Here is a 43,501-nt window from a genome sequence, read left to right as displayed (position 1 = left end):
CGCAGGCGGCGCGGAGTGGGTCGAGCGGCATGGATGCCGCGAGAGCGCCGCAAGGACATGGATGTCCGTTCGGCGCGCGCCCACGGAGCGTCGCCGGAGAGAGGGAACCCTGACGAAGTCAGGGCCAAGCCAGGAGCAAATGGTTTTGGTTACTTTTCCCGAAAGAAAAGTGACCCGCTGTAAGAGCGGAACCGATATCAGCAACACCACCGCGAATGGCTATTCACTTAAACCTCAGCCACCAAAAACACAAAAGCCACCCGAAGGTGGCTTTTGTCGATCAGTCAGCGATCAAAGGCAATCAGGCCTTCTTCACTTCCCAACCGGTCAGCTCAGCCAAAGCCTTGCCGATGTCTGCCAGCGAACGCACGGTTTTCACGCCTGCGTCTTGCAGCGCAGCGAATTTCTCGTCTGCAGTGCCTTTACCGCCGGAGATGATTGCACCTGCGTGGCCCATGCGCTTGCCCGGAGGAGCAGTCACACCCGCGATGTAGGAAACAACCGGCTTGGTCACGTTTGCCTTGATGTAGGCAGCCGCTTCTTCTTCAGCCGAACCGCCGATCTCACCGATCATCACGATCGCTTCGGTCTTCGGGTCTTCCTGGAACAGCTTCAGGATGTCGATGAAGTTCGAGCCTGGGATCGGGTCACCACCGATACCCACGCAAGTCGACTGACCGAAACCGGCGTCAGTGGTCTGCTTCACAGCTTCGTAAGTCAGGGTGCCGGAACGCGACACGATACCGACTTTACCTGGCAAGTGAATGTGACCTGGCATGATGCCGATCTTGCACTCGCCCGGAGTGATCACGCCTGGGCAGTTAGGGCCGATCAGGGTAACACCCAGCTCGTCGCACTTGACCTTGGCATCCAGCATGTCGAGGGTAGGGATACCTTCGGTGATGCAGATGATCAGCTTGATGCCGCCGAACGCTGCTTCCAGGATCGAGTCCTTGCAGAATGCAGCCGGTACGTAGATAACGCTGGCGGTGGCGCCAGTGGTTTCTACGGCTTCACGAACGGTGTTGAACACTGGCAGGTTCAGGTGAGTGGTGCCACCTTTGCCCGGGGTCACGCCGCCAACCATCTTGGTGCCGTAGGCGATGGCTTGTTCGGAGTGGAAAGTACCTTGGGAGCCGGTGAAGCCCTGGCAGATAACTTTGGTGTCTTTATTGATCAGGACGCTCATTATTTGCCCTCCGCAGCTTTGACAACTTGTTGAGCAGCGTCGGTCAAGCTGGTTGCAGCGATGATGTTCAAGCCGCTTTCCGCCAGTACTTTAGCGCCCAGGTCAGCGTTGTTGCCTTCCAGACGAACAACAACCGGGATTTTCACGCCAACTTCTTTCACTGCACCGATGATGCCTTCGGCAATCATGTCGCAACGAACGATGCCGCCGAAGATGTTGACCAGTACTGCAGCGACGTTGGTGTCGGACAGAATGATCTTGAACGCTTCGGTCACGCGCTCTTTGGTAGCGCCACCACCTACGTCGAGGAAGTTGGCTGGCTTGCCGCCGTGCAGGTTGACGATGTCCATGGTACCCATGGCCAGGCCAGCACCGTTGACCATGCAGCCGATGTTGCCTTCCAGTGCGACGTAGTTCAGTTCGAACTTGGCAGCATGGGCTTCACGCGGGTCATCTTGCGATGGGTCGTGGAAAGTCTTCAGCTTTGGCTGGCGATACATGGCGTTGGCGTCGATGTTGATCTTGGCGTCGAGGCAGTGCAGATCGCCGTCAGCCTTGATCACCAGCGGGTTCACTTCGAGCAGGGCCAGGTCGTGGTCCTGGAACAGCTTGCCCAGGCCGACGAAGATCTTGGCAAACTGCGCAACCTGCTTGCCTTCCAGACCCAGCTGGAATGCCAGCTCGCGACCCTGGAATGGCTGAGCGCCAACCAGTGGGTCGATGGTTGCTTTGAGAATCTTCTCAGGCGTGTCGTGAGCGATTTTCTCGATGTCCACGCCACCTTCGGTGGAAGCCATGAACACGATACGACGGCTCGAACGATCGACTACAGCGCCCAGGTACAGCTCTTTGGCGATGTCAGTGCAGGATTCAACCAGGATCTTGGTGACTGGCTGACCGTTGGCATCAGTCTGGTAAGTGACCAGACGCTTGCCCAACCACTGTTGAGCGAACGCAGCTGCGTCTTCTTTGCTCTTGACGAGCTTTACGCCGCCCGCTTTACCGCGACCACCTGCGTGAACCTGGGCTTTGACAACCCACTCGGTTCCGCCGATCTTGTCGCACGCTTCTGCTGCTGCTTCCGGGGTGTCTACTGCAAAGCCCTTGGATACTGGCAGGCCATATTCAGCAAACAGCTGCTTACCCTGATACTCGTGAAGATTCATGCTTATTACCGTCTTCGTTAGGTACTGCGCTTCGGTGCTGCTCGTCTATGCGTGCCGCACCACCTGTGACCGCTTCTCCCGGAAGGTCGCACGCCTGCATGTAAACGCAGGAGTGAAATCCGCCGGGAGTTCGAGTCCGACCGACCTTCCGCGGCAGACCCTGCGAACAAGGCCTGCGACGGGCGGTCCGTCGTGGTTTTTCTTAGCGTCTTTTGTTAGCGCTTTTTCTTGTTCTGGATGTGGATGGCGTGGCCATTCACTGCCAGAGCAGCTTCGTGCAAGGCTTCGGACAGCGTTGGGTGCGAGAACACCATCATGCCGATGTCTTCGGCACTGGTGCCGAATTCCATGCCGATTGCACCCTGCTGAACCAGTTCTGCTGCGCCTGGACCAATGACGTGTACACCCAGTACACGGTCAGTCTTGGCATCAGCGATGACTTTGACAAAACCGCCAGTGTCGTTCGCTGCCATGGCACGGCCGCTGGCCGCGAATGGGAACTGACCGACGTTAACCTCGACACCTTCGGCCTTCAAGGTCTGTTCGGTTTTACCGACCCACGCGATTTCCGGGTGAGTGTAGATAACCGAAGGGATCAGGTCGTAGTTCATCTGGGTCTTGTGACCCTTGATGCGCTCGACGACCATGATGCCTTCTTCCGACGCCTTGTGCGCCAGCATCAGACCGCGAACCACGTCACCGATCGCGTAGACGCCAGGAACGCTGGTCTCGCACTGATCGTTGACGAAGATGAAACCGCGCTCGTCGATGTCGACGCCGCTGTCGGAGGCCAACAGGTCGGTGGTCACCGGACGACGGCCCACGGCCACGATCAGGCGATCGAAGGTGATGTTCTGCTCACCGTCTTTGTCGGTGTAGTTGACGACCACTTCATTGCCGTTGACTTTCGAACCGGTCACGCGAGCGCCCAGTTTGATGTCCAGACCCTGCTTGGTGAACGTCTTCTGCGCTTCCTTGGAAACGGCTTCGTCAGCGGCCGGCAGGAACTTCTCCAGCGCTTCCAGAACGGTGACCTTGGAACCCAGACGCGACCACACCGAACCCAGTTCCAGGCCGATGACGCCAGCACCGATCACGCCCAGACGCTCAGGCACGGTCTGGAATTCCAGGGCGCCGGTGGAGTCGACGATAACGTTCTGGTCGACCGGAGCCGGTGGAATGTCGATCGGACGCGAGCCGGACGCCAGGATGATGTTGTCGGCTTCGATGACTTCAGTGGTGCCGTCAGGCTTGGTCAGCTCGACTTTCTTGCCGGCCAGCAGCTTGCCGTGACCTTGCAGGGAAGTGACGCCGTTTGCCTTGAACAGGCTGGCGACGCCGCCGGTCAGGCCTTTGACGATCTGGGACTTGCGACCAACCATCGCGGCCACGTCCATTTGCACGTCGCCGGAAATCGAGATGCCATGAACGTTGAACTGGTTCTTGGCTTCGTAGAATTTCCAGGAGCTGTCCAGCAGCGCCTTGGACGGGATGCAACCTACGTTCAGGCAGGTACCGCCGAGGGCCAGTTTGCCCTCTTTATCCTGATACTTCTCGATGCAGGCAGTCTTGAGACCAAGTTGCGCAGCCTTGATGGCGGCCACATAACCGCCAGGGCCTGCGCCAATCACTACCACGTCGAATTTCTGGGACATAACAAAGTTCCTTTAGCTACAAGCTTTAAGCTGCAAGCTGCAAGCTGATCTGCGTAGATCTGCAGATTCAACTCGCGACCTGTACATAAGGGCAATCCAAGCTCCCCGAGCCACACGCCGCTCTGCTTCTGACTTGAAGCGTGCAGCTTGCAACTCGGGGCTGCTTTTTAGATGTCCAGCAACAGACGAGCCGGATCTTCCAGCAGGTTCTTGATGGTCACCAGGAAGGTCACAGCTTCTTTACCGTCGATCAAGCGGTGATCGTAGGACAGCGCCAGGTACATCATCGGACGGATGACAACCTGACCATTGATCGCCATAGGGCGCTGCAGGATGTTGTGCATGCCCAGGATGGCCGCTTGTGGCGGGTTGACGATCGGGGTCGACATCATCGAACCGAAAGTACCACCGTTGGTGATGGTGAAGGTACCACCGGTCATCTCGTCGATGGACAGTTTGCCGTCACGGGCTTTCTTGCCGAAGGTGGCGATGCCGCCTTCGATTTCAGCCAGGCTCATGTGCTCGGCGTTACGCAGAACCGGTACCACCAGGCCACGGTCGCTGGAGACCGCAACGCCGACGTCGGCATAACCGTGGTAGACGATGTCGGTGCCGTCGATCGACGCATTGACAGCCGGGAAGCGTTTCAGCGCTTCGGTAGCAGCCTTGACGAAGAACGACATGAAGCCCAGGCGCACGCCGTTGTGGGACTTCTCGAACAGGTCTTTGTACTTCGAACGCAGGGCCATGACTTCAGTCATGTCGACTTCGTTGAAGGTGGTCAGCATGGCCATGTTCGACTGGGCTTCGACCAGACGCTTGGCGACGGTGGCACGAACACGAGTCATCGGAACGCGCTTCTCGGTGCGGTCGCCAGCGGCGAACACAGGAGCAGCAGGCGCTGCGGCAGGCTTGGCAGCAGGTGCAGCAGCCGGAGCGGATTTCTTCGCTTCGATGGCAGCGACCACGTCTTCCTTGGTCACGCGGCCATCTTTGCCAGTGCCTTTGACGCTGGACAGGTTGATGCCGTTTTCTTCGGCCAGTTTGCGGGCAGCCGGAGCACCGATGGCGTCTTCGTCGCCAGCAGCCGGAGCCGGAGCAGCGGCTGGAGCGGCGGCAGGTGCAGCAGCGGGTGCAGCAGCGGCAGCCGGAGCAGCCGATGCAGTGGCGCCTGCGTCCAGAGTAGCGATCAGTTCGTTGGACAGGACGGTGTCGCCCTCGCCTTTCACGATGGAAGCCAGAACGCCGTCGGCTTCGGCCAGCACTTCGAGCACGACTTTGTCGGTTTCGATGTCAACCAGCAGCTCGTCACGTTTTACCGCTTCGCCCGGCTGTTTGTGCCATTTGGAAATGGTGCCGTCGGCAACGGATTCCGGGAAAGAGGGGGCTTTGATCTCAATAGCCATTGTCTGTAATTCCTTAATTCGGTTTCTAGTGCGCGAAGGCGTTAAACAGTGAACGCGTCTTGCAGCAGTTTTTCCTGCTGTTCGGCGTGCATCGAAGCGTAGCCACATGCAGGCGCGGCAGAAGCATCACGACCGGCATACTCAAGAACGAGGTTGCGGTTGTGGTTGCCAATGCTGCGGCGCAAGTGATGCTGGCTGCTGTACCAGGCGCCCTGGTTCATCGGCTCTTCCTGACACCAGACCACGTTGGTCAGGTTGGTGTAAGGCGCGATGGCCTCCATCAGGTCGTCTTCCGGGAACGGGTAGAGCTGCTCGATACGCACGATGGCGATATCTTCGCGGCCTTCGGCACGGCGTTTTTCCAGCAGGTCGTAGTAGACCTTGCCACTGCACAGAACCAGGCGAGTCACCTTGGCCGGATCGAGGGTGTCGATTTCCGGGATGACGGTCTGGAACGAACCTTCGGCGAGATCCTCAAGGGTCGAAATGGCCAGCTTGTGGCGCAGCAGCGACTTCGGCGTCAGCACGATCAGCGGTTTGCGCAGCGGACGAATCACCTGACGGCGCAACAGGTGGTAGATCTGGGCCGGGGTGGTCGGCATGCACACCTGAATGTTGTGCTCGGCGCACAGCTGCAGGTAACGCTCCAGACGCGCCGAAGAGTGCTCCGGACCCTGACCTTCGTAGCCGTGAGGCAACAGCATGGTCAGACCGCACAGACGGCCCCACTTGTGCTCACCGCTGGTGATGAACTGGTCGATCACGACCTGTGCACCGTTGGCGAAGTCACCGAACTGGGCTTCCCAGATCACCAGCGCATTTGGCTGGGTGGTCGAGTAGCCGTATTCGAATGCCAGTACCGCTTCTTCCGACAGGAACGAGTCGTACAGGTCAAAGCGAGGCTGACCGGCATACAGGTTCTGCAGAGGCACGTAGGTAGCGGCGTCTTTCTGGTTGTGCAGCACGGCGTGACGGTGCGAGAACGTACCGCGACCAACGTCCTGACCGGTGATACGCACCGGGTGACCTTCGAACGCCAGCGTGGCGTAGGCCATGGTTTCGGCATAACCCCAGTTGATCGGCAGGCCACCGGCTTGCATCTTCTGGCGGTCTTCGTAGATCTTCTGGACCTGACGCTGAACCACGAAGCCTTCCGGCAGTTCCATCAGCTTGGCCGACAGTTCCTGCAGGGTCTTCAGGTCGAAACGGGTGTCGTGACGTGCGGTCCAGGCGTGGCCCAGGTATGGACGCCAATCGACGAACAGTTCCTTGTTAGGCTCTTTGACCAGGCTCTTCACAACGTGCATGCCGTTGTCCAGCGCGTTGCGGTACTCGTCGACCTTGGTCTGAGCCGCTTCGGCCGCGAGGATGCCACCGGCAGCCAGTGCATCGGCATACAGCTCACGGGTGGTGCGCTGTTTGGCGATCTGCTGGTACATCAGTGGCTGGGTGCCGCTTGGCTCATCCGCTTCGTTGTGGCCGCGACGACGGTAGCAGACCAAGTCGATCACCACGTCACGCTTGAACTGCATGCGGTAGTCGATGGCCAGCTGGGTCACGAACAGAACCGCTTCAGGGTCATCGCCATTCACATGGAGAATCGGTGCCTGAATCATCTTGGCAACGTCGGTCGCGTACTCAGTGGAGCGCGAGTCTTCCTGGTTGCTGATGGTGAAGCCGACCTGGTTGTTGATCACGATGTGAATCGTGCCACCGGTCTTGAAGCCACGGGTCTGCGACATCTGGAAGGTTTCCAGAACCACGCCCTGGCCTGCGAACGCAGCGTCACCATGGATGGAAATCGGCAGAACCTTCTCACCCGTGGTGTCGTTGCGGCGGTCTTGACGCGCGCGCACGGAACCTTCGACCACCGGAGAAACGATCTCCAGGTGGGACGGGTTGAACGCCATGGCCAGGTGAACTTCGCCACCGGTGGTCATCACGTTGGACGAGAAGCCCTGGTGGTATTTCACGTCACCGGAACCCAGCTCGACCTTCTTCTTGCCTTCGAACTCATCGAACAGCTCGCGCGGGTTCTTGCCGAAGGTGTTGACCAGCACGTTCAGACGGCCACGGTGGGCCATGCCGATAACGATTTCCTTGGTGCCGTAGGAACCGGAACGCTGGATCAGTTCGTCCAGCATCGGGATGAGGCTTTCGCCCCCTTCCAGACCGAAACGCTTGGTGCCCGGGTATTTGGTGCCCAGGTATTTTTCCAGACCCTCAGCCGCGGTGACGCGCTCGAGCAGATGGCTCTGAATGTCGGCGGAGTATGCTGGACGGCCACGCACGCTTTCGAGGCGCTGCATGAACCAGTTGCGCTGGTTCGAATCCACGATGTGCGTGAACTCGGCACCGATGGTGCGGCAATATGTCTTCTGCAAGGCTTCGACGATTTCGCGTAGGCTCGCCTCCTCCTTGCCGATGAACAGGTCGCCGGCACGGAAGGTGGTATCGAGGTCAGCGTTGGTCAAGCCGTAATGGTTGATCGACAGGTCAGCTGGCGCAGTACGCTTCCACAAACCCAGAGGATCGAGTTGCGCACCCTGATGGCCGCGCATACGGAATGCCTGGATCAGTCGCAGGACTTCGACTTGCTTCTTCTCGTGCTCGCTGCTCACGCTACCGGCGGAGACCGGTTGGGCGCGGCGCTGGTTTTTGCCCAGCAACACGAAATGATCGCGAACCGTAGAGTGCGATACATCGTTGGCAGTGCCACCTTCTGCAGGCAGCGTCTGAAAGTAGGTGCGCCACTCTTCTGGCACAGCGTTAGGGTCGTGCAGGTAAAGCTCATAGAGCTCTTCCACATAGGCAGCGTTACCACCGGAAAGGTGGGCGCTGTTCCACATGCGCTGCATCACGCTTTCTTGCATGCTTGGTCACCCTCGGTTAGGGGACACCATCGACGTCGACACCAAGGCAAACTCACACGGCGGTTCAGCGAATGTATCAATTCGCCGACTGCACCGAGTCGCCAGGGATCACGCAGATAGTCCGGGTACCAGCCCGGATGCCCCTGCTGGTCTCATTTCTTCAAAATAAGAGCCGCGGCCATATGACCGCTGCTCAGGTTAAAACTACAGCGCCGGTTGAAGCCTGCGCCGTAGCGTTTACGGGTACAACATTTCAAATACTGCCATGCATCTGTTGCGTGCATCGATGCCACAAGGTGCAACGAACCGGCCCGTAACGCTTCACGCTTACGGGCCGGAACATCAGATACCGCTGGTGAGAAGCATGCTGCGTACGTGACCGATAGCCTTGGTTGGGTTCAGGCCTTTCGGGCAAACGTTCACGCAGTTCATGATTCCGCGGCAACGGAATACGCTGAACGGATCGTCCAGCGATGCGAGGCGCTCCTGGGTCTTGGTGTCACGGCTGTCAGCCAGGAAACGATAGGCTTGCAGCAGTGCTGCTGGACCGAGGAACTTGTCGGGGTTCCACCAGAACGAAGGGCAGGAAGTCGAGCAGCAAGCGCACAGGATGCACTCGTACAGACCGTCCAGCTTCTCACGCTCTTCAGGCGACTGCAGACGCTCGATGGCCGGAGCCGGCGTGTCGTTCTGCAGGAATGGCTTCACCTTCTCGTACTGCTTGTAGAAGATGCTCATGTCGACGACCAGGTCACGAATGACCGGCAAACCAGGGAGCGGACGCACCACCAGCTTGTTGTTTTTCACCACGGCAGACAGCGGCGTGATGCACGCCAGGCCGTTCTTGCCGTTGATGTTCATGCCGTCGGAACCGCAAACACCTTCACGGCAGGAACGACGGTACGAGAAACCTTCGTCCTGCTCTTTGATGAGTGCCAGTACGTCCAGCACCATCAGGTCTTTGCCACCGGTATCGACTTCGAACACCTGGGTTTTAGGCGCCGAGTCGCTGTCGGGGTTGTAACGATAAACTTCGACTTTCAACATAGCGGCCACCCTTAGTAAGTCCGTACTTTTGGTTCGAACGCCGGAACGGTCTTCGGCGCAAAGTTGACTGCACGTTTGGCAACCCGCTTTTCACCCGGGTAGTACAGGGTGTGGCACAGCCAGTTGACGTCATCACGGTCTTCGAAGTCTTCACGGGCGTGAGCGCCGCGGGATTCGGTACGCGTGTCGGCAGCAATTGCCGTGGCTTCAGCGACTTCCAGCAGGTTCTGCAACTCCAGCGCTTCGATACGCGCGGTGTTGAAGCCCTGGGATTTGTCGTTGATCTTGACGTTGGCGATGCGCGCACGCAGATCAGCCAATTGCTCGATGCCCTTCTTCATGTATTCGCCGGTACGGAATACGCCGAAGTAGTTCTGCATGCAGCTTTGCAGCTCGCGACGCAGGGTAGCGACGTCTTCGCCATCGGTACGCTCGTTCAGTGCATTCAGACGGCTCAGCGCGAGGTCGATATCGGCCTGGGTCGCTTCATCGTACTCAATGCCGTCGGTCAGCGCTTTTTCAAGGTGCAGGCCAGCAGCGCGGCCGAACACGACCAGGTCGAGCAGCGAGTTGCCGCCCAGACGGTTGGCACCGTGAACCGATACGCACGCCACTTCACCGACAGCGAACAGACCAGGGATGATCGCGTCCTTGCCTTCGGCGTCCATTGTCATGGCCTGACCATGGATGTTGGTGGCAACGCCGCCCATCATGTAATGGCAGGTTGGAACGACGGGGACTGGCGCGACAACCGGGTCAACGTGCGCGAAGGTCTTGGACAGCTCACAGATACCTGGCAGGCGGCTGTGCAGCACTTCCTCACCCAGGTGATCCAGCTTCAACATCACGTGGTCGCCGTTAGGACCGCAACCGTTGCCAGCGATGATTTCTTTAACCATCGAACGGGCCACAACGTCACGACCTGCAAGGTCCTTGGCGTTAGGCGCGTAGCGCTCCATGAAACGCTCGCCGTGCTTGTTGATCAGGTAACCGCCTTCACCACGGCAACCTTCGGTGACCAGTACACCTGCGCCGGCGATGCCAGTCGGGTGGAACTGCCACATTTCGATGTCCTGAACCGGAACGCCTGCACGCAGCGCCATGCCGATACCGTCACCGGTGTTGATCAGGGCGTTGGTGGTGGATGCGTAGATACGACCCGCGCCGCCGGTGGCCAGTACAGTGGCCTTGGCCTTGATGTACATGGTTTCGCCGGTTTCGATGCAGATGGCGATCACGCCGACGAATGCGCCTTCAGCGTTCTTCACGAGGTCTACAGCGTAGTACTCGTTCAGGAACGTGGTGCCGGCTTTCAGGTTGCCCTGGTACAGGGTGTGCAGCAGTGCGTGACCGGTACGGTCCGACGCTGCGCAGGTACGAGCAGCCTGGCCGCCCTTGCCGAAGTCCTTCGACTGACCACCGAACGGGCGCTGGTAGATACGACCTTGTTCGGTACGCGAGAACGGCATACCCATGTGGTCCAGCTCGTAAACGGCTGCCGGACCTTCCTGACACATGTATTCGATCGCGTCCTGGTCGCCGATGTAGTCGGAACCCTTGACGGTGTCGTACATGTGCCAGCGCCAGTCATCGTTCGGGTCGGCCGAGGCGATGGCGCAGGTGATGCCACCCTGTGCGGATACGGTGTGGGAGCGGGTCGGGAAGACCTTGGTGACGACAGCGGTCTTGTGACCACCCTGCGCCAACTGCAACGCAGCGCGCATGCCCGCACCGCCGCCACCAATGATGATGGCGTCGAATGAAAGTGTATTGATGTTAGCCATGAATCAGATACCCCAAAGAATCTGCACACCCCAGACGAAGTACGCGAACATCACGACGCCGCATACCGCCTGGAACAGGAAACGCACGGTCAACGCGGACTTGCCGAAACTCATGGGAGTCAGGTAGTCGGTCGCGATGGTCCACATGCCAACCCAGGCGTGAGCGCCCAGGGCAACCAGGGCCAGCAGACTGAAAATGCGCATTCCGTTATGGGAGAACAGACCGTGCCACGTGGCATAGTCGATGCCAGGGTGCGCGACCAGGTATCCGATCAGGAAAATGAAATAAGCCGCGAGCACTACAGCGGAGACGCGTTGCGCCATCCAGTCGTAGAGGCCCGAACGAGACAGGTTCGTAACGCTGGTTACCATATCCAAACTCCCGCCAGAACGATCAGCACCACGGAGATGGCGATGACGATTTTCGAGCCCAGCTTGCCGCCTTCCAGCGTCTCACCGACACCCGTGTCCATGATCAGGTGACGAACACCTGCCACAAGGTGATACAGCAGGGCGGACAGAAGCCCCCATGCGATGAACTTGGCCAGAGGGCTGGTCAAGGTCGCCTTCATGTCGGCAAAGCCTTCTTCAGAACCCAGCGACTTGCTCAATGCGTAGAGCATGAAGACAAGGCCGATGAAGAGGATGATGCCGGAGATGCGGTGAAGGATCGACGTGATCGCAGTGATGGGGAGTTTGATGGTCCTTAGGTCTAGGTTTACAGGTCGTTGGCTTTTCACGGCTTTTTTTCACACTGAAGAGCCCCTAACAATCAGGGCAAGTTGTTGGGAAGTGCACTGGTCAGGTACCCACTACCCAGGAAGTGACGACACCCAGAAAAACGGGCCTGCAAGCCCCTGGCGGTCGGGTGCCGAGTATAGACAGTTAGCCCGCTAATGACAACGCACAGACCCGCCCCTAATGGCGGATTGCTTTAGCGCGATAAAAGGCGTAAATGGCAGGGAAATTCGAGGAAAACCTTGGGTTAAAGCCTTCTGCCACAACGCTTTTGGCAAATTGACTTTAGAATTTATCTCACTATAGTGATGCGGGCCCTGCGTGGGGGGCCTGTCTGATGATTTGAAGCATTAATAGGAGGCCACATGGCTGACAAAAAAGCGCAGTTGATCATCGAGGGCGCAGCCCCCGTCGAGCTGCCCATTCTGACCGGCACCGTTGGTCCCGATGTAATCGACGTACGCGGCCTGACCGCCACCGGACGCTTCACATTCGACCCAGGCTTCATGTCGACCGCCTCATGCGAATCCAAGATCACCTATATCGACGGTGATAACGGCATTCTGCTGCATCGTGGCTACCCGATCGAGCAGTTGGCCGAACAGTCGGACTACCTGGAAACCTGCTACCTGCTGCTGAACGGCGAACTGCCAACCGCCGAGCAAAAGGCCCAATTCGTCGTCACCGTGAAGAATCACACCATGGTGCACGAACAGCTGAAAACCTTCTTCAACGGTTTCCGTCGCGACGCTCACCCGATGGCTGTCATGTGCGGTGTAGTCGGCGCCCTCTCGGCGTTCTACCACGACTCGCTGGACATCAATAACCCGCAGCACCGCGAAATTTCCGCAATCCGCCTGGTCGCCAAGATGCCGACCCTGGCCGCAATGGTCTACAAGTACTCCATGGGTCAACCCATGATGTACCCGCGCAATGACCTGAGCTACGCGGAAAACTTCCTGCACATGATGTTCAACACGCCGTGCGAGATCAAACCGATCAGCCCGACGCTGGCGAAGGCCATGGACCGGATTTTCATCCTCCATGCCGACCACGAACAGAACGCTTCGACCTCCACCGTCCGCATGGCGGGCTCCTCGGGCGCCAACCCGTTCGCCTGTATCGCTGCCGGTATCGCTGCATTGTGGGGCCCTGCCCACGGCGGCGCCAACGAAGCCGTGCTGACCATGCTCGATGAGATCGGCGATGTCTCGAACATCGACAAATTCATCGCCAAGGCCAAGGACAAGAACGATCCGTTCAAGCTGATGGGCTTCGGTCACCGCGTTTACAAGAACCGCGACCCGCGCGCCACCGTGATGAAACAGACCTGCGACGAAGTTCTGCGCGAGCTGGGCATCACCAACGACCCGCAGCTGGAACTGGCCATGCGCCTCGAAGAGATCGCCCTGACCGATCCGTACTTCATCGAGCGCTCGCTGTACCCGAACGTCGACTTCTACTCAGGCATCATCCTGAAAGCGATCGGCATTCCTACCAGCATGTTCACCGTGATCTTCGCCCTGGCACGCACCGTCGGCTGGATTTCGCACTGGAAGGAAATGCTCTCCAGCCCGTACAAGATTGGCCGTCCACGCCAGCTGTACACCGGCGAGGTCTCCCGCGACATCGTTGCCCTGGCCGACCGCAAGTAAGCGCAAACGCCAGCAAGCGACATCCCATAAAAAAGGCTGCCAGTGGCAGCCTTTTTTATTCCCGCAAAAACTGTATCGGTCAGACGATCACTTCGCAGCACGCTCACGCAGCGCTTTCAGCGTGTTGAACGGCGCGTCCACGACAAACTTGTTGGCCAGCCACGACGGCACGCTACCACCGGGCTCGGTGTGTACCTGATAGGTCACTTCTGTCTCGTTCGGGCCTTTGGGGACCAGCTTCCAGTAACCCTCGACCTGAGTAACCCGCACGAAGCCTTTTTCTTCCGGAATGTAGTTGGGTTGACCCAGCAAGTTGCGCGTCAGGCTGCCATCAGCGCCTTCGACCGTGGTGATCTGCAACACCGAATCCCGAGGGGTCACGGGCCATGGCGTATTGAACTGTGTGTAGGTCCAAGTCTTGTCGCCTTCGTGCTTGAGAATTTTCTGCGCCTTGCACTCATGCACCCATGCACAGGCACCGGCGACGTCTTCCTGAAGACTGCGCAGCTTCGCCACACTTGCCTTGATAGTGGCGATGCCCTGATAGGCCTTGTACTGCGAGCCTGGGACATCACTGAGCGACACTTTGATGCCGTCTTCTTGCTTGGCGACTTTCCAGTCCTCGGCTTGGGCCATGCCCGCCACCAGTACAGTCATTCCAAGTCCAAGCGCGATCCGGTACAGCGAACCCATATCTTATTCCTTCTTGTCTGTAGTTCAGGTGCATTCAGCATCGTGCACTGCCGTTGTTACATCTGCTCTGCTCATCAGGCGACCGAGGTGGCCTGCTCCCACCAGCCAATTAATCGCACCGCCTCCTCAGAATCGCTGCCGCAGACGTCCGGGTCCGCCGAAAACTGGCTGCAGACTGCAGGGCGTTCAGGGTGGCCGAATATCAGGCACAGCAGGTCGGTAGAGAGCTGCACACAGCGCTCTCCCGCTGGCTTGCCATTGGGCATGCCAGGAATCGGCGACGAGATTGAAGGCGCGACGCAACAAGCACCGCAGCCCGGACGGCATTCCATGGAAACATCCTCACACGAGGCGATGAATGAAGGGGGATCTTAAACGCTTAAACGCACGTTTGAAAACGCGCGCAGGGATCAAATAGTCGAGAGCGTCATTGCTTGAATTTGAAATCCAGGGCCGCGCCCTCCACTTCCTTGCGCGATTCATTGCGGAGTTGAAGCTGCATTTCATTGCTCAGGAGACGCCCCTGAAGCTGGAAATCAGGATCGCTGTTGGCGTCAGGAAACATCTTGGGCAGCAGCGGCTTGGCCCCGCTGTTCGGGGCTTTGGGCTTATTGGCCGCAGTGATCACGCCGGGAGGCGGCGCGAGCTGCTTGACCATATCGGGAGGCAAACTCAAGTCCAGGGCAGCCTTGGGCAGACGCGTCTCTTTCACCACCTGCGCTGGCGATTTGCTCTTGCTCGCCACCGGCGCACGGTTAGCCACCTCGGCGTTATCCGCTTTAACCTTGGCGGATTTGGCATTCGCGCTGGGAGTCTTCTGTTCGACCGCGGCAGCCTTGGCGGGCGTGGTGACTTTCGCCGCGGCTTCCGAGCGGGCGCCATCCGATTTGCTAGTCGCCACGACAGGCACGACACCGACATTCGGTTTCAGCTCATGAACCGGCGTCGGCGCCGTCGCTGTCTTGGCATCGGGCGCTTTGTCTGCATCAACAGCCGCCGCAACGGACACAGGCGCAGGAGGCGCCGGTACTTCGGGCGCTGCGGGGGTTTGAACGGCAACTTTCGGGGGAGGCGCGGGGGGTTTATCAGCATCACAGGCACTGACCAACACCACCAGCAGCAAACCGATACAACGCAGTGATTTCATAATCGGACGGCAAAAAATAGGCAGAAGCCATATGCTGGCTCGTTGCAGGGCCGGTGACAAGTGAATGACCTGTCAGCCAGCCCCATGAAGCTGTGGCAAATGTAAGGCGCTGTAAGTTCACCAGGCCTGACCGATGTCCTCGCACAACTGCTTGGCAAGCATTCCCACCGTCATGAGCGCCCTCTCCGCTTCACGATTCCACGGCAGGCCACAGTTCAGACGAATGCAGTGGTTGAACTGCTCTGTGTTGCTGAAGATCAAGCCTGGCGCGATGCTGATCCCCTGCTCCAGCGCACGGACGTGCAATTCTTGCGTGTTCACCCGCCCCGGGAGGCTGATCCACAGGATAAAGCCCCCGGCGGGCCGGCTGATCTGGGTGCCCTCAGGAAACATCTGCTGTACGGCAAGCTGAAACGCGCTCAGATTTTTCCGATGCTCCTGACGGATGTAGCGCAAATGACGATCGTAACCACCATTTTCGAGGTAGGACGCCACCGCCATCTGCGTCACGCTGCACGCGGAATGAGTGCTGAAAGTCTGCAATCGCTGAATTTCCGCCTGATATTTGCCGGCAATCATCCAGCCGATCCGCACACCCGGCGACAATGTCTTGGAAAAACTGGAGCAATAAATGACCCGACCCAACCGGTCGAACGCTTTCAGCGCTTTGGTTTTGTTTTGCTCGTACATCAGCTCGCCGTAGATGTCGTCTTCGATGACCTGAATGTCGAAGTCCGACGCCAGTCGCAGCAGGTGTTTCTGCCGCTCCTCGGGCATCGTACTGCCAAGCGGGTTGCTCAGCCGCGAGGTCATCACGAGCGCCTTGATCGACCACTGGTTGGCCGCGAGTTGCAACGCTTCCAGGCTGATCCCTGTATTCGGGTCACTGGGAATCTCGATAACCTTCAAACCCAGCAAATCCGCCAGTTGAAGCAGCCCGTAATAGGTGGGCGATTCTGCAGCGATCAGGTCACCAGGGCTCGTCAGCACACGTAGTGACATTTGCAGCGCATCGACACAGCCGTGGGTGATCACCACTTCCGACGGGTCGACGACCACGCCCGCATCGCGCATGCGGATCGCCACCTGACGCCGCAGCGGCTCGAAACCGGGGCTGAACATGTAATTGAACGCGCGAGGGCTTTGGAAACGCGTGACTTTGGCCAGTTGCTGATGCAGCGCCCGTAACGGCAAGTAATCAATGTGCGGCACTGCCGCGCCAAAGGCGAACACGCCTTCGCGGCGCGCCTCCACCAGCACCTGTTGGATGATGCTGGCGCGCGTGACCAGCCCGGGCCGCTCAACCCGCGCAATGTCAGGCGTCGGCGCCGTCAGCGCCGGGGTCTGGTGAACGTAATAACCGGATTGGGGACGGGCACGAATCAGCCCCTGATCTTCAAGATTCGCGTAGGCCTGCAACACGGTTGCATGGCTGACATTGAGCTGCGAACTCATCTTACGAACGGAGGGTACGCGCTCGCCGGGCTGATAAACGCCCCGCCGAATGTCTTCAGCCAACTGCTGAGCGATGCGTTGATACAGCAGGAGATTGGTCATTTCGCGTCCCTCGATTACACGTTTTCGAAGCCATTCAGCGCCTATGCCGACCTTCGCACTCGGGCGATCACCGGAACAGTTGAGAAGTGTACGGGGACAGTTAACCCGTCGGCTAGTCCTAGTTAGGTTTGATGGAAAATTTAATGTGACGTATGCGCCAAATGCCCGGCCGTTTTTCATAAAAAAGCCCGACTTTCGCAAAAAAAGTCGGGCTGGATCACACTTATTTTTTAGCGGGCAGCGCTGAGCTTGCCTTTTTCGTCTGAAAAGACGATTTCAACACGGCGATTTTGCGCGCGACCGCGCTCAGAGGTGTTCACATCGACCGGGAATTGATCGCCATAACCTTCCACCTGAATGCGCTCATCCTCAATGCCAAGATCCGACAGCACATCAGCCACCGCCTGCGCACGATCGCGGGACAGTTGCAGATTTTCCTGAGCATCGCCCGTGCTATCGGTGTAGCCCTCGATCCGCACGACACGCTTGGGGTTGAACTGGAGAAACTGCACGACCTTCAGCACCGTACGATTGGCCGAGGTTTTCAGCTCGGCACGCCCGGTGTCAAACAGCATGTCGCCCAATGTCATGACCAAACCGCGTTCGTTTTGCTGGGTGGACAGGCTGATGACCTGATCTTCTGCCCACTTGCCCTGCTGCTGCGCGCCCGACAGCTTGGCCTCACGCAGCGCCAATTGCAGGCGCTGGCGCTCCAGCTCCAGACGGGCCAGTTTTTCCTGATTGAGCAATAACTGACTGTGTTCTGCTGCGATGGCGCTGTAACGGCTGCTCAAGTACGCGTAATGGCTGACGTCGTCCGAACTGCCTACATAACTGGACAGGCGCTCGGCACGACCCAATAGTTCGCCCGCGCGGATTACGTCCTTCGGTGCGCTGCGCAATACATTGGTGTCGCCTTTCACTTTCTGAAAATCAGCGCTGGCAGTCTGCAACGCTTTTTCACTGTTCTGATGACCGGCACAGCCGTACAAACCGGCGCTACCCAACAACAGGCACACACTCAACATACGAGGAAGGCGGTTCATTGGGCCGCTCCCAGCTGTTTGCGCAGGCGATCCAGTCGCGTGTTCACTTGCGTCAGTTGTTCGTCGCTCTTTTCAGTCAGCACCTTGGCTTCGGCCAGCCGCGCATCGAGCTCAGCCTGCTCAGCTTGCATCCGGGCCTGTTTATAGGATTTGTCCGCCACGCTGGCCTGCGCCTGAGCGAGCTTGCTCTGGGCGGTGGCCATGTCCGGCTCATCGTCCGTCGCGCCAACCGCCGTGGCTTGGGCAACGGCCTGCTCGGTGAGTTTCAGTTGCTCGGTGGGGGCGGGATCGTTGGCACAGCCAAACAGGGAGGTGATCGCGACGGCTGCAAATAAAGGTCGAATTCTCAAAAAAACGCTCAAAAAAACATTCCTACTGGGTGACGGCGGCGCTGGCCGGCTGCTGCAACTGTGCCTTCCACACTTCAAGGTTGCGGGAGATGGCGTCAGCAGAACGGCCCGAAGCCGCCAATTCTGTCATTTTTTTCGCCAACTGTCCGCGCAACCAAGGCTCGTTGCAGGCCGAGTTGAACGAAAGCGCGAGGTACAGACCCGGGCGATCCAGCGGCAGAGGCTGTGAAACCAAGTCCTTGGACATCCCTAACGTCTGGGTCAGCGCCATGCCCGCGTAGCGACCCGCGAGCACGAACTCGGCCTGGCCCAGCATCAGTTTCTGAAATGCCTGAGTGAGGTTGGGCTGTTTTTCGAGGGTCAGGTGCTCTTTCACGGCGAGGTCGAACCCGGGCGTGATTCGGGTCTTTTCGGAGATGACACCCGGGTGGCCATGCAGGTCGGCCAATGAATTGAAGGGCTGTGCATGGCCGGTTCGCGTCCAGACCATGATTTCATTCTGGGTGATCGCCGGATGAATGAAATCCAGTGATTCAAGTTCGTTGCTGTTCAGCGGCGTGTCGGCCAGCAGGTCCATGCGTCCCGTGCGCACTTCTTCCAACGCCTGGCTGCGCTTACCCGCATACAGCAGCTCAATCTTGACACCCATCTGCGTCGCAGCTTCCTTGAGCAGGTCCGCATTGGCGCCCATCAGGTGCTTGGGGTCCTGCGGATCACGCCACATATAAGGAGGCGCATCAGGGCTGCCGGTCACCACCAGCCGTTCACATTTGCCCGCTGCCAGCACAGCCATCGATGGCACCAGCAACAATCCTGCAACCAGCGATGTCAGCGTCCGCTTCGGCAACGACATGGCGACGTCCTTTTTCCGATCCAATAAAAAACCCGCTCATTCGAGGCTGTGGAAAGCGCACATCATCGGTTTCTTCCGATGGTTGACGTTCTCGAACAGCCCGAAACGAACGGGTTCTCTTTATAAGTCAGGCGGCTGGATTAGACCAGCTTCTCCAACTCAGGCACGGCTTCGAACAGGTCAGCGACCAGGCCGTAGTCGGCCACCTGGAAGATCGGCGCTTCTTCGTCCTTGTTGATCGCAACGATCACTTTGGAGTCTTTCATGCCGGCCAGGTGCTGGATCGCGCCGGAAATACCGACCGCGATGTACAGCTGTGGCGCAACGATCTTGCCGGTCTGACCGACCTGCATGTCGTTCGGCACGAAACCGGCGTCGACGGCGGCGCGGGAAGCACCGACGGCAGCGCCCAGCTTGTCGGCCAACGCGTACAGGTGTTTGAAGTTGTCGCCGTTCTGCATGCCGCGACCGCCGGAAACGACGATTTTGGCAGCCGTGAGCTCAGGACGGTCGGACTTGGCCAGCTCTTCGCTGACGAAGGACGATTTACCTGCGTCGTGGGCAGCGCTCACGGCCTCAACAGCGGCAGAACCGCCTTCAGCGGCGACAGCGTCGAAACCGGTCGCACGAACGGTGATGACCTTGATGGCCGCCGACGACTGAACGGTCGCAATGGCGTTACCGGCGTAGATCGGGCGCTTGAAGGTGTCAGCCGATTCAACCGAGATGATCTCGGAGATCTGGTCGACGTCCAGCTGTGCAGCCACGCGCGGCAGGATGTTCTTGCCGTTGGAGGTAGCAGCAGCCAACACATGGCTGTAACCGGAAGCCAGTTCGGCCACCAGCGGGGCGACGTTTTCCGGCAGTTGATGCGCGTAGGCCGCGTTGTCAGCGACCAGCACTTTGGCAACCCCGGCGATTTTCGCAGCGGCTTCACCGACAGCGCCAACGTTCTGGCCAGCGACCAGCACGTGAATGTCGCCACCAATCTTGGCGGCAGCGGCAACGGTGTTCAGGGTGGCGGGAGCGATCGCGCCGTTTTCGTGTTCAGCGATTACCAGGGTAGTCATCAGATCACCTTCGCTTCGTTTTTCAGTTTCTCGACCAGCTCTGCAACCGACTTGACCTTGATGCCAGCGCTGCGAGCAGCCGGGGCTTCGACTTTCAGGGTCTTGTTGGTGGAGGACGTGGACACACCCAAAGCGTCAGGCGTCAGCACTTCGAGAGGCTTCTTCTTGGCTTTCATGATGTTCGGCAGCGACGCGTAGCGCGGCTCGTTGAGGCGCAGGTCGGTGGTGACGATGGCAGGCAGCTTCAGGGAAACGGTCTGAGCACCGGCATCGATTTCGCGGGTAACGCTGACGCTGTCGCCAGAGACTTCAACCTTGGAGGCGAAGGTGCCTTGGGCGTAACCGCTCAGGGCCGCCAGCATCTGGCCTGTCTGGTTGTTGTCACTGTCGATCGCTTGCTTGCCGAGAATGACCAGCTGCGGCTGCTCTTTATCGACAACAGCCTTGAGCAGCTTGGCCACGGCCAAAGAGGTCAGCTCGTCAGCGGATTCAACGAGGATGGCGCGATCAGCACCCAGTGCCAACGCTGTACGCAGTTGCTCCTGGGCAGTGGTCGGGCCAATGGAAACGACGACGATCTCGGTCGCGACGCCCTTCTCTTTCAGGCGTACGGCTTCTTCCACGGCGATTTCGCAGAAGGGGTTCATCGACATTTTTACGTTTGCGAGATCGACGCCGGAGTTGTCCGCTTTGACGCGAACCTTGACGTTGTAGTCGACCACTCGTTTGACAGCTACAAGAACCTTCATGGATTCCTCGTTACTCTCCGGTGAAAAGAAATCGCCAGGCCCGGCCCGGCGATGGGTACACGTCAGTGTAAAGAACACCTTTGAAAACAGCGTATTCGTCGTTACTTAACGGTGAGTTCAGCAAAAAACGCTGACACCTCCGCTCCAGGCCAAGTCATACGCAGGCCGGGCGTGTAAACTGCTCTCCGCTTGCATATTCCCCGGGGGGATGGAGCGGTTTTGCCGCGCGGTACTGGCACTGCTTTCAGAGGCGTTCGCTTGCCAACGGTCAGCCTACGGCGAGCGCAAAACCGCCCGTATCTTGACCGGAACGCCTATTCCGGTCAATACGACAAAAACGCCAGTCGCAAGCCGTCTCCCTATGTTTTATCAGGGTTTCAGCTGATTCAAACAAACGTTTGTATTGGACCTGAGAGGTGGTGTAGATATAATGCGCCCCTTTGAAGATGACGCTGGGATGACACCGTCGCCGAGCGTGTGTTGATCACTACTTATAAAAAAATACCGTTGAGCCTTTGATCAGGAGATAGCCAGTGGAACGCGAATTTATGGAATTCGACGTCGTCATCGTCGGAGCCGGTCCAGCCGGGCTCTCCGCCGCATGCCGTCTGAAACAAAAGGCCGCCGAAGCTGGCCAGGAGATCAGCGTCTGCGTCGTTGAAAAAGGCTCTGAAGTTGGCGCGCACATTCTCTCCGGGGCGGTGTTCGAACCCCGCGCCCTGAACGAGCTGTTCCCTGACTGGAAAGCACTCGGCGCACCGCTGAACACGCCGGTCAAAGGCGATGACATTTATGTGCTGACCAGTGCCGACGCTGGCACAAAAGTGCCGGGCGCGTTCGTGCCGAAGACCATGCACAACGAAGGCAACTACATTATTTCCCTGGGCAACTTGTGCCGCTGGCTGGCGCAGCAGGCCGAGAACCTGGGCGTTGAAATTTACCCGGGCTTCGCCGCTCAGGAAGCGCTGATCGACGAGAACGGCGTGGTACGCGGGATTCTCACCGGCGACATGGGCGTCGATCGCGAAGGCAATCCGAAGGACGGCATGTACACCCCCGGCATGGAGCTGCGCGGCAAGTACACGCTGTTCGCCGAGGGCTGCCGTGGCCACATTGGCAAGCAGTTGATCAAGCGCTTCAATCTGGACAGCGAATCCGACGCCCAGCATTACGGCATCGGCCTTAAGGAAATCTGGGAAATAGACCCGGCCAAGCATCAGCCAGGCCTGGTGGTGCACACCGCTGGCTGGCCGCTGGACGTGATGGGCACCGAGAACACTGGCGGCTCCTTCCTTTATCACCTGGAAAACAACCAGGTGGTGGTCGGCCTGATCGTCGATCTGTCCTACGCCAACCCGTTCCTGTCGCCGTTCGACGAGTTCCAGCGCCTCAAGCATCACCCGATCCTCAAGCAGTACCTGGAAGGCGGCAAGCGCGTCAGCTACGGCGCCCGCGCTATCTGCAAAGGCGGTCTGAACTCGCTGCCGAAAATGGTCTTCCCCGGTGGCGCGCTGATCGGTTGCGACCTCGGCACCCTGAACTTCGCCAAGATCAAGGGCAGCCACACAGCCATGAAGTCCGGCATGCTGGCAGCGGAATCCGTGGCTGATGCGCTGTTGGCGGGCAATGAAGGCGGCGATGCGCTGAACACCTACGTCCAGGCCTTCAAAGGCAGCTGGCTGCATGAAGAACTGTTCGCCAGCCGTAACTTCGGTCCGGCGATTCACAAGTTCGGCCCGATCCTGGGTGGCGCGTTCAACTTCATCGACCAGAACCTGTTCGGCGGCAAGATCCCGTTCACCCTGCACGACAACAAGCCGGACTATGCGTGCATGAAGCTGGCCGCCGACTCCAAGCGGATCGACTACCCGAAACCGGACGGCAAGCTGAGCTTCGACAAACTGAGTTCGGTGTTCATCTCGGGCACTAACCACGAAGAAGAGCAGCCGTGCCACCTGAAGCTGAAGGACCCCAACATCCCGATCAGCGTCAACCTGCCGAAATACGACGAGCCCGCGCAGCGCTACTGCCCGGCGGGTGTCTATGAGGTGGTGACACAGGAAGACGGCAGCAAGCGCTTCCAGATCAACGCGCAGAACTGCGTGCACTGCAAGACCTGTGACATCAAGGACCCTTCGCAGAACATCACATGGGTCACGCCGGAAGGTGCGGGTGGGCCGACCTATCCAAATATGTAAAACCAGCGGCAAGCTTTAAGCTGCAAGCGGTAAGAGAAAGGCGCCGATCATGGCGCCTTTTTTGTGGGCTACAACCTGCCACCGGCTCAGCGGATTGCCCCGACTCCTGTGGGAGCGAATTCATTCGCGAGGGGTCAGTACGGACGAAGCGTTTCTATCGCCTGAACCACCGCTTCGCGAATGAGTTCGCTCCCACAGGGACGAGTCAGCAGCAGTTCCTCATGCCGAAACCCTCAACAACGCCCCCTCTTCTCCCGGATTGCGCTCAAAGTAACGTTTGTATTCGCGGCTGAATTGCGACGTGCTTTGATACCCCACCTTGTGCGCCACTTGCGCCACCCCCATGCCTTCGCCGATCAGCATTTGCTGGGCCTTGAGCAGACGCAGGCGTTTAAGGTACTGCACCGGTGACAGCATCGTGCTGCGCTTGAAATGCTCATGAAAGGTCGACGCGCTCATGTTGGCGCGCCGGGCCAGTTCGTCAACGCTCAAGGCTTCGTTGTAATGGTCGCGCAGGTGCTGCAACGCCGCGGCAATTCGGGCGAAGTGCCCCTGCTGTTCGACCAGCGCCCGCAACACACCGGCTTGAGGCCCGCGCAACGCCGCGTACAACACCTCCCTCACCCGCGCCGCGCCCATGACTTGGGCGTCCAGAGGGTTGTGCAGGCAATGCAACAGACGCTCGACGCTTTCGCGCATAGAGCTGTCCAGCTCGGCTGAGCTCATCGACTCGGGCGTCTGCGCCTTGACCGTCACACCGGGTGCTTGCCCCATGGCCTGCACCAATTCGCCCAATACCGTTCGATCAATCGACACGGCAACGCCATACAGGGGCTCTTCCTGAGTGGCAAAGGTCTCGCACATGAACGGCACCGACAGCGCCTGCACGAGGTAATGGCCCGCGCCGTATTCCAGCGTCCTCGATCCGAGGCGCGCCAATTTGCTGCCTTGGGCGAGGATCACCAGGCTCGGCTCGTAGATTTGCGGGCTGCTGGCGACGTAGTGACTCCAGGACATGGCCTGCACACCCGGCACGCGGGTATCGACGAAGCCAGGGCAAGGCGCCAGCGGTTTGATCAGGGACACCAGCGTGGCGTTGGCGTCGGAATGAAGGGTCAGTGACATGGGCAACCGGACAGAGGATTAGACACTCGCATCATCGCAGATCCGCCGCACAACGCAGCCCCTTATGGGGCAGGTCCGGAGGAATAGGCATGACACGCGGAGGAATGGTCATGGCCGGTGTCGACTTCGCTGCGCAGAATGCACGGCCTCAACCGTCATTGTTTTAGCGAGGTTTCACATGTACACAGCCATCGGTTATGCCGCTCAATCCGCCACGACCCCCCTCGCCCCCATGACCTTCAACCGCCGCAGCCCGCGCCCGGACGACGTGGCCATCGAGATTCTGTACTGCGGCGTCTGCCACTCCGACATCCACCAGGCACGCAACGAATGGGGCATCGCGGTCTACCCGCTGATGCCGGGCCACGAGATCGTCGGCAAGGTGACCGAAGTCGGCACCAAGGTCACCAAACACAAAGTCGGCGATCTGGTCGGCGTAGGTTGCATGGTCGACTCCTGCCGTCATTGCGAGGCCTGCGCAGCAGATCTGGAGCAGTATTGCCTGGAAGGCCCGACCCTGACTTACGCCGCGCCGGACCGCGTCGATGGCAGCAACACCATGGGCGGCTATTCCAGCAGCATCGTGGTCAGCGAGCACTTCGTGGTGCGCATCCCGGAGAAACTGAACCTGGCCGCTGCCGCGCCGATTCTTTGCGCGGGGATCACCACCTACTCGCCGCTCAAGCACTACGGCGTCAAGGCGGGCGACAAAGTGGGCGTGCTGGGCATGGGCGGTCTGGGCCACATGGGTATCAAGTTCGCCAAGGCGATGGGGGCGGAAGTGACGCTGTTTACCCGTTCGGCGAGCAAGGCCGAAGAAGCCCGTCGTCAGGGCGCGGACCATGTGATCGTGTCCACCGATGCGGAGCAGATGAAAGCCGCTGCCGGCCACTTCAACTTCCTGCTGGACACCATTCCGGTTCAACACGATTTGAACCCGTACCTCGACACCCTGCGTTTCGACGGCGTGCACATTCTGGTGGGCCTGATCGAACCGATCGACCCCGCTGTGCATGCCGCCAACCTGGTGATGAAACGTCGTGTGTTGGCAGGTTCGTTGATCGGCGGTATCGCGGAAACGCAGGAGGTGCTGGATTTCTGCGCCGAGCACGACATCAGCTGTGACATCGAGATGCTCGACATCCAGAACATCAACGAGGCGTACAGCCGCATGATTGCAGGCGACGTTAAATATCGTTTTGTGATTGATATGGCGACGTTGAAGGCGTAACGCTTCACATGATCGTCCCCCGCGCGCTGCGTGGGAACAATCATACGACGCGATCACTGTAGGAGTGAGCTTGCTCGCGATAGCGGTGTAACAGTCGCCTATTGAGGCGAATGGAAGGCCGCTATCGCGAGCAAGCTCACTCCCACAGGTCAGGCGTTGCGTCAGACAGATCGTTTACCCACCCAACTCCGCCGACAACCGTGCCGCCACTTCCTTGATCACCGGCACCAACTCGGCCATCTTTTCCAGTGGCATGTACGGCACAGTGCTGGCGATGCTGATCCCGGCAACAATGTGTTTACTGGCATCGCGAACCGGTGCAGCCACACAACGAATCGACGGTTCGTTGTCTTCCAGATCGAACGCATACCCGCCCTTCACGTATTCGTGCATCCGTTCGCGCACCTGCACCCAGGTCTGTTCCTGATGCGCGGGCCACAGCGGGTTCTTCGCCACCTCCGGCACACTGACGTCGTACAGCCGCTGCCACTCGCTTTCCGGACTGTCCAGCAGCAACGCCTTGCCGATGCCTGTGCGCGCCAGCGGCATGCGATGTCCCACCCGCGAACGCATCTCTGGCCCATTGCGGCCGGGATTCTTGTGCAGGTACAGCACCTCGTCGCCTTCGCGGATCGCCAAGTGCACGGTGTCACCGGTCAGCGCCGACAGCTCATCCAGAAAGGGTCGCGCCAACGCAGGCAATGGCAGCTCTTCCCGCGCCTGAAACCCCAGCTCGATCAGCTTTGGCCCTAATACGTAGCCCATCTGCGGCAAGACCCGCAGATAGCGTTCTTCCACCAGGCAACTGGCCAGGCGGTGAGTCGTGCTGCGGGTGGTGCCGATCAGCCGGGCAATTTCCTTGAGGTCGCGCGCGCCGCTGGCCACGGCCTGCACCACGCCCAACCCGCGCAACAGGGTTTGCGTGCCGGTGGGGGCGGCGTCTTTGCCAGCCGCGCCTGCGGTGTCGGAAGAATCGTGCATATCGCGCCTTATCGAATCGGAGAGCTGGCGGCATTATCGTCGCCAGCGCAGGTCAGTCCAAGGGTTACAGCTCGATCCGCTCGACCTTGCCCACCAACAGGATGTAGGACAACGCCCCCAACAATGCCAGCACGGCGATGTAGGTGATCGCCGGGGCGAACGAATCGCCCGACGCGAGGAAGCCGATCACGATGGGTGTCGCGATGGCAGCCAGGTTGCCAATCAGGTTGAACGTGCCGCCAGTCAGGCCCAGCAAGCGCGCCGGGGCCAAGGTCGAAACCAGCGACCATGTGATCGACGCGAGACCGTTGCCGAAAAACGCCAACGCCAGGAACGCAATCACCAGCGGCGTCGATTCAACGTAGTTGGCGCCGATGATCGAGGTGGAGATCAGCAAGCCGGCGATTATTGGCAGCTTGCGGGCAAAGCCCACGGTGTGGCCGCGACGGATCAACCAGTCCGAAAAGAACCCTGAGCACAGCACACCCACGAATGCTGCAAGAAACGGCAGCGAGGCCAGCAGGCCGGACTTGATGAAGTCCATGCCACGGTATTTCACCAGGTAGGTCGGGAACCAGGTGAGGAAGAACCACAGGGTCGAGTTGAGGCAGAACTGCCCCAGGTAAATGCCCCACAGTTTGCGTTTGCTGAGGACGATGCCGAGGTCGCCCCAACTGAAACCGCTTCTGGCTTTATCGGTGTCGGTCTGAATGTCCACCAGACCACCGCCCTCTTTGATCAGGTCGATTTCGCCCTGATTCACGCCTTTGAAATCGCGAGGTTCGCGATAGACCATGTACCAGATCGCCGCCCAGATCACGCCCACGCCACCGGTCGCGACAAACACCATGTGCCAACCAAACGTGGCTTGCAGCCAGGCCAGTACCGGGGTCAGGAACGCCAAGCCGACGAACTGGCCGGAGGTGTAGAAGCCAACCGCTGTGGCGCGTTCTTTTTCAGGAAACCATGCGGTGACCACGCGGCTGTTGATCGGATAAGCCGGGGCTTCCAGCGCGCCCACGGCCATGCGCAGCACGAACAGGCCGACGAAGCTGCCAACGAAACCGAGGAAAATGGTGGCGACGGACCACAGGGCCAGCGCCACGGTATAGAGAATGCGCGGCGGCACCCGGTCCACCAGCCAGCCGCCGGGCAATTGCATGGCCGCGTAGGTCCAACCGAAGGCCGAGAACACCAGACCGACGTGGACCGGATCGATGCCCAGTTCGCTGGTCAGTGCAGGGGCGGCGATGGACAGGTTGCTGCGGTCGAGGTAATTGATCACCACGGTGATGAACAGCAGCACCATGATGAAAAAGCGTTTGCGGGTCGGCGTGGCCGTGATCGCCCGCGCCTCCGGCAAGGTCTGTGTGCGCATGGGGAGTGCCTCTTTTTATGGTTGTCTGAGGTCGTGTGTTTTTTTGGAACAGATCGTTCCCACGCGCTGCGGGGGAACGATCAGCGATCAGGCCCGAATCACCACTCGGCAAAACTGCCATCGGCGTGGCGCCAGATCGGGTTGCGCCAGCGGTGGCCGATGGCGGCGCGTTCCTTGACGTATTCCTCGTTGATCTCGATTCCCAGGCCCGGGCCGTTCGGGATTTTCACCATGCCCTTGTCGTAATCGAAGACCTCAGGGTTCTTGATGTAGTCGAGCAGGTCATTGCTCTCGTTGTAGTGAATGCCGAGGCTCTGCTCCTGAATGAACGCGTTGTAGCAGGCCGCGTCCAGTTGCAGGCACGCCGCCAGCGCAATCGGCCCCAGCGGGCAATGCAGGGCCAGCGCCACGTCGTAGGCTTCCGCCATGTTGGCGATCTTGCGGGTTTCGGTGATGCCACCGGCGTGGGAAGCGTCCGGCTGGATGATGTCGACGTAGCCTTCGCTCAACACGCGCTTGAAGTCCCAGCGGGAGAACAGCCGCTCCCCCAGCGCAATCGGCGTGCTGGTCAGCGGCGCCAGTTCTTTCAGCGCTTCGTAGTTCTCGCTGAGCACCGGCTCTTCGATAAACATCAGCTTGTACGGGTCCAGTTCCTTCATCAGCACCTTCGCCATGGGCTTGTGCACCCGGCCATGGAAATCCACGCCAATGCCCACGTTCGGGCCGACGGCATCACGCACGGCGGCGACGTTGGCCAGGGCCAGATCAACCTTCTCGAAGGTGTCGAGGAATTGCAGCTCTTCAGTGCCGTTCATCTTCACGGCGGTGAAGCCACGGGAAACGGCTTCTTTTGCCGCGCGTGCGGTGTCAGCAGGCCGGTCGCCGCCGATCCACGAATAGACGCGGATCTTGTCTCGCACCTGACCGCCCAGCAGGTCGCTGACCGAGACGCCCAGCGCCTTGCCCTTGATGTCCCACAGTGCCTGGTCGATACCGGCCAATGCGCTCATGTGAATGGCGCCGCCGCGATAGAAGCCGCCGCGATACAGCACGGTCCAGATGTCCTCAATGTTGCGCGGGTCTTTTCCGATCAGGTAGTCGGACAATTCCTCAACCGCTGCGGCCACCGTGTGAGCACGGCCTTCGACCACGGGCTCGCCCCAACCGGTGACGCCCTGATCGGTTTCCACTTTCAGGAAGCACCAGCGCGGCGGAACGATGAAGGTCGTGAGTTTGGTGATTTTCATCTCGGTTCTCTCTTATTCGAAGATGCTTATTCGAAGATGCTTATTCGAAGACGCGTGGTCGAAGGCGTCTTGTTCTAAAGGCACGTCCGGGACGGCCGCATAAATCTCAGGGTTATTGATCTGTCGACGGACACGCCTGATTCCAGGCCGCCACATACGCCTTGGCTCGCTCCGCGACGTCGTCGGCGCTCATGCCCGGTTTGAACAGGCCCGAACCCAGGCCAAAGCCTCGCACACCGGCGTCCAGAAACACCTTCATGTTGTCCGGCGTGATGCCGCCCACCGGCAGCAGAATCGTTCCCGCAGGCAGCACCGCCAGCCAGGCCTTTACCACGGCGGGGCCCATTTGTTCAGCAGGAAACAGCTTCAGCACGTCAGCGCCATTGGCCAGCGCGGCGAACGCCTCGGTCGGCGTCGCCACACCCGGCGACAACAGCAGGCCTTCGGCCTTGGCGGCGCGCAGCACGTCAGGATCACTGTGAGGCATGACGATGACCTGGCCGCCCGCCTCTTTCACCTGACGCACGTGCTCGGCGGTCAATACCGTGCCCGCGCCGATCAGGCAGTCGGCAGGAAGACGCTGACGCAGCAGACGGATGCTGTCGTACGGCTGTGGGGAATTGAGCGGCACTTCAATGACGCGGAATCCGGCGGCATACAGGACGTCGCCGATGGCCGGAGCTTCTTCAGGGCGCAGGCCGCGAAGGATCGCCACCAGGCCGTTTTGTGCGAGGGCTTGCTTGAGCATGTCAGTTCTCGACGTGGAGGGGCCGGGGAGCGGCCGTAGAAAGAGAAGTCGTCAGACCGGCTTGCACCGCAACCTGCCACAGACCACGTTCGGTGGCCTGTTCAGCGAAGGTCACGTGGGGGAAGCCGTTGGCGTCCAGCGCACGTTGATAGCGTTCGAGCAACGCGCCGCTGCCGATCAGAATCACCGAGGGCAACGGGGTTTCGGTGTGTTTCAGCAGGTGCGTCAAGGCAACGATTTCGTGGCCGATGAGCAGGCCGGAGAGGTAATCGGGTTGTGAAGCGCCACCGAGTGCACCGGTCAGACCCAGGGTCCGCGTGCTGAAGATGGTGGACAGTGGCCCCGCAGCGCCTTCGGGCGAGAGCGATACGGCCACCCCGCGATCAAAGGCAGCGACATCGAACGCCTCGCTGCGCTGCATCGTGCGACCCAGGATGGTGTGAGCAGACAGCGCGGCATAGACCTCGCCGGTCATGAACGTGTCGAAATGCACAATGCAGCCGTCCACCGCCCTCACCCACTTCGAGTGGCTGCCAGGCAGGCCGATCAACAACGATTGGCGGGCGTCGGCGGCAGGGAGGGAGTCGAGAATGCCAAGGACCTGAGTTTCTTCGCCACGCATGACGTTGGGCAGGGCCGAGCGCTGCAAAACCCCCGGCACGATGTGGACGTCGACCCCGCGCACGCTGCGAACGGTCACCAACGCATCGCTCAAAGCCCCGACGCTGGCGGGCGTTTCCTGATACACCGCCTCGCGCCAACCCTGAGCGCTGCCGACCATGCCGCACGCGATCACGGGCAAATGGGGTTCAGCATCGAGCCAGTCGCCACAGGCTTCGTCGAAGGCCAGTTCGAAGCCGTCACTGCTCAGTTGCCCTGCGATCGGCCGAGGCTCGGACGGCAATTGCATGATGCCCGCGCTGAGCGAGCGATGTTCCAGGACCCGGCCGTGTTCGCCGAGTCGATACGCACGAAGGGACGTCGTTCCCCAATCGAGCGCGATCAATTGCGCCTGCATGGCTTCACCTGATTGTTATTAATGAGTGAATGCGAAGCGAACTATAAACCTCAAAACGGGATTATCTCAATATGTAAATTACAGTCCCATATTGTGGGATTAAAAAGCTTCAGTACGTTTGGCGACGAATGTTGATCCTGCCGAGCCGAGCGGTCTGGTGCGGTCCCCAACGACTGGGGCATACTGCCGACTTCGCGGGATTGACTCCCGTATTCGTCGCCCCGCTCATCGGCCGTTCGCGCCGAGGTGGTAACTTCTCCGTTTGTTTTTTGCCTCCCCCGTTTCCGGGGTCCGGACGCGCTACGCCTGCGCTGCCCGCATTGCCGTCTACCTTCTACACTCATCTACAAAAGGACCCGTCAGATGAAGCGTTTCCTCGTGCTCGACAGCTTTCGCGGCCTCTGCGCATTGGCTTTTATCGTCCATCACTCGCACATCGAACGCAGCATCACCGAGCTGACGTTCTTCAGAAATGTCAGCCAGTTCGTGGGATTTTTCTTCGCTCTCAGCGGGTTTCTGATCTACCGGCGCTACAGCGACCACCTGCACACGCCCCGCCATGTAGGCGAATTCATGGTGACCCGCGCCTGTCGGGTGGTGCCGATGCATGTCGCGGTGCTGTTGTTTTTCATCGGCTTCGAATGCCTGAAATGGGTGCTTGAACGACGCGGGTTGTCGTTGAACTACCCGGCCTTCAGCGGTGACCGTGCGCCAGGGGAAATCCTGCCAAACCTGCTGTTGATTCAGGCATGGTGGCCGGGGTTTAACGCACTGTCGTTCAACTACCCGTCGTGGTTCATCAGCGTCGAGTTCTATGTCTGGATGATCTTCGCGCTGATTCTGTTCGCGCTCCCCCGCTTGGCGCGCAAGCTGATCACGTTGCTGTGCGTGTTGGCGTTTATCGCGCTGTACAAGGACTTCGGTCCGATTCCGCACAATGTGTTGTGGGGCATTTCCTGTTTCTTTGCCGGGGCGATCACGTACCGCATTTACGCACGGGTGCGGGATTGGATGCCGGGCCCGGTGATTGCGACGCTGCTGGAAGTGGCGGTATTAGGCGCTATTTACTGGGTGATGACCGAGGGCGAGCTGCCGCTGACCATTGAACTGGGGCTGCTGTTCTGCCTGGCGATCCTGATCTTCGCGTTTGAAGCGGGCCTCATCTCACGAGCACTCTCGTTCAGGCCATTTCCGGCGCTGGGGAAGTTGTGGCTGTCGATTTACCTGACCCACGCAGCAGTGATTCTCGTGCTGGCGACTGCGCTGACCGTCGTGGCGAAATTCAGCGGGTATGGGTTACTGGTGGACAAGCCAAGTGAAGCGACCGGGACGATGGTGCGGTATTTGAGTACCGGCAGTGCGCTGAACGATAACTTGCTGATGCTCTTTGTGGTGGTGGCGGTGGTCGTGGTCTCGATGCTCACACACTGCTACATCGAAGCGCCGGGAATCCGGTTTGGCAAGCATTGGAAGCACCGGACGCTGATGCGTCGGCGAAAGGATGATCCGCCGGTTGAGGGAGTTTGAAGGCGCATACACCGGAGACACCCTGTGGGAGCGAATTCATTCGCGAACGATAGTCCAGGCGATAGGGATGCATCGTCTGCCCCATCGATTCGCGAATGAATTCGCTCCCACAGGGGGTATTCAATCGGCCATGACTCTTATGCACGATTCGTCCCATAACGGGTATGCCCCTCACGTTCGAACCTCTGCAAGAACCCATAAAAAAACCGCCCCAAGAGGCGGTTTTTCATGTCTGGCAAAAACGCCGGATCAACGCTCCAGCAGAATCCGCAGCATGCGACGCAACGGTTCGGCCGCGCCCCACAGCAGTTGGTCACCCACGGTAAACGCGCCCAAGTACTGCGAACCCATGTTCAGCTTGCGCAGACGGCCCACCGGAATGTTCAGGGTACCGGTTACCGACGTCGGGCTCAGCTCCTGAATGCTTGCTTCACGGGTGTTCGGCACCAGCTTCACCCACGGGTTGTGCTGGCTGATCATGCCTTCGATGTCGGCAATCGGCACGTCCTTGTTCAGCTTGATGGTCAGCGCCTGGCTATGGCAACGCATGGCGCCGATGCGCACGCAGATGCCATCGACCGGGATTGGACGGTTGAAGCGACCCAGAATCTTGTTGGTCTCTGCCTGCCCTTTCCACTCTTCACGGCTCTGACCGTTCGGCAGTTCCTTGTCGATCCACGGGATCAGGCTACCGGCCAGCGGCACGCTGAAGTTCTCGGTCGGGAACGCGTCGCTGCGCATGGCCTCGGCCACTTTGCGGTCGATGTCCAGAATCGCGCTGGCTGGGTTCGCCAGATCATCGGCGACCGCTGCGTTGATGGTGCCCATCTGCTTGATCAGCTCGCGCATGTTCTGCGCGCCGGCGCCCGAGGCCGCCTGATAGGTCATCACGTTCATCCACTCGACCAGACCGGCCTCGAACAGACCGCCCAGCCCCATCAGCATCAGGCTGACGGTGCAGTTGCCACCAATGTAGTTCTTGGTGCCCGCGTCCAGCTGCTGGTCGATGACCTTGCGGTTGACCGGGTCGAGGATGATCACCGCGTCGTCCTGCATGCGCAGGGACGAAGCCGCGTCGATCCAGTAACCCTGCCAGCCCGCTTCGCGCAGCTTCGGGAACACCTCATTGGTGTAGTCGCCGCCCTGGCAGGTCAGCACCACGTCAAGGGTCTTGAGCTCGTCGATGCTGTACGCATCCTTCAACGGCGCAATGTCCTTGCCCACCGACGGACCCTGTCCGCCGACGTTGGAGGTGGTGAAAAAAACCGGCTCAATGAGATCGAAATCCTGCTCTTCCAGCATTCGCTGCATGAGCACGGAACCCACCATGCCGCGCCAACCGACCAGACCTACACGTTTCATCGCAACTACACCTTCATTAAAAGTGGGGCCCTACTCTATTCGAGAGTCTTTTCGACTCAATCTTTCAGAAGCGGGCCCGAGATATTACAGATTGCGCAGCGCGGCGACTACGGCGTCACCCATTTCCTGCGTACCGACTTTGGCATTGCCTTCGGACCAGATGTCACCGGTGCGCAGGCCTTGGTCGAGGACCAGACTCACGGCCTTCTCGATGGCGTCCGCTGCGGTGTGTTCGTTGAAGCTGTAACGCAGCATCATCGACACCGAAAGGATGGTCGCCAGCGGGTTGGCAACGCCCTTGCCCGCAATATCCGGTGCCGAACCGTGGCAAGGCTCGTACATGCCCTTGTTATTCGAATCCAGCGACGCCGACGGCAGCATGCCGATAGAGCCGGTGAGCATCGACGCTTCGTCGGACAGGATGTCGCCGAACATGTTGTCGGTGACCATCACGTCGAACTGCCTCGGTGAGCGGACCAGTTGCATCGCGGCGTTGTCGACGTACATGTGGCTCAGCTCGACATCCGGGTAATCCTTGGCCACCTGCTCGACCACTTCGCGCCACAGCTGGCTGGAGGCCAGAACGTTGGCCTTGTCCACTGAGCACAGCTTCTTGCCACGCACGCGGGCCATGTCGAAGCCGACACGGGCGATACGGCGGATCTCGCTCTCGCTGTACGGCAGCGTATCGTAAGACTGGCGCTCGCCGTTTTCCAGCTCGCGGGTGCCCCGTGGCGCGCCGAAGTAGATACCGCCGGTCAGCTCGCGAACGATGAGAATGTCCAGGCCTGCGACGATTTCCGGCTTGAGGCTGGAAGCGTCGGCCAGTTGCGGGTAGAGGATCGCAGGACGCAGGTTGGCAAACAGACCCAGTTGCGAACGGATTTTCAGCAGGCCGCGCTCCGGGCGAATGTCACGCTCGATGGCGTCCCATTTCGGGCCGCCCACCGCGCCCAGCAACACCGCGTCGGCCGCACGGGCACGGTCCAGCGTTTCGTCGGCCAGTGGCACGCCGTGCTTGTCGATCGCCGCGCCACCGATGACGTCGTGGCTCAGTTCGAAACCCAACTGATACTTCTCGCTGGCCAGCTCCAGCACCTTGACCGCTTCGGTCATGATTTCAGGACCAATGCCGTCACCGGGGAGAATCAGAATCTGCTTGCTCATAGAACCCTCGTTTCAAAATGGCGTTCGGCCCCTGCTGCGGGGCCGACTCAGGAGCAACAAGTTTCGAGCTGCAAGCTGCAAGAAAAAGCAGTCGCGCCACGTCCAGCTTGTCGCTTGAAGCTTACAGCTCGCAGCTGCTTCTTAACGGAACAGCCAAGGCTGCGACGCGCGGTGCTTGCCTTCGAACGCAGCAATCGCATCACCGTCCACCAGCGTCAGGCCGATGTCGTCCAGGCCGTTCAGCAGGCAGTGCTTGCGGAAGGCGTCGATTTCGAAGCTGTACACCTTGCCACTTTCCGCCGTGACCGTCTGCGCTTCGAGGTCCACTTTCAGCTGGTAGCCCGGCTTGGCTTCCACGGCTTTGAACAGCTCATCGACTTCGCTTTCGCTCAGGATGATCGGCAGCAGGCCGTTCTTGAAGCTGTTGTTGAAGAATATGTCGGCGTAGCTCGGCGCGATGATGCTGCGGAAACCGTATTCTTCCAGCGCCCACGGCGCGTGCTCGCGGCTAGAACCACAACCGAAGTTTTCACGGGCCAGCAACACGCTGGCGCCTTGGTAACGTTCGTGGTTGAGGACGAAATCCTTGTTCAGCGGGCGCTTGGAGTTGTCTTGATACGGCTGACCCACGTCCAGATAACGCCACTCGTCGAACAGGTTCGGACCGAAGCCGGTGCGGCGGATCGACTTCAAGAACTGCTTGGGGATGATCTGGTCAGTGTCGACGTTGGCGCGGTCCAGCGGAGCGACCAACCCGGTGTGTTGAGTAAAAGGCTTCATGCGGGGCTCCTTAGTGCTGGCTCAGGGTGCGAACGTCGACGAAACGGCCATTGACCGCTGCAGCAGCTGCCATCGCCGGGCTCACCAGGTGGGTACGACCACCCGCACCCTGACGGCCTTCGAAGTTACGGTTGGAGGTGGACGCGCAATGCTCGCCGCTCTCCAGGCGGTCCGGGTTCATCGCCAGACACATGGAGCACCCAGGCTCACGCCATTCGAAACCGGCCTCGATGAAGACCTTGTCCAGACCTTCCTTCTCAGCCTGGGCTTTCACCAGACCCGAGCCTGGCACCACGATCGCCTGCTTGATGGTGGACGCCACTTTGCGGCCTTTGGCGATGTCGGCTGCGGCGCGCAAATCTTCGATCCGCGAGTTGGTGCAGGAACCGATGAACACACGATCCAGCTGAATGTCGGTGATCGCCTGATTGGCCTTCAGGCCCATGTATTTCAGCGCGCGCTCGATGGAACCGCGCTTGACCAGATCGGTTTCCTGCGCCGGATCAGGCACATTCTGATCGACCGCGAGGACCATTTCCGGCGAGGTGCCCCAGCTGACTTGCGGCTTGATCTGCGCAGCGTCCAGCTCGACCACGGTGTCGAACACCGCGTCGTCGTCCGACACCAGGTCTTTCCACGCCTCGACGGCAGCATCCCATTGCTCGGCAGTCGGTGCGAACGGGCGACCCTTGACGTAGGCAATGGTCTTTTCGTCTGTGGCCACCAGACCGACGCGGGCGCCTGCCTCGATGGACATGTTACAGATGGTCATGCGGCCTTCGACGGACAGATCGCGAATGGCGCTGCCCGCGAATTCGATGGCATGGCCGTTACCGCCGGCGGTGCCGATCTTGCCGATGACCGCAAGGACGATGTCCTTCGCGGTGACGCCGAACGGCAGTTTGCCTTCGACCTTCACCTGCATGTTTTTCATTTTCTTGGCGACCAGGCACTGGGTGGCGAGCACGTGCTCGACCTCGGAGGTGCCGATGCCGTGAGCCAGTGCGCCGAACGCGCCGTGGGTCGAAGTGTGGGAGTCGCCACAGACCACGGTCATGCCAGGCAAGGTGGCGCCCTGCTCCGGGCCGATCACGTGAACGATGCCCTGACGCACGTCGTTCATTTTGAATTCGGTGATGCCGTATTCGTCGCAGTTGTCATCCAGGGTCTTGACCTGAAGACGCGACACCTGATCGACGATGGCGTCAACGCCGTCCTTGCGGTCCGGGGTGGTCGGCACGTTGTGGTCAACGGTCGCGACGTTGGCGTCGATGCGCCATGGTTTGCGACCCGCCAGGCGCAAGCCCTCGAATGCCTGTGGCGACGTCACTTCGTGAATGATGTGACGATCGATATACAGCAGCGCCGAACCATCGTCGCGCTGCTTGACCAAATGCGAATCCCAGAGCTTGTCGTAGAGCGTTTTGCCGGCCATCAGACGGTTTCCTCATCAGCTTGTTTCTATGCCGCGGGCCATTGCGTCACGGCGACGCATCAAAGACCCCTTGGCTTGTGGGGTAGATGCTATGGAATATGCTTAAATAACTCAAATTCATATTTTTCATGCTTTGGATAACCAACAGGAATTCGAGATGGACCTGGCAAACCTCAATGCATTTATTGCCATTGCCGAAACAGGGAGCTTCTCCGCCGCCGGGGAGCGTTTGCACCTGACGCAACCGGCGGTCAGCAAGCGCATCGCCGGTCTGGAACAGCAGCTCAATGTCCGCCTGTTCGACCGGTTGGGCCGGGAAGTCAGCCTGACGGAAGCCGGTCGCGCCCTGCTGCCTCGGGCTTATCAGATCCTGAACGTGCTGGACGACACGCGTCGTGCCCTGACCAACCTGACCGGAGAAGTCAGCGGCCGATTGAGTCTGGCGACCAGCCACCACATCGGCCTGCACCGCCTGCCTTCCTTATTAAGGACCTTCACCCGCACCTATCCCGAGGTGGCGCTGGACATCGAATTTCTCGACTCCGAGGTCGCCTACGATGAGATTCTTCACGGCCGTGCCGAACTGGCCGTCATCACCCTCGCCCCGGAACCCCATTCGCTGGTCAAGGCCGTGCAAGTCTGGAACGATCCGCTGGACTTCGTCGCCGCTCCGGAACACCCGCTGGCCAACATGCCCACTGTGACACTGGCCGACATCGCAGCGTATCCCGCAGTCTTTCCCGGCGGCAATACCTTCACCCATCACATCGTCAGCGGGTTGTGCGAGGCGGAAGGCCTCAAACCGAACATCGCCATGAGCACCAATTATATGGAGACGATCAAGATGATGGTGTCCATCGGGCTGGCATGGAGTGTGCTCCCCCGAACCATGCTCGACGAACAAGTTGCGCGTATTCCGCTGCCGGGCATACAGCTGCACCGCCAGCTAGGCTACATTGTCCACACGGAACGCACGCTGTCGAACGCCGCCCGGGCGTTCATGGCGCTGCTGGATGCTCAGGCGGACGCTCCTGGGCAGTGATGCTCATTGATCGACATACCAGCTTTATTCCTACAAGGCTCGTGATCACATGCCCACAACCGCCGACAGCGCACCGTTTCACACGACCGGCCTGGCCCTGACGGCGAAGGAGTCGGAAACGCATTTCGCAACGCTGTTCAACCTGAGCCCCAATGTAGTGCTGTTGACACGGTTCGAAGACGGCCTGATCTGCAACGCCAACCGCCATTTCGAGTCAGCGTTTGGCTGGCCGATGGCGGATTGCATGGGCCGCTCGACCCTCGACATCGGTCTCTGGGCCGAGCCGCAGCACCGTCAGACAGCACTCGACAAAACCTTTGCCTCCAGCGAACCGGTGACCCTGGAAACCCAATGGCACGCTCGGGACGGTCGTATCCTTGATGGCACGCTGCACACGCAAAAGATCGAGCTGACCGACGGCCGCTACCTGCTCAGCACCTTCATCGACAACACCGAGCACCGTCGTGCCCAACTGGCGCTGAAAGCCAGCGAGGAAAAGTTTGCCAAGGCGTTTCACTCCAGCCCCGACGCCATCATCATCACCGAGAAGGCCACCGGGCGGTATCTGGAGGTCAACGACGGCTTCTGCCGCCTGACCGGTTACAGCGCCAGCGACGTGTTGGGCCACACAGTGTTCGAGTTCGTCATCATGGCCGACATCAGCCAGCGCATGCGCCTGATCCAAGACGTGGAAGAACACGGCAAGGTGCACAACCGCGAGTTGCTCGGCCGCAACAAGAACGGCGACATCATCACGGTTGACGTGTCGATCGATCCGCTGACGCTCGACGGCATGCAATGCCTACTGATCACCGCCCGGGACATTGGTTTGCTCAAGAGCACCCAGGCGCAGGTTCAGCACCTGGCCTACCATGACTCGCTGACCAACCTGCCCAACCGCGCGCTGTTGATGGACCGCCTGAGCCAGCAGATTTCTTTGCTCAAGCGCCATGACCTGCGCGGCGCCCTGCTCTTTCTGGACCTGGACCATTTCAAACACATCAATGACTCCCTCGGCCATCCGGTCGGCGACAGCGTGCTGAAGATCGTCACCGCACGGCTCGAAGCCAGTGTGCGGTTGGAAGACACGGTTGCGCGCCTGGGCGGCGATGAGTTCGTGGTGCTGATCAGCGGCCTGGAAGGCTCGCAGGAGCAGGTCATCGATCAAGTGCGCGGGCTGGCGGACACCTTGCGCGAACTGCTGGCCGAGCCAATGTTTCTTGACGGCCATCGGCTGCAAGTCACGCCCAGCATCGGCGTCGCGTTGATTCCCGATCACGGCTCGACCCCGGCCGATCTGCTTAAACGCGCCGACATTGCGCTGTACCGGGCGAAGGATTCCGGGCGCAACGCCACGCAGCTTTTTCACACCACCATGCAGAAAGCCGCCAGTGATCGCTTGCGCCTGGAAAACGATCTGCGCCTGGCCCTGAGCCGGGGCGAGTTCAGCCTCAGCTATCAGCCTCAGGTGGACATTCGTGGCAACCGCATCGTCGGCGCCGAAGCCCTGTTGCGCTGGCAGCACCCGAGTTTGGGAAACCTGCCGCCGCAGCAGTTCATTCAGGTCATGGAAGAAAGCGGGATGATCCTGGAGGTGGGCAACTGGATTCTGGAAGAAGCCTGCAAGACCGGCGGCGAACTGCTGCGCAAGGGGTTGATCGACGGCACCGATTTCAGCCTGTGCGTGAACATCAGCCCCCGGCAGTTTCGTCAGGCGGACTTTGTCGACCGGGTCGAGCGCTGCCTGCGCACCTGCGGCCTGCCCCATCGCATGCTCAAGCTGGAAATCACCGAAGGAATAGTCATTCAGAACCTCGAAGACACCATCGCCAAGATGCTGGAACTCAAGGGCATGGGCATCAGTTTCGCGATGGACGATTTCGGCACCGGGTATTCGTCATTGACGTACCTGAAGCGCCTGCCGGTGGACGCGCTGAAAATCGACCAGTCCTTTGTTCGCGACGCCACTACTGACCCCAATGACGCCGAAATCGTCCGCGCCATCATCGCCATGGCCGCGAGCCTCAATCTGGCGATCATTGCCGAAGGCGTGGAAAAGCAGGAGCAACTGGACTTCCTGGCGCAGTTGAATTGCCAGTTTTACCAAGGGTTTCTGTTCAGCGAGCCGCTGGTTCTGGAGCGGTTCGAGGCGTTGTTACGTGGACGAACCAATGAAACAGCCACGATTCCCTTGGCTGATGCATGACCTGTGGGAGACAGATGCAGGGCCACCAAAAAAGGCGTCCCGAAGGACGCCTTTTTGCTATCGACTGCGAATCAATGCGCCAGGGTTTTCTGGCCGTTGATCTGGATGCGTTTTGGCTTGGCCTCTTCAGGCACCAGACGCAGCAGGTCGATGTTCAGCAGGCCGTTGGCCAGTGCAGCGTTCTGCACTTCGATGTGATCGGCCAGACGGAACGACAGCTTGAACGCGCGCTGGGCGATGCCCTGGTGCAGGAAGGTCACGCCTTCAGCAGCCTTGTCGCGCTTGCTGCCGGTAACGGTCAGCACACCCTTCTCAACCTGCAACTCCAGGTCTTCTTCCTGAAAACCGGCCGCCGCGATGACGATGCGGTACTGGTCGTCAGCGTGCTTCTCGACGTTATAGGGAGGGTAAGTGCTGGCCGATTCGTTACGGGCCGCCGACTCGAACAGGTCGTTGAAACGGTCAAAGCCCACGGAAGAACGGAACAGTGGAGCCAGAGAAAATGCGGTAGTCATGTGAATCTCCTGAAATATCAGCAAGTGTTTGTCTCCGCGACCCGACTTCGGCATCGCGTAACCCTTAGATAAGGACAGTCACTTCTGTTTCAAGAGTCGCTATGGAAAATTTTTTCAGGCCGCGGCCGATTCGGTCACACCCAGCATTTGGCTGATCCGCTCGCAATCAGTCTCACGCCGCAGCGAATCAAACATCACCGTCGCTTCGGGGTAGCTCTTGGTCAGCAACACCACCCATTGCTTCAGACGGCCCGGCGCCTGAACACGGGTCATCTTGGCCAGCGCTTGCAGCCAGAAGTCGCGAATCAAGGGTTGCAGTTCCTGCCAGGTCATCTCGACGACTTCCCGCCCTGCCTCCGCCGCCGCGATCTGACGGCCAAGGTCCGGACGGGCCACCAGGCCGCGACCGATCATGATGTCGCGGGCGCCACAGATTTCCCGGCAACGGCGCCAGTCGTCCACGGTCCAGATTTCGCCGTTGGCAATGATTGGGATCTTTACCACGTCCTGAATCTTGCCGATCCACTCCCAATGCGCAGGCGGCTTGTAGCCGTCCACCTTGGTCCGTGCGTGAACCACGATGTGCTCGGCGCCGCCTGCCTCCAACGCCCGCGCGCAATCCAGTGCGGGCTCGGTGCTGTCGTAACCCAGGCGCATCTTCGCAGTCACCGGAATGTGCGCAGGCACGGCACGGCGCACGTGTTCGAGGATCGAGTGCAGTAACTCCGGCTCTTTCAGCAGCACCGCGCCACCTCGGGATTTGTTCACCGTCTTGGCGGGGCAACCGAAGTTCAGGTCGATGACCGGCGCGCCCAACTCGGCGGCAAACGCGGCATTCTCGGCCAGGCACACGGGATCAGAGCCGAGCAACTGCACCCGCAACGGCACGCCCGCGCGGGTCTTCGAGCCATTGAGCAACTCGGAGGCGAGTTTGTGAAAGTAATGCTCAGGCAACAGACGCTCAGTCACCCGGATGAATTCGGTCACGCACCAGTCGATACCGCCGACTTGGGTCAGCACATCGCGCAGAATGTCATCGACCAAGCCTTCCATGGGTGCCAGAGCAATTTGCATGGGTCACACTCGAAAAAAAGTCCGGCAGTTTACGCAGAGCCGGGCCGATTGTGAACGGGCCGCGCGTCAGGAAACGCCTGCCTGCAACGCGGGCGCGTAGCCGTCGATGAACTCGCTCGGCATCCGCTTCGGTTTGCCGGTCGAGAGTTCGATGCAGACGAACGTGGTTTGCGCCCGCAGCAGCGTGATGCCATCGCTGGGTCGCTTGAGTTGAAAGCGCCGGGTCATCTTCAGTTTCTGATCCCAATCGACGATCCAGGTCGCCAATTGCAGTTCGTCATCCTGATAAGCGCTGGCCAGGTAGTCGATTTCGTGCCGAACCACCGCCATGGCCCGGTCCAGACGCCGGTACTCGGTCAGGTCCAATCCCAACTGTTGCGAATGGCGCCATGCGCAACGCTCCAGCCAAGTGACGTAGACGGCGTTGTTGGCGTGCCCCAATCCATCGATGTCGTCCTCGTTCACATGCAGATCGATGACGAACGGCGTTGCCAGATCCCAAACCATGCTCGTTCTTGCCCCTCATGAATGCATTCGTGGGGCAGTGTAACCAAAAGCATCAGAGAGGGTTCGCGTCTGTCAGGAACGCCTCACTGCATGGCCGACTTGGCAGCGCGCAAGACGCGATCAGACAGTTCATTCGGCCCCAAGGCGCGGGCCAGCGCCAGACCGCCGAGCATCAGCGCGATATCGGCCAAGGTCTTGTCGGTTTCTTCCGGACTTGAGGCCAACTGCGCGACCATCAACTCGACGTGTTCCGACAGCGCGCCCCGGAAATCGTCCGAAAGCCGCGCCATCTCACCAATTGCAGTGGGCAGCGGACAGGCGTGCTCTTCGGCGTCACGGTGTTTGCGAGACAGATAAAAAGCGGCAAGCAAGGCGCGTCGCTCGTCGCCTGGCAACTGATCGTCAATTTTCGCGACCATCTCCCGGCGCTCGGCGAGCAATTGGTTGAACGCCTCCAGCATCAAGGCTTCCTTACTGTCGAAATGCGCGTAGAACCCGCCTACCGTCAACCCGGCCGCGCCCATGATCTCATTGACGCTGGGCTCCACAGGGCCGCGAGCAATCAACGCCGAACTGGCCGCGCTGAGAATGCGTTCGCGAGTTTGTGCTTTTTTGTCGTTCATGTCCGCCTCCGGGATGATGGGAGTAATATTATCCGCATCATGGGGGATGGCAAGGGCGCCATGCGCTGAGCAGGAACCTGTGGGAGCGAATTCATTCGCGAGAGGGCTGTACATCCGATGGGAATGCATCTTCTGAAATGCTGATTCGCGGATGAATTCGCTCCCACAGGTTTAGTAGCAGTGTCCGCATCAGGAGATCGAGGAAAGGAAAATAAAACCCCAAAAAAACAAAAGGGCCATTCAATAATCGAATGACCCTTGGTCTCGCAGAGCGAGAAATCGTGGCGTCCCCTAGGGGACTCGAACCCCTGTTACCGCCGTGAAAGGGCGGTGTCCTAGGCCACTAGACGAAGGGGACG

At 59.6% G+C, this 43,501-nt stretch carries 37 protein-coding genes, 1 tRNA gene and 1 pseudogene; 6 read left to right on the top strand and 33 right to left on the bottom strand.

The features are described 5' to 3' along the window. Nucleotides 1–301: 301 nt before the first annotated feature. The 9 genes from sucD to sdhC all read right to left on the bottom strand — a co-directional run bounded on the left by sucD (nt 302) and on the right by sdhC (nt 11,860). On the bottom strand, nt 302–1,189 hold the full coding sequence (gene sucD / locus GVN17_RS28010) for a succinate--CoA ligase subunit alpha (RefSeq protein ID WP_166598542.1): 888 nt from the start codon (nt 1,187–1,189) through the stop codon (nt 302–304). After that, a complete protein-coding gene (sucC, locus tag GVN17_RS28005) occupies nt 1,189–2,355 on the bottom strand; it encodes an ADP-forming succinate--CoA ligase subunit beta (protein ID WP_166598541.1) in 1,167 nt (388 codons plus the stop codon). Before sucC ends, sucD begins: the two co-directional genes overlap by 1 nt. 215 nt (nt 2,356–2,570) lie before the next feature. Beyond that, the gene (lpdA, locus tag GVN17_RS28000) at nt 2,571–4,010 is read right to left on the bottom strand and encodes a dihydrolipoyl dehydrogenase (RefSeq protein WP_166598540.1); all 1,440 of its coding nucleotides are present in this window, start codon (nt 4,008–4,010) and stop codon (nt 2,571–2,573) included. Nucleotides 4,011–4,177: 167 nt separating this feature from the next. Beyond that, nucleotides 4,178–5,416, bottom strand: a complete 1,239-nt coding sequence (gene odhB, locus GVN17_RS27995) for a 2-oxoglutarate dehydrogenase complex dihydrolipoyllysine-residue succinyltransferase (protein WP_166598539.1) — start codon at nt 5,414–5,416, stop codon at nt 4,178–4,180. Nucleotides 5,417–5,457: 41 nt separating this feature from the next. Continuing rightward, entirely contained in the window at nt 5,458–8,289 is a 2,832-nt protein-coding gene (locus GVN17_RS27990) for a 2-oxoglutarate dehydrogenase E1 component (RefSeq protein ID WP_166598538.1), read from the bottom strand. A gap of 342 nt (nt 8,290–8,631) precedes the next feature. Beyond that, nucleotides 8,632–9,336 carry a succinate dehydrogenase iron-sulfur subunit gene (locus GVN17_RS27985; protein WP_166598537.1) on the bottom strand — a complete coding sequence of 235 codons (705 nt, stop codon included), beginning with the start codon at nt 9,334–9,336 and terminating at the stop codon, nt 8,632–8,634. An 11-nt stretch (nt 9,337–9,347) separates the two neighbouring features. After that, a complete protein-coding gene (gene sdhA, locus GVN17_RS27980) occupies nt 9,348–11,120 on the bottom strand; it encodes a succinate dehydrogenase flavoprotein subunit (protein ID WP_166598536.1) in 1,773 nt (590 codons plus the stop codon). Between the two features lie 3 nt (nt 11,121–11,123). After that, nucleotides 11,124–11,492 carry a succinate dehydrogenase, hydrophobic membrane anchor protein gene (gene sdhD / locus GVN17_RS27975; RefSeq protein ID WP_166598535.1) on the bottom strand — a complete coding sequence of 123 codons (369 nt, stop codon included), beginning with the start codon at nt 11,490–11,492 and terminating at the stop codon, nt 11,124–11,126. Further along, complete coding sequence (gene sdhC / locus GVN17_RS27970) at nt 11,486–11,860, bottom strand: succinate dehydrogenase, cytochrome b556 subunit (protein ID WP_166598534.1); 375 nt, start codon at nt 11,858–11,860, stop codon at nt 11,486–11,488. Before sdhC ends, sdhD begins: the two co-directional genes overlap by 7 nt. 363 nt (nt 11,861–12,223) lie before the next feature. On the opposite strand from sdhC, the gene gltA reads away from it, so the two are divergent. Beyond that, a complete protein-coding gene (gene gltA, locus GVN17_RS27965) occupies nt 12,224–13,513 on the top strand; it encodes a citrate synthase (protein ID WP_166598533.1) in 1,290 nt (429 codons plus the stop codon). Between the two features lie 87 nt (nt 13,514–13,600). Here the strand turns inward: gltA and GVN17_RS27960 are convergent, their stop codons facing one another. From GVN17_RS27960 to GVN17_RS27920, 9 genes are all read right to left on the bottom strand, one after another. After that, nucleotides 13,601–14,206: an START domain-containing protein gene (locus GVN17_RS27960; protein WP_166598532.1), complete on the bottom strand. Its 606-nt coding sequence runs from the start codon at nt 14,204–14,206 to the stop codon at nt 13,601–13,603. A 74-nt stretch (nt 14,207–14,280) separates the two neighbouring features. Next, nucleotides 14,281–14,538 (bottom strand): YkgJ family cysteine cluster protein, encoded by a 258-nt coding sequence (locus GVN17_RS27955; RefSeq protein WP_166598531.1) that lies wholly within the window; start codon nt 14,536–14,538, stop codon nt 14,281–14,283. Between the two features lie 95 nt (nt 14,539–14,633). After that, nucleotides 14,634–15,413: a translation initiation factor 2 gene (locus GVN17_RS29835; protein ID WP_306167765.1), complete on the bottom strand. Its 780-nt coding sequence runs from the start codon at nt 15,411–15,413 to the stop codon at nt 14,634–14,636. Between the two features lie 57 nt (nt 15,414–15,470). Continuing rightward, nucleotides 15,471–16,910, bottom strand: a complete 1,440-nt coding sequence (locus GVN17_RS27945) for a PLP-dependent aminotransferase family protein (RefSeq protein WP_166598530.1) — start codon at nt 16,908–16,910, stop codon at nt 15,471–15,473. A gap of 230 nt (nt 16,911–17,140) precedes the next feature. Next, nucleotides 17,141–17,956 (bottom strand): OmpA family protein, encoded by an 816-nt coding sequence (locus GVN17_RS27940; RefSeq protein WP_166598529.1) that lies wholly within the window; start codon nt 17,954–17,956, stop codon nt 17,141–17,143. Next, nucleotides 17,953–18,306: a DUF4398 domain-containing protein gene (locus GVN17_RS27935; protein ID WP_166598543.1), complete on the bottom strand. Its 354-nt coding sequence runs from the start codon at nt 18,304–18,306 to the stop codon at nt 17,953–17,955. Before GVN17_RS27935 ends, GVN17_RS27940 begins: the two co-directional genes overlap by 4 nt. A 22-nt stretch (nt 18,307–18,328) precedes the next feature. Beyond that, entirely contained in the window at nt 18,329–19,159 is an 831-nt protein-coding gene (locus GVN17_RS27930) for an ABC transporter substrate-binding protein (protein ID WP_166598528.1), read from the bottom strand. A gap of 140 nt (nt 19,160–19,299) precedes the next feature. Further along, nucleotides 19,300–20,229, bottom strand: a complete 930-nt coding sequence (locus tag GVN17_RS27925; RefSeq protein ID WP_166598527.1) for an electron transfer flavoprotein subunit alpha/FixB family protein — start codon at nt 20,227–20,229, stop codon at nt 19,300–19,302. After that, complete coding sequence (locus GVN17_RS27920) at nt 20,229–20,978, bottom strand: electron transfer flavoprotein subunit beta/FixA family protein (RefSeq protein ID WP_166598526.1); 750 nt, start codon at nt 20,976–20,978, stop codon at nt 20,229–20,231. The genes GVN17_RS27925 and GVN17_RS27920 overlap by 1 nt, the downstream gene beginning before the upstream one ends. Nucleotides 20,979–21,511: 533 nt before the next feature. On the opposite strand from GVN17_RS27920, the gene GVN17_RS27915 reads away from it, so the two are divergent. Beyond that, nucleotides 21,512–23,176 (top strand): electron transfer flavoprotein-ubiquinone oxidoreductase, encoded by a 1,665-nt coding sequence (locus tag GVN17_RS27915; protein ID WP_166598525.1) that lies wholly within the window; start codon nt 21,512–21,514, stop codon nt 23,174–23,176. 219 nt (nt 23,177–23,395) lie between these two features. Here the strand turns inward: GVN17_RS27915 and GVN17_RS27910 are convergent, their stop codons facing one another. Then, nucleotides 23,396–24,301, bottom strand: a complete 906-nt coding sequence (locus tag GVN17_RS27910) for an AraC family transcriptional regulator (protein WP_166598524.1) — start codon at nt 24,299–24,301, stop codon at nt 23,396–23,398. Nucleotides 24,302–24,479: 178 nt separating this feature from the next. On the opposite strand from GVN17_RS27910, the gene GVN17_RS27905 reads away from it, so the two are divergent. Beyond that, nucleotides 24,480–25,532 carry an NAD(P)-dependent alcohol dehydrogenase gene (locus GVN17_RS27905; protein WP_166598523.1) on the top strand — a complete coding sequence of 351 codons (1,053 nt, stop codon included), beginning with the start codon at nt 24,480–24,482 and terminating at the stop codon, nt 25,530–25,532. A 174-nt stretch (nt 25,533–25,706) separates the two neighbouring features. On the opposite strand, the gene GVN17_RS27900 is transcribed toward GVN17_RS27905, so the two are convergent. From GVN17_RS27900 to GVN17_RS27880, 5 genes are all read right to left on the bottom strand, one after another. After that, complete coding sequence (locus tag GVN17_RS27900) at nt 25,707–26,513, bottom strand: IclR family transcriptional regulator (protein WP_166598522.1); 807 nt, start codon at nt 26,511–26,513, stop codon at nt 25,707–25,709. A gap of 64 nt (nt 26,514–26,577) precedes the next feature. Continuing rightward, nucleotides 26,578–27,891, bottom strand: coding sequence for an MFS transporter (locus GVN17_RS27895; RefSeq protein ID WP_166598521.1), 1,314 nt, complete (start codon nt 27,889–27,891; stop codon nt 26,578–26,580). A gap of 98 nt (nt 27,892–27,989) precedes the next feature. Then, nucleotides 27,990–29,138 (bottom strand): galactonate dehydratase, encoded by a 1,149-nt coding sequence (gene dgoD, locus GVN17_RS27890; RefSeq protein WP_074753428.1) that lies wholly within the window; start codon nt 29,136–29,138, stop codon nt 27,990–27,992. 112 nt (nt 29,139–29,250) lie between these two features. Beyond that, a complete protein-coding gene (locus GVN17_RS27885) occupies nt 29,251–29,886 on the bottom strand; it encodes a 2-dehydro-3-deoxy-6-phosphogalactonate aldolase (RefSeq protein ID WP_166598520.1) in 636 nt (211 codons plus the stop codon). A 1-nt stretch (nt 29,887) separates the two neighbouring features. Beyond that, the gene (locus tag GVN17_RS27880) at nt 29,888–30,904 is read right to left on the bottom strand and encodes a 2-dehydro-3-deoxygalactonokinase (protein ID WP_166598519.1); all 1,017 of its coding nucleotides are present in this window, start codon (nt 30,902–30,904) and stop codon (nt 29,888–29,890) included. A 363-nt stretch (nt 30,905–31,267) separates the two neighbouring features. Here GVN17_RS27880 and GVN17_RS27875 point away from each other — a divergent pair, with 363 nt between their 5' ends. Continuing rightward, complete coding sequence (locus GVN17_RS27875; RefSeq protein ID WP_166598518.1) at nt 31,268–32,431, top strand: acyltransferase; 1,164 nt, start codon at nt 31,268–31,270, stop codon at nt 32,429–32,431. Between the two features lie 249 nt (nt 32,432–32,680). On the opposite strand, the gene asd is transcribed toward GVN17_RS27875, so the two are convergent. From asd to leuC, 4 genes are all read right to left on the bottom strand, one after another. Further along, nucleotides 32,681–33,793 (bottom strand): aspartate-semialdehyde dehydrogenase, encoded by a 1,113-nt coding sequence (gene asd / locus GVN17_RS27870; RefSeq protein WP_166598517.1) that lies wholly within the window; start codon nt 33,791–33,793, stop codon nt 32,681–32,683. Between the two features lie 84 nt (nt 33,794–33,877). Then, nucleotides 33,878–34,960, bottom strand: coding sequence for a 3-isopropylmalate dehydrogenase (gene leuB, locus GVN17_RS27865; RefSeq protein WP_166598516.1), 1,083 nt, complete (start codon nt 34,958–34,960; stop codon nt 33,878–33,880). A 141-nt stretch (nt 34,961–35,101) separates the two neighbouring features. After that, nucleotides 35,102–35,740 (bottom strand): 3-isopropylmalate dehydratase small subunit, encoded by a 639-nt coding sequence (gene leuD / locus GVN17_RS27860; RefSeq protein ID WP_166598515.1) that lies wholly within the window; start codon nt 35,738–35,740, stop codon nt 35,102–35,104. A 10-nt stretch (nt 35,741–35,750) separates the two neighbouring features. Beyond that, complete coding sequence (gene leuC, locus GVN17_RS27855) at nt 35,751–37,175, bottom strand: 3-isopropylmalate dehydratase large subunit (protein ID WP_166598514.1); 1,425 nt, start codon at nt 37,173–37,175, stop codon at nt 35,751–35,753. A 157-nt stretch (nt 37,176–37,332) separates the two neighbouring features. Here leuC and GVN17_RS27850 point away from each other — a divergent pair, with 157 nt between their 5' ends. Together GVN17_RS27850 and GVN17_RS27845 are read left to right on the top strand one after the other, a co-directional pair. Continuing rightward, nucleotides 37,333–38,217, top strand: coding sequence for a LysR family transcriptional regulator (locus GVN17_RS27850; protein ID WP_166598513.1), 885 nt, complete (start codon nt 37,333–37,335; stop codon nt 38,215–38,217). A 97-nt stretch (nt 38,218–38,314) separates the two neighbouring features. Further along, nucleotides 38,315–40,423 (top strand): annotated as a pseudogene (locus GVN17_RS27845) (putative bifunctional diguanylate cyclase/phosphodiesterase); the annotation flags it as partial. A 71-nt stretch (nt 40,424–40,494) separates the two neighbouring features. Here GVN17_RS27845 and GVN17_RS27840 read toward each other — a convergent pair. From GVN17_RS27840 to GVN17_RS27820, 5 genes are all read right to left on the bottom strand, one after another. Further along, nucleotides 40,495–40,938: an Hsp20 family protein gene (locus tag GVN17_RS27840; RefSeq protein ID WP_166598511.1), complete on the bottom strand. Its 444-nt coding sequence runs from the start codon at nt 40,936–40,938 to the stop codon at nt 40,495–40,497. Between the two features lie 114 nt (nt 40,939–41,052). Then, nucleotides 41,053–42,012 carry a tRNA-dihydrouridine synthase gene (locus tag GVN17_RS27835; RefSeq protein WP_166598510.1) on the bottom strand — a complete coding sequence of 320 codons (960 nt, stop codon included), beginning with the start codon at nt 42,010–42,012 and terminating at the stop codon, nt 41,053–41,055. 66 nt (nt 42,013–42,078) lie between these two features. After that, nucleotides 42,079–42,519, bottom strand: coding sequence for a thioesterase family protein (locus tag GVN17_RS27830; RefSeq protein ID WP_166598509.1), 441 nt, complete (start codon nt 42,517–42,519; stop codon nt 42,079–42,081). An 83-nt stretch (nt 42,520–42,602) separates the two neighbouring features. Continuing rightward, nucleotides 42,603–43,142, bottom strand: a complete 540-nt coding sequence (locus GVN17_RS27825) for a TetR/AcrR family transcriptional regulator (protein WP_166598508.1) — start codon at nt 43,140–43,142, stop codon at nt 42,603–42,605. Between the two features lie 282 nt (nt 43,143–43,424). Then, nucleotides 43,425–43,500, bottom strand: a tRNA-Glu gene (locus tag GVN17_RS27820). Nucleotide 43,501: the final 1 nt, after the last annotated feature.

It is taken from the genome of Pseudomonas sp. SLFW (genome assembly GCF_009905615.1).
Taxonomy (GTDB): Bacteria; Pseudomonadota; Gammaproteobacteria; order Pseudomonadales; family Pseudomonadaceae; genus Aquipseudomonas; species Aquipseudomonas bambusae.
This window is presented reverse-complemented; position numbering and strand designations above follow the sequence as displayed.

Excerpts from the sequence above, each read along its gene's own strand:
- sucD (WP_166598542.1), bottom strand. The coding sequence starts at position 1,189 with ATGAGCGTCCTGATCAATAAAGACACCAAAGTTATCTGCCAGGGCTTC.
- sucC (WP_166598541.1), bottom strand. The coding sequence starts at position 2,355 with ATGAATCTTCACGAGTATCAGGGTAAGCAGCTGTTTGCTGAATATGGC.
- lpdA (WP_166598540.1), bottom strand. The coding sequence starts at position 4,010 with ATGTCCCAGAAATTCGACGTGGTAGTGATTGGCGCAGGCCCTGGCGGT.
- odhB (WP_166598539.1), bottom strand. The coding sequence starts at position 5,416 with ATGGCTATTGAGATCAAAGCCCCCTCTTTCCCGGAATCCGTTGCCGAC.
- GVN17_RS27990 (WP_166598538.1), bottom strand. The coding sequence starts at position 8,289 with ATGCAAGAAAGCGTGATGCAGCGCATGTGGAACAGCGCCCACCTTTCC.
- GVN17_RS27985 (WP_166598537.1), bottom strand. The coding sequence starts at position 9,336 with ATGTTGAAAGTCGAAGTTTATCGTTACAACCCCGACAGCGACTCGGCG.
- sdhA (WP_166598536.1), bottom strand. The coding sequence starts at position 11,120 with ATGGCTAACATCAATACACTTTCATTCGACGCCATCATCATTGGTGGC.
- sdhD (WP_166598535.1), bottom strand. The coding sequence starts at position 11,492 with ATGGTAACCAGCGTTACGAACCTGTCTCGTTCGGGCCTCTACGACTGG.
- gltA (WP_166598533.1), top strand. The coding sequence starts at position 12,224 with ATGGCTGACAAAAAAGCGCAGTTGATCATCGAGGGCGCAGCCCCCGTC.
- GVN17_RS27960 (WP_166598532.1), bottom strand. The coding sequence starts at position 14,206 with ATGGGTTCGCTGTACCGGATCGCGCTTGGACTTGGAATGACTGTACTG.
- GVN17_RS27955 (WP_166598531.1), bottom strand. The coding sequence starts at position 14,538 with ATGGAATGCCGTCCGGGCTGCGGTGCTTGTTGCGTCGCGCCTTCAATC.
- GVN17_RS27945 (WP_166598530.1), bottom strand. The coding sequence starts at position 16,910 with ATGACCAATCTCCTGCTGTATCAACGCATCGCTCAGCAGTTGGCTGAA.
- GVN17_RS27940 (WP_166598529.1), bottom strand. The coding sequence starts at position 17,956 with ATGAACCGCCTTCCTCGTATGTTGAGTGTGTGCCTGTTGTTGGGTAGC.
- GVN17_RS27930 (WP_166598528.1), bottom strand. The coding sequence starts at position 19,159 with ATGTCGTTGCCGAAGCGGACGCTGACATCGCTGGTTGCAGGATTGTTG.
- GVN17_RS27925 (WP_166598527.1), bottom strand. The coding sequence starts at position 20,229 with ATGACTACCCTGGTAATCGCTGAACACGAAAACGGCGCGATCGCTCCC.
- GVN17_RS27920 (WP_166598526.1), bottom strand. The coding sequence starts at position 20,978 with ATGAAGGTTCTTGTAGCTGTCAAACGAGTGGTCGACTACAACGTCAAG.
- GVN17_RS27910 (WP_166598524.1), bottom strand. The coding sequence starts at position 24,301 with ATGTCACTGACCCTTCATTCCGACGCCAACGCCACGCTGGTGTCCCTG.
- GVN17_RS27905 (WP_166598523.1), top strand. The coding sequence starts at position 24,480 with ATGTACACAGCCATCGGTTATGCCGCTCAATCCGCCACGACCCCCCTC.
- GVN17_RS27900 (WP_166598522.1), bottom strand. The coding sequence starts at position 26,513 with ATGCACGATTCTTCCGACACCGCAGGCGCGGCTGGCAAAGACGCCGCC.
- GVN17_RS27895 (WP_166598521.1), bottom strand. The coding sequence starts at position 27,891 with ATGCGCACACAGACCTTGCCGGAGGCGCGGGCGATCACGGCCACGCCG.
- dgoD (WP_074753428.1), bottom strand. The coding sequence starts at position 29,138 with ATGAAAATCACCAAACTCACGACCTTCATCGTTCCGCCGCGCTGGTGC.
- GVN17_RS27885 (WP_166598520.1), bottom strand. The coding sequence starts at position 29,886 with ATGCTCAAGCAAGCCCTCGCACAAAACGGCCTGGTGGCGATCCTTCGC.
- GVN17_RS27880 (WP_166598519.1), bottom strand. The coding sequence starts at position 30,904 with ATGCAGGCGCAATTGATCGCGCTCGATTGGGGAACGACGTCCCTTCGT.
- GVN17_RS27875 (WP_166598518.1), top strand. The coding sequence starts at position 31,268 with ATGAAGCGTTTCCTCGTGCTCGACAGCTTTCGCGGCCTCTGCGCATTG.
- asd (WP_166598517.1), bottom strand. The coding sequence starts at position 33,793 with ATGAAACGTGTAGGTCTGGTCGGTTGGCGCGGCATGGTGGGTTCCGTG.
- leuB (WP_166598516.1), bottom strand. The coding sequence starts at position 34,960 with ATGAGCAAGCAGATTCTGATTCTCCCCGGTGACGGCATTGGTCCTGAA.
- leuD (WP_166598515.1), bottom strand. The coding sequence starts at position 35,740 with ATGAAGCCTTTTACTCAACACACCGGGTTGGTCGCTCCGCTGGACCGC.
- leuC (WP_166598514.1), bottom strand. The coding sequence starts at position 37,175 with ATGGCCGGCAAAACGCTCTACGACAAGCTCTGGGATTCGCATTTGGTC.
- GVN17_RS27850 (WP_166598513.1), top strand. The coding sequence starts at position 37,333 with ATGGACCTGGCAAACCTCAATGCATTTATTGCCATTGCCGAAACAGGG.
- GVN17_RS27840 (WP_166598511.1), bottom strand. The coding sequence starts at position 40,938 with ATGACTACCGCATTTTCTCTGGCTCCACTGTTCCGTTCTTCCGTGGGC.
- GVN17_RS27835 (WP_166598510.1), bottom strand. The coding sequence starts at position 42,012 with ATGCAAATTGCTCTGGCACCCATGGAAGGCTTGGTCGATGACATTCTG.
- GVN17_RS27830 (WP_166598509.1), bottom strand. The coding sequence starts at position 42,519 with ATGGTTTGGGATCTGGCAACGCCGTTCGTCATCGATCTGCATGTGAAC.
- GVN17_RS27825 (WP_166598508.1), bottom strand. The coding sequence starts at position 43,142 with ATGAACGACAAAAAAGCACAAACTCGCGAACGCATTCTCAGCGCGGCC.